The 57671-nt window shown below is 72.0% G+C and carries 45 protein-coding genes and 1 tRNA gene (2 of these 46 cut by a window edge); 19 read left to right on the top strand and 27 right to left on the bottom strand.

Annotation, left to right across the window (positions count from 1 at the left end; all coding sequences use genetic code 11):
* The 8 genes from IEY91_RS34220 to IEY91_RS34185 form a co-directional block, all read right to left on the bottom strand.
* A protein-coding gene (locus IEY91_RS34220) for a transglycosylase family protein (protein WP_189176966.1) crosses the window boundary here: on the bottom strand, positions 1–335 show its 5' portion. The gene continues 769 nt to the left of window position 1, outside the view; 335 of the gene's 1104 nt are visible here — the first part of the coding sequence; the start codon lies at positions 333–335; its stop codon lies off the left edge, out of view.
* A gap of 168 nt (positions 336–503) precedes the next feature.
* Positions 504–1790, bottom strand: coding sequence for a cytochrome P450 family protein (locus IEY91_RS34215; RefSeq protein WP_189176965.1), 1287 nt, complete (start codon positions 1788–1790; stop codon positions 504–506).
* A gap of 30 nt (positions 1791–1820) precedes the next feature.
* On the bottom strand, positions 1821–3635 hold the full coding sequence (locus tag IEY91_RS34210) for a zinc ribbon domain-containing protein (protein ID WP_189176964.1): 1815 nt from the start codon (positions 3633–3635) through the stop codon (positions 1821–1823).
* 24 nt (positions 3636–3659) lie between these two features.
* On the bottom strand, positions 3660–4646 hold the full coding sequence (locus IEY91_RS34205; RefSeq protein ID WP_189176963.1) for a nucleoside triphosphate pyrophosphohydrolase: 987 nt from the start codon (positions 4644–4646) through the stop codon (positions 3660–3662).
* Between the two features lie 67 nt (positions 4647–4713).
* Positions 4714–5385 (bottom strand): SurA N-terminal domain-containing protein, encoded by a 672-nt coding sequence (locus IEY91_RS34200; protein ID WP_189176962.1) that lies wholly within the window; start codon positions 5383–5385, stop codon positions 4714–4716.
* A gap of 199 nt (positions 5386–5584) precedes the next feature.
* Complete coding sequence (locus tag IEY91_RS34195; RefSeq protein WP_229697427.1) at positions 5585–7045, bottom strand: serine/threonine-protein kinase; 1461 nt, start codon at positions 7043–7045, stop codon at positions 5585–5587.
* A 92-nt stretch (positions 7046–7137) separates the two neighbouring features.
* Positions 7138–7731, bottom strand: a complete 594-nt coding sequence (locus IEY91_RS34190; RefSeq protein ID WP_164324156.1) for a hypothetical protein — start codon at positions 7729–7731, stop codon at positions 7138–7140.
* A 222-nt stretch (positions 7732–7953) separates the two neighbouring features.
* Positions 7954–10407: an N-6 DNA methylase gene (locus IEY91_RS34185; RefSeq protein ID WP_189176961.1), complete on the bottom strand. Its 2454-nt coding sequence runs from the start codon at positions 10405–10407 to the stop codon at positions 7954–7956.
* A 273-nt stretch (positions 10408–10680) separates the two neighbouring features.
* Here IEY91_RS34185 and IEY91_RS34180 point away from each other — a divergent pair, with 273 nt between their 5' ends.
* Positions 10681–11544 (top strand): hypothetical protein, encoded by an 864-nt coding sequence (locus tag IEY91_RS34180; protein ID WP_229697411.1) that lies wholly within the window; start codon positions 10681–10683, stop codon positions 11542–11544.
* Between the two features lie 154 nt (positions 11545–11698).
* Here the strand turns inward: IEY91_RS34180 and IEY91_RS34175 are convergent, their stop codons facing one another.
* A complete protein-coding gene (locus IEY91_RS34175) occupies positions 11699–12442 on the bottom strand; it encodes an N-acetyltransferase (protein ID WP_164324150.1) in 744 nt (247 codons plus the stop codon).
* Positions 12443–12550: 108 nt separating this feature from the next.
* Entirely contained in the window at positions 12551–13252 is a 702-nt protein-coding gene (locus IEY91_RS34170) for an HNH endonuclease family protein (protein WP_164328464.1), read from the bottom strand.
* Between the two features lie 224 nt (positions 13253–13476).
* On the opposite strand from IEY91_RS34170, the gene IEY91_RS34165 reads away from it, so the two are divergent.
* Positions 13477–14820 (top strand): SGNH/GDSL hydrolase family protein, encoded by a 1344-nt coding sequence (locus IEY91_RS34165; protein WP_189176960.1) that lies wholly within the window; start codon positions 13477–13479, stop codon positions 14818–14820.
* A gap of 62 nt (positions 14821–14882) precedes the next feature.
* Here IEY91_RS34165 and mfd read toward each other — a convergent pair whose 3' ends face one another.
* From mfd to IEY91_RS34150, 3 genes are all read right to left on the bottom strand, one after another.
* On the bottom strand, positions 14883–18431 hold the full coding sequence (gene mfd, locus IEY91_RS34160) for a transcription-repair coupling factor (protein WP_189176959.1): 3549 nt from the start codon (positions 18429–18431) through the stop codon (positions 14883–14885).
* A 341-nt stretch (positions 18432–18772) separates the two neighbouring features.
* Positions 18773–21358 (bottom strand): ABC transporter permease, encoded by a 2586-nt coding sequence (locus tag IEY91_RS34155; protein WP_189176958.1) that lies wholly within the window; start codon positions 21356–21358, stop codon positions 18773–18775.
* Positions 21355–22143: an ABC transporter ATP-binding protein gene (locus IEY91_RS34150; RefSeq protein WP_164324143.1), complete on the bottom strand. Its 789-nt coding sequence runs from the start codon at positions 22141–22143 to the stop codon at positions 21355–21357. Before IEY91_RS34150 ends, IEY91_RS34155 begins: the two co-directional genes overlap by 4 nt.
* A 479-nt stretch (positions 22144–22622) precedes the next feature.
* On the opposite strand from IEY91_RS34150, the gene IEY91_RS34145 reads away from it, so the two are divergent.
* The 3 genes from IEY91_RS34145 (at position 22623) to IEY91_RS34135 (ending at position 26332) form a co-directional block, all read left to right on the top strand.
* Positions 22623–24203, top strand: a complete 1581-nt coding sequence (locus IEY91_RS34145) for an MFS transporter (protein WP_229697410.1) — start codon at positions 22623–22625, stop codon at positions 24201–24203.
* Between the two features lie 112 nt (positions 24204–24315).
* Entirely contained in the window at positions 24316–24726 is a 411-nt protein-coding gene (locus IEY91_RS34140; protein ID WP_189176957.1) for a DUF485 domain-containing protein, read from the top strand.
* A 13-nt stretch (positions 24727–24739) separates the two neighbouring features.
* On the top strand, positions 24740–26332 hold the full coding sequence (locus IEY91_RS34135) for a sodium/solute symporter (RefSeq protein ID WP_189177014.1): 1593 nt from the start codon (positions 24740–24742) through the stop codon (positions 26330–26332).
* A gap of 226 nt (positions 26333–26558) precedes the next feature.
* On the opposite strand, the gene IEY91_RS34130 is transcribed toward IEY91_RS34135, so the two are convergent.
* From IEY91_RS34130 to IEY91_RS34120, 3 genes are all read right to left on the bottom strand, one after another.
* Positions 26559–27497 carry a cellulose-binding protein gene (locus IEY91_RS34130; RefSeq protein WP_164324138.1) on the bottom strand — a complete coding sequence of 313 codons (939 nt, stop codon included), beginning with the start codon at positions 27495–27497 and terminating at the stop codon, positions 26559–26561.
* 315 nt (positions 27498–27812) lie between these two features.
* Complete coding sequence (locus IEY91_RS34125) at positions 27813–31211, bottom strand: SUKH-4 family immunity protein (protein WP_268240941.1); 3399 nt, start codon at positions 31209–31211, stop codon at positions 27813–27815.
* Positions 31208–32188, bottom strand: coding sequence for an HNH endonuclease (locus tag IEY91_RS34120; RefSeq protein ID WP_189176956.1), 981 nt, complete (start codon positions 32186–32188; stop codon positions 31208–31210). Before IEY91_RS34120 ends, IEY91_RS34125 begins: the two co-directional genes overlap by 4 nt.
* 247 nt (positions 32189–32435) lie before the next feature.
* On the opposite strand from IEY91_RS34120, the gene IEY91_RS34115 reads away from it, so the two are divergent.
* Entirely contained in the window at positions 32436–33053 is a 618-nt protein-coding gene (locus IEY91_RS34115) for a YwqJ-related putative deaminase (protein ID WP_229697408.1), read from the top strand.
* Positions 33054–33142: 89 nt separating this feature from the next.
* On the top strand, positions 33143–33631 hold the full coding sequence (locus IEY91_RS34110; RefSeq protein ID WP_189176955.1) for an SUKH-3 domain-containing protein: 489 nt from the start codon (positions 33143–33145) through the stop codon (positions 33629–33631).
* Between the two features lie 90 nt (positions 33632–33721).
* Here IEY91_RS34110 and IEY91_RS34105 read toward each other — a convergent pair whose 3' ends face one another.
* Positions 33722–35056 (bottom strand): sensor histidine kinase, encoded by a 1335-nt coding sequence (locus tag IEY91_RS34105; protein WP_189176954.1) that lies wholly within the window; start codon positions 35054–35056, stop codon positions 33722–33724.
* 232 nt (positions 35057–35288) lie between these two features.
* On the opposite strand from IEY91_RS34105, the gene IEY91_RS34100 reads away from it, so the two are divergent.
* The 6 genes from IEY91_RS34100 (at position 35289) to IEY91_RS34075 (ending at position 40122) form a co-directional block, all read left to right on the top strand.
* Positions 35289–35359: transfer RNA gene (locus IEY91_RS34100), tRNA-Gln, on the top strand.
* 148 nt (positions 35360–35507) lie between these two features.
* The gene (gene glmU / locus IEY91_RS34095) at positions 35508–36974 is read left to right on the top strand and encodes a bifunctional UDP-N-acetylglucosamine diphosphorylase/glucosamine-1-phosphate N-acetyltransferase GlmU (protein WP_164324130.1); all 1467 of its coding nucleotides are present in this window, start codon (positions 35508–35510) and stop codon (positions 36972–36974) included.
* A 123-nt stretch (positions 36975–37097) separates the two neighbouring features.
* Positions 37098–38084 (top strand): ribose-phosphate diphosphokinase, encoded by a 987-nt coding sequence (locus IEY91_RS34090; RefSeq protein ID WP_164324128.1) that lies wholly within the window; start codon positions 37098–37100, stop codon positions 38082–38084.
* 210 nt (positions 38085–38294) lie between these two features.
* A complete protein-coding gene (locus IEY91_RS34085; RefSeq protein WP_164324126.1) occupies positions 38295–38885 on the top strand; it encodes a 50S ribosomal protein L25/general stress protein Ctc in 591 nt (196 codons plus the stop codon).
* Between the two features lie 81 nt (positions 38886–38966).
* Positions 38967–39563 (top strand): aminoacyl-tRNA hydrolase, encoded by a 597-nt coding sequence (pth, locus tag IEY91_RS34080; RefSeq protein WP_189176953.1) that lies wholly within the window; start codon positions 38967–38969, stop codon positions 39561–39563.
* Between the two features lie 103 nt (positions 39564–39666).
* Complete coding sequence (locus tag IEY91_RS34075; RefSeq protein WP_189176952.1) at positions 39667–40122, top strand: hypothetical protein; 456 nt, start codon at positions 39667–39669, stop codon at positions 40120–40122.
* A gap of 77 nt (positions 40123–40199) precedes the next feature.
* On the opposite strand, the gene ppc is transcribed toward IEY91_RS34075, so the two are convergent.
* Positions 40200–42968 (bottom strand): phosphoenolpyruvate carboxylase, encoded by a 2769-nt coding sequence (ppc, locus tag IEY91_RS34070; RefSeq protein ID WP_373288083.1) that lies wholly within the window; start codon positions 42966–42968, stop codon positions 40200–40202.
* A 370-nt stretch (positions 42969–43338) separates the two neighbouring features.
* Here ppc and IEY91_RS34065 point away from each other — a divergent pair, with 370 nt between their 5' ends.
* Both IEY91_RS34065 and IEY91_RS34060 read left to right on the top strand, forming a co-directional pair.
* Complete coding sequence (locus IEY91_RS34065; protein ID WP_189176951.1) at positions 43339–44370, top strand: acyl-CoA desaturase; 1032 nt, start codon at positions 43339–43341, stop codon at positions 44368–44370.
* Positions 44367–45086 carry a TetR/AcrR family transcriptional regulator gene (locus tag IEY91_RS34060; RefSeq protein ID WP_373288082.1) on the top strand — a complete coding sequence of 240 codons (720 nt, stop codon included), beginning with the start codon at positions 44367–44369 and terminating at the stop codon, positions 45084–45086. Before IEY91_RS34065 ends, IEY91_RS34060 begins: the two co-directional genes overlap by 4 nt.
* Positions 45087–45093: 7 nt before the next feature.
* On the opposite strand, the gene IEY91_RS34055 is transcribed toward IEY91_RS34060, so the two are convergent.
* The gene (locus tag IEY91_RS34055; protein ID WP_164324116.1) at positions 45094–45492 is read right to left on the bottom strand and encodes a VOC family protein; all 399 of its coding nucleotides are present in this window, start codon (positions 45490–45492) and stop codon (positions 45094–45096) included.
* Positions 45492–46322, bottom strand: a complete 831-nt coding sequence (locus tag IEY91_RS34050; RefSeq protein WP_189176950.1) for a trans-aconitate 2-methyltransferase — start codon at positions 46320–46322, stop codon at positions 45492–45494. The genes IEY91_RS34055 and IEY91_RS34050 overlap by 1 nt, the downstream gene beginning before the upstream one ends.
* Positions 46323–46468: 146 nt before the next feature.
* Between IEY91_RS34050 and tamR the strand changes: the two genes are divergently transcribed.
* Positions 46469–46966, top strand: coding sequence for a MarR family transcriptional regulator TamR (gene tamR / locus IEY91_RS34045; RefSeq protein WP_164324112.1), 498 nt, complete (start codon positions 46469–46471; stop codon positions 46964–46966).
* Here tamR and IEY91_RS34040 read toward each other — a convergent pair.
* Positions 46925–47701: a LuxR C-terminal-related transcriptional regulator gene (locus IEY91_RS34040; RefSeq protein ID WP_189176949.1), complete on the bottom strand. Its 777-nt coding sequence runs from the start codon at positions 47699–47701 to the stop codon at positions 46925–46927. The genes tamR and IEY91_RS34040 overlap by 42 nt on opposite strands.
* A 264-nt stretch (positions 47702–47965) precedes the next feature.
* On the opposite strand from IEY91_RS34040, the gene IEY91_RS34035 reads away from it, so the two are divergent.
* Positions 47966–48421, top strand: coding sequence for a GNAT family N-acetyltransferase (locus IEY91_RS34035; RefSeq protein ID WP_164328459.1), 456 nt, complete (start codon positions 47966–47968; stop codon positions 48419–48421).
* Positions 48422–48592: 171 nt separating this feature from the next.
* Here the strand turns inward: IEY91_RS34035 and galK are convergent, their stop codons facing one another.
* The 3 genes from galK to galT are packed head-to-tail and all read right to left on the bottom strand — an operon-like array spanning position 48593 to position 51818.
* Positions 48593–49774 carry a galactokinase gene (gene galK, locus IEY91_RS34030; protein ID WP_189176948.1) on the bottom strand — a complete coding sequence of 394 codons (1182 nt, stop codon included), beginning with the start codon at positions 49772–49774 and terminating at the stop codon, positions 48593–48595.
* A gap of 8 nt (positions 49775–49782) precedes the next feature.
* Positions 49783–50742, bottom strand: a complete 960-nt coding sequence (gene galE, locus IEY91_RS34025; RefSeq protein ID WP_189176947.1) for a UDP-glucose 4-epimerase GalE — start codon at positions 50740–50742, stop codon at positions 49783–49785.
* Positions 50742–51818: a galactose-1-phosphate uridylyltransferase gene (galT, locus tag IEY91_RS34020; RefSeq protein ID WP_189176946.1), complete on the bottom strand. Its 1077-nt coding sequence runs from the start codon at positions 51816–51818 to the stop codon at positions 50742–50744. The genes galE and galT overlap by 1 nt, the downstream gene beginning before the upstream one ends.
* A gap of 225 nt (positions 51819–52043) precedes the next feature.
* On the opposite strand from galT, the gene IEY91_RS34015 reads away from it, so the two are divergent.
* Positions 52044–53741, top strand: a complete 1698-nt coding sequence (locus tag IEY91_RS34015; RefSeq protein ID WP_164324102.1) for a sodium:solute symporter family protein — start codon at positions 52044–52046, stop codon at positions 53739–53741.
* 41 nt (positions 53742–53782) lie between these two features.
* Entirely contained in the window at positions 53783–54079 is a 297-nt protein-coding gene (locus IEY91_RS34010) for a hypothetical protein (RefSeq protein WP_189176945.1), read from the top strand.
* A 21-nt stretch (positions 54080–54100) separates the two neighbouring features.
* Here IEY91_RS34010 and IEY91_RS34005 read toward each other — a convergent pair whose 3' ends face one another.
* The 3 genes from IEY91_RS34005 to IEY91_RS33995 form a co-directional block, all read right to left on the bottom strand.
* Complete coding sequence (locus IEY91_RS34005; RefSeq protein ID WP_164328458.1) at positions 54101–54802, bottom strand: helix-turn-helix transcriptional regulator; 702 nt, start codon at positions 54800–54802, stop codon at positions 54101–54103.
* Positions 54803–55121: 319 nt separating this feature from the next.
* Positions 55122–57068: an outer membrane protein assembly factor BamB family protein gene (locus IEY91_RS34000; RefSeq protein ID WP_189176944.1), complete on the bottom strand. Its 1947-nt coding sequence runs from the start codon at positions 57066–57068 to the stop codon at positions 55122–55124.
* Positions 57069–57117: 49 nt separating this feature from the next.
* A protein-coding gene (locus IEY91_RS33995) for an outer membrane protein assembly factor BamB family protein (protein ID WP_164324095.1) crosses the window boundary here: on the bottom strand, positions 57118–57671 show its 3' portion. Its footprint extends 1213 nt past the window's final position; only the last 554 of its 1767 coding nucleotides appear in the window; its start codon lies beyond the right edge, outside the window; its stop codon occupies positions 57118–57120.

Genomic DNA, 57671 nt, shown 5'->3' with positions numbered 1-57671 from the left:
GCCTGCGGGCCCTGGTCGCGCAGGACCTTCTCGCCGACGGCTATCTGCTGGGAGCGGCTGGCCTGGTCGGCGCTCGGCGCGTACCCGAGACCGCCGTACTCCTCCCAGGTGTCCTGCGAGAGCTGCAGCCCGCCGTAATACCCGTTGCCCTCGTCGGCGCTCCACGCGCCGCCGCTCTCGCACTCCGCGACCTTGTCCCACGTGGCGGTGTCCGCGGCGCTCGCGCCCGTGGCGCCGAGCAGCGGAATGGCGATGGCGGAACCGGTGACGCCCGCCGCGACGACGATCGCCGGGACCTGGCGGGGGCGGCGGTGACGGCCTTGGCCGGAGAGCATGCACGTGCCTTTCGAGCGACGACAAGAACAGCTGCGACACGTGGTGCACTGGGGTGCCGAGCCGTCGTGAACGTAGCCGCAGTCGAACGTCAGTCACAAGTCGATGCAGCGCAGATCACGTGAAAGTCACATTCTTGACGGTACGTCAGCCACGTACCGGACCCGTCGTCAGCGGCCGGGCGGCGTGAACGTCACCGGCAGCGTACGCAGACCGCGCATGATGAGCCCGCCGCGCCACCGCAACTCCTCCGGGTCGACGGCCAGTTGCAGGTCGGGCAGCCTGCGCAGGAGCGTCGCGAGGGCGGTCTGGCCCTCCAGGCGGGCCAGCGGGGCGCCGAGGCAGTAGTGGACGCCGTGGCCGTATCCGAGGTGCTGGTTGTCGCGCCGGGTGAGGTCGAGGAGGTCGGGCCGCTCGAAGCGTTCGGGGTCGCGGTCGGCGGCGGCGAGGACGACGAGTACGGGGTCTCCGGCGGCGATGTCCTGGCCGCCGATGCGCAGCGGTTCGGTGGCGAAGCGCCAGGTGGCGAGCTCGACGGGGCCGTCGTAGCGCAGCAGTTCCTCGAGGCCGGTCTCCAGGAGGCCGGTGTCCCCGGCGGCGAGGGACTGTTGCAGTTGGGCGCGCTGCTCGGGATGCGTGAGCAGCGCGTAGGTGCCATTCCCGATGAGATTGACCGTTGTCTCGAAACCGGCGAAGAGGAGGATGAAGGCCATCGCGGCGGCCTCGTTCTCCGTGAGGTGCTCGCCGTGGTCGGAGGCGCGGATGAGTCCCGAGATGAGGTCTTCTCCCGGATCCTCCCGCTTGCGGTGGATCAACTCGGCGAGATAGCCCCGCATCTTCTTCACCGACCGCGCGACCCCGCCCCGGGGTCCCCCGCCGTGCCGGATCATCATGCCCGCCCAGTCCCGGAAGTCGTCCTGGTCCTCGCGGGGAACGCCCAGCAGGTCGCAAATGGCATAGATGGGGAGCGGGAAGGCGAACTCGTGGATGAGGTCGGCCTCGCCTTTGTCTTTGAACCCATCGATCAGCTGGTCCGTCAGCTCCTGCACGCGCGGCGCGAACTCGGCGACGCGGCGCGGCGTGAACGCCTTCGACACCAGGCGGCGAAGGCGCGTGTGGTCCGGCGGGTCGATGTTGAGCAGATGCGTCATCAGCTCGGCCTTGCGCTCGCCGGGGATGCCGGTCTTGCCCTTGGCGTGCGCGGGCTCGTCGTGGTGCGCCGGGTTCTTGGAAAGACGCTGGTCGGCGAGCGCCTGCCGCGCGTCCGCGTAGCGGGTGACCAGCCAGGCCTCGACTCCGCTGGGGAGCGTGGTCCTGTGCACGGGGGCGTGCTCGCGGAGCCAGGCGTAGGCGGGGTAGGGGTTGGTGGCGAACTCCCACGTGAAGAGGTCGGGCGCGGGGGGCTTCGGCGGGGCGGGGGCGCTGTGGGGGCAGGCGGACGGGGGCTGGTCGTGCATGGGTCGACGGTATCCGGCCGGGGGTGGGGTTCAGGGCGAGGGCGGCCCCGGCTCGGTCAGGTGCAAGGCCGCCTGCGGATCGCCGGCCTCGGCGGCCTTGGTGAGCCAGTAGCCGGCGCGGTCGCGGTGCAGTTTGACCAGAGTGACGTACGCGTCCGTCCAGCCCGCCTCGGCGGCTTGCTCGAGATAGCCGATCGCCTCCACGAAGGCGCCGCGGTTCACGAGGATGTGGCCCAGCCGATTGCAGGCCAGGACCCCGCCCCGGTCGGCTGCCTTGCGGTGCCAGCCCTCGGCCTCCGACACATTGCCCGCGTACTCGGTGATGAGGCCGAGCACTACGTAGACGTGGACGTCACCCGCGGCCACCCGGGCCTCGGTGGCGGCGCGGCACGCGGCGAGAACGGGTGCGAGGTCGAATCCGTGGCGGCACGCCCCGTCGGCCACGGCGAGCCACAACCAGTCGGGGACCGCCCCGAACTGCCCGGACCGGACGGCGTCCGCGACCAAGGAGCCATAGGCCCGGTACGTGTCCGCCTGCTCTCCGCGGACAAGCAGCCCGGTCGCCTCATACCGCAGCCGGGTGGCCCAGGCAAGGGCGTGCTCGAACGGCTCGTGCCCCCGCTCGTCAATGCCGAGGGCTTCGTCCTCGCTGTAGCCCTCATGGACCTCGCGCAGCACGTCCAGCGGGATGTCCTCCTCCAGCCCACAGCGGGTGATGTCGACAGCGGCCCGCACCAAAAGGTGCCCGCGCGGATGCGCCTGCGGCCGCCGCGCCCTGCGCCACTCGTCCCAAAGCTCCGGCCCCAGCGCCAGGTACTCGGTGACCCCGCGACTGCCGCGCCACTTCGTGGCGTCCGTGAGGCGGCGGTCGTCGGCCCGCGCGAGCCGCGCCAGTTCCGTGGGGCTCCAGCCGCGGCTCAGCTCGACCGTATGGGCGCCGCTCAGGACCCGGGCCGCAGGGCCCCCGCCGAAGCGGTGCTCGTCGTACGCCGTGTCGGTCATGGTGGCGAGGACGAGCACGCGCTCCTGGGTGAGCCGGGACAGCAGGGCCGTGGTGAGGCCGTGGGGGCCGAGGTGGCCCTCCAACTCGTCGAGCCAGAGGATGTGGTGGCCGGTGCGGTCGTGCGGCCCGGACGTGAGGTCCCGCAGGTCCGCGCCGGGGTGCGGGGCGTGCACACGTGGCTCGGGGTCGACGCCGGTGTTCAGCGCCGCCCACGCCGCCGTCATCGTCTTGCCGGACAGCGGGCCGCCCGTGACGACGACCAGGCCGCCCTCGCGCACGCCCCGCGCGACGAGGGCGTGGAGCTGTTCGTCGCAGTCCCGCAGCACATACGGCGTCAGGCTCTCCTCGTCCCCGAAGCGGCTCGTGGGGCGCACGCCGAACCAGAGGCGGCGCAGTTGGCTGACGCGGGTCCAGTTCTTGGCCGGGGCCGGGGCGAGGGCGGCGGTGTGGACGGTGACGTCGCCCGCGATGGTGCCTGCCTGGATCACGGTGCCCGCCGAGCCGTCGCTGACGCTGTTCCGCGTCGTGGGCTGCGTCGGCCCCACGGGTGAGGGCACGAAGGGTGATGCTTCGTCGCCCGGGGGCGGCACCACAGGCGGCGGCGCGACGAGCGGCGGGGCCACCGGCGAAGACGCCGCGACCGGAGACGCCACGGGCGGCTTTCCGTCCGAGGGCGGCCCGGTCCGCACGGCGGCGGGCACCGGCACGCTCATGTCGTGCCCGCAATCTGTGCAGAAGCGGTCGTCGTCGGTCAGCCGGGCCTCGCACATCGGGCAGTACACCGTCGCCTCCTCGGGCCGTAACTCCCGCTCAGCCGGGTCGAGTTCAGCGACACGTGCCACGAACGACCCCCGTGGGCAACGGTACTAAGCCCCGGCCTCCTCGGCCGCCCGCACCGCATCCCGATACGCCCGCGCAGCGGCCCGCAGCGCCGCCTCCGGGTCCGCCCCCTCCGCCTCCGCGCGGACGGCCATCGCCAGCAGTTCGTACCCCACGCCATCGCCCGTGGGCAGCGGGACGGTCAGGCCCGCCGTGCGGACGCGTGAGGCCAGCTTGGTGGCGAGGGCGAGGGCGGGCTGGCCGAGGGGGATGCCCTCGGTGACGGAGTCGCGCTGCTTCTCGACCGCCTTGGTGCGCAGCCAGTGCTCCTTGACCTCTTCCGGCGTGGCCGCCGTGTCCTCGCCGAAGACGTGCGGGTGGCGGTGGATCAGCTTCTCGACGATGCCCGCGGCCACGTCGTCGACGGAGAAGCGCTCGTCGTCCTCGGCCGCCTCCTCCGCGATGCGCGCGTGGAAGACGACCTGGAGCAGCACGTCCCCCAGCTCCTCGCGCAGTTCGTGCGCGTCGCCGTCCTCGATGGCCTCGACGAGTTCGTACGCCTCCTCGATGCCGTACTTCGCGAGGCTCTTGTGGGTCTGGCGGGAGGACCAGGGGCATTCGCCGCGGATGCGGTCCATGACCTGGACGAGGTCGAGGAGGCGGGCGCCCGGCAGATCGTACGAACCCGGGAGCAGCTCCAGGTCCGGCATCGGCAGGCGGCCCGACCCGGCGAGGCGGGCCAGGCCGTCGGTGAGCGGACGGTCGCCCTCGGCCGTGGCGACGACCACGACCGTGCGGCCGCCGGCGCACGCGCGCACCAACTCCTCGGCGCTCGGCGACGCCTGCTTCACCGCGACGCCCGCGTCACGCAGATACGGGAGCTGCGGGTGCGTGGCGTCGGCGCACACGACCTCGTCCGCCGCGTGCAGCGTCTGCCACGCCGCCCAGGACAGCAGGCCGGGCGCGACGCGGTGGCTGGTGGTGAGCAGGACGACGCGGCCGACGCCGTCCCCGGGGGTCTCGATCTCGTTCACACCCCGAACGTAGCCCACACCACTGACACAGCACGGCCACAAGCCCGCACGGGCGGAGCCGCCAGGCTCAGGCCTGCGTCTCCGCCGTCCCGCCGCCGGACACCTCGCGCACCCACGGTGTCTTCGCGTCCGTGCGCTTGCTCGCCTTCACGTCCCACGCGCCGTAGCGCGGGTTCAGGTCGATGTCGAGCTTCTTGGAGGCCTTGGACAGGGCGGCCCAGAAGATGTCCTGGCCTTCCTTCGCGTTCATGTCCGCGCCGAGTTCACGCGCGAGCTTCTGCGCCTCGATCTCCGTACGGATGCTGTCGTCCAGGCGCTCGGGCGCGACGCCGTACTGCTGCAGCCACTGCGCCTCGAACGCCTTCTTGCCGCTCGCCTGCTGCTCCAGGCCGCCGCGCATGGTCTGGATCTCCTTGCGCGTGACGCTCACCCCGGCGTCCTTCGCGGCCCGGTGCAGGACCTTGTCGAGCACCATCGTGTGCAGCGTGCTGCGGGTCAGGCCGCCGGTCTTGGCGACCACCTGCTCGTACTGCCGGTCGTCCGGGAGGGCGGCCCGCTGCGCGGAGCGCACCTCGTTCACCCTGTTCTCCAGTTGCGCGACCGTGATCCGCTGGTCCCCGACGACGGCTGCGGCGCCCGGATGCGCGTCGTTGCCGCAGGCGGTCAGAGCGGGGGCCGCGACGAGGGCGGCGGCGGTGAGGACGAGCGCGGAGCGACGACGGCTGCTGCGGCGGTGCAAGTGGGCCTCCCGGTGGAGAGATTGTGCTTCGCTGCACAAAGTCTTGCGGTGATCGATGGTAGGCAGTGGTGGTCGGCTCGGCCACCCTTCCCCAAGAACTTTGTTCAGGGGAGGCCCCACTACCAACGATTCGGCAAGAGTTGGGGCACCGCGTGCGCCCCGCTTTCCGCCTTGTCGGGCTTATCCCGGGGCCCCGGATCTAGCCCCGCACCTGCCCCAGCCACTCCAGCGTCCGCCGGATCTCCGCCGGGAACGGGTGCCCCACGCCGTGCACCCGCTCGGCGTCGAGCACCAGGCGGCCCAGCGTCTCGTGGGCGGCCGAGCGGTCGCCGAGGGCGAGCAGGAGGTGGCCGATGCGGCGGCGGATCTCCAGGGACTGGCGGATGTCGGCGGTCGCGTACTGGTTCTCGTAGTGCGGGAGCAGCGTGCGGTACTCGGCGAGGGCCGCCGCCGGTTCGCCGAGCTGCTCCAGGCACTGCGCGGCCTCGTAGCGGAACTGCAGGGACTGCGGGTCGGCGTGGCCGGACTCGGCGGCGCGCTGGTCGGCGAGGCGGCGCAGCTCGGGCAGGGCGCGGCGGTACTGGCCGTCGTCCATCAGCGTGGCCGCGTACTGCTTGCGCAGGGTGCGGACGACGGGTGAGTGCTCGCCGTGCTGGGCGGCGGCGGCCGGCAGGATCGCGCCGAGGGTGTCCACGGCCTGCGTGATGCGGCCCTCGCCGAGGAGGCGCTTGACCTCGTCGACGGCGGCGGCGACGTCCTGGCCGTGGGCGGGGCGCGGCGGTTGGGCCTGCGGGGCCGGTGCCGGGGTCGTGGCGCGGTCGGGCCAGGGGGCGTGCGGGCGCAGGAAGGGGCGGGTCGGGTCGAGGGGGCGGCCGGACGGCACGGAGCGGCCCGGCAGCAGCGGTGCCAGTTCCTCGTACACGTCCTGGGCGCTGGCGGGGCGGTGCTGCGGGTCCTTGGCGAGCAGGCGCAGGACGAGGGATTCGAGGGCTTCGGGGACCTCGGGGCGCAGCCGGCGCACCGGCAGCGGCGGCTCGTACAGATGGCGGTGCAGCACGCCGAGCGCGGTCGAGCCGGAGAACGGCACGTCGCCGCTGAGGAGTTCGTGGAGCAGCACGCCGAGGGCGTACAGGTCCGTGTACGGGCCGACGGCGCCGCCCATGGCCTGTTCGGGCGCCATGTACGAGGGGCTGCCGATTGGGGAGCCGGTGTGGGTGAGGCGGGTGGTGTCGGTGTCCATGACCGAGGCGATGCCGAGGTCGAGGATGGTGAGCGTGCCGTCCTGGCGGACCATCATGTTCCGCGGCTTGAGGTCGCGGTGCACGATCGGCACGGCGTGCACCGCGGAGAGCACGGCGCAGAGCTGGGCGGCGACGGCGACCGCCCACTGCCAGGGGTAGGGGACGTTCTCGGCGAGGTGGTCGCCGAGGTCCGCGCCGTCGACGTACTGCATGACGAGGTACAGGTCCTCGCCGTCGCTGCCCGCGTCGTGCACCGTGACCAGGCCGGGGTGGTCGACCTGCGCGGTGACCCGGCACTCGCGCAGGAAGCGGCGGCGCAGCTCGTCGGCCTCGGCGCCCGCGACCTTGTCGGGGCGCAGCAGCTTGACCGCGACGCGGCGGTCCAGGCGCTGGTCGTACGCCGTCCAGACCTGGCCCATGCCGCCCTGGCCGATGAGCGTGGACAGCTCGTAGCGCCCGGCGATCACGCGGTGGTCCGCGCCCGCGGCCCCGCCTCCCCCTGCGGTCAAGGTCAGTTGCCGCCTTCCTGCTTGCGCAGGTAGTCACTGAGCTCGTCGAGCTCGGCGCGGACCTGGTTGATGCGGGCGGGCGCGGGGCGGGACGGCGGGGGCGGGGTGTGGGTGACGGGCGGCACCGGGGTCTGGGTGACGTGGGGCGGCGGCGCCTGGGAGGGGTAGCCGTACGACGGCTGCTGCGGGTGCGGCTGCTGCTGTTGTACGTAGCCGGGGAACTGCGGCTGCTGGTACATGACTTGGGCTGCGCGGGCCTGCCCGCAGTGGCGGATGTCCATCGTCAGGTAGTAGGCGACCACGGGGATGACCGTGGAGACCAGGATCGTCATGCCCGCGTTGCCCGGCCTCTCGAAGCCGTCCTTGCCCGGGTCGATCGCGATGAGGACCACGGCCGTGGCCTCCAGGACGGCGACGACCGTGAACAGCGCCCAGTCCAGCGTTCTGCGGGTCACGAGCGCGAGCCGCAGCATCGCGGCCCAGGCGAGGAAGCCGCAGGTGATGACGGCGAGCACCACGAACAGCACGCGCAGGGTGACCTGCGAGCCCTCCGAAGGCGCCGGTGGGTGCGGCGGCGCGTAGCCGTGGCCGTGCATGGCTGCTCCTGATACCTGACGCGGCCGTACGTACCGGTGCGCCCTGTGAGGCGCATCCGGCGTGACGTACGGCCGACGAACGAACGAATGCAGAATCGAGCGTATAGGCCGACTCCGGGAACCGGTCCCGGGTTGTACCGAACCGTTGCCGTACTGGTCACGCGGACGGGGCGGCTCCAGTACCGGGTCGCGCCCTGGGCGCGTTCCGGGTCGCGCCCCGGGTCACTCGGGAGCCACGCTCCCGTCGGTCAGTCCGTCGTACATGCCGCGTACGAGCTGCTCGCCGAGGCGGCCCGCGAGGCGCAACGCGTCCTCGAAGGCAGCGAGGTCGCGGAACCGCTCGCCGTAGCGGCGCTGTTGGGCGGGCGTCAGGCGCGGCAGTTGCAGGCGGCGTACGTCGAGGCGGGCGGACGTGGAGGCGTAGCTGCTGGCCTGGCGGTGGTTGGCGGTGCCGCGCAGGAAGCCCGCGAGGAACCAGCAGTCGAGGGCGGCCGGGTCGGGGCGGAGCAGCACCAGGCCGCGGCCGGGCGCGGCGCCCGCGGTGGTCTCGTCGACGACGCGGGCGGCGACGCCGCCGCCGAGCACGGGCAGGACCACGTCGCCGGGCTCGGTGAGGACGGGGGTGTCGAGGGCGGGCGCGTCCCCGGCGCCGGGGGGCTGGTCCTGGAGCGGTGGGGCGACGGCGGAGGGTGCCGTTCCGGCGAGGACGTCGTGTTCGGTGAGGACGGGCACTCCGGCGGCGGTCCCGGTGTGGCCGACGGGGCCGGTGTAGCCGGTGTGACCGGCCTGGCCGGTGTGGATCGACAGGGCGCCCGCGCGGGCGAGTTCGCCGACGGTGGTGAGGGGGCGGCGGGCGGCGTCCGGCGGGCCGGGCTCGGCCTCCGGCGGGGTGAGGTCGGCGGTCAGGCGCAGGGTGTCGCCGAGCTGGGAGCGTACGTCGCGCAGTTGCCCGGCGCCGCCGCCCGCGGCCCGCGGCGGCAGACGGCGCGCGGGCGCCAGGTCGACCTCGTCGTCGAGGAGTTCGAGCACCGGCACGGACAGCGCGAGGCCCGGCTCCTCCGCCAGGGTGCCGTCGCGCTCGAACCGGCGGAACGCGTCGAGCACCGCGTCCTGCACCGGCGGCCAGGCCTGCCGGTCCCGCCCGTCGGTGTGCTGTCCGTCGGCCGCCTGCACCGCCTCCACGAGCAGCACTTCGGGGGCGCTGGGGGCGTCGGGTCCCGGCCTGCGCAGGACCCAGACGTGCAGCGGCAGGTTGTACGGGGGTGCGGCGCCGGCGGGCAGCGCGATCACGGCGCGCAGGGCGCCGCGGCGCAGCAGGTCGGCGCGGATGCGGCGGCCGGAGCGGCGGGACGCGGCGGCGGGCGGCATCAGCAGGACGGCGGTGCCGCCGTCGCGCAGCCGCGCCAACGCGTGCTGCACCCACGCCAGTTCGGACTCCGTACGGGCCGGGAAGCCGTACTCCCAGCGCGGGTCGTAGGCCAGCTCGTCGTGGCCCCAGTTGCGGTCGTTGAAGGGCGGGTGGCACAGGACGACGTCGACGGCGAGGTCGGGGTGGGCGTCGGCGCGGAGGGTGTCGGTGGTGGTGGTGCGGATGGTGGTGGTGCGGATGGTGGTGCCGGTCGGGCCGGTGGTGCCGGGTGCGCCGGGTGCGCCGGTCGGGCCCGGGGTGCCGGTCGCGCTGGTGGCTCCTCTCGCGCTCTTGGTGCCGGTCGGGCCGGTCGCGCCCGAGCCGAGGGCCAGGCGCAGGGCCGTGAGGGCGGCGAGGTCGGGGGCGCTGTCCTGGCCGTACAGGTGGCAGTCGGCGGCGCCCGGCCCGGCGCGGCGGGCGGCGGCGCGGAGCAGGGCGCCGGTGCCGCAGGCCGGGTCGAGGACGGTGCGGCCGGGGCGCGCGGGGCCCGCGAGGGCGGCCATCAGGTCGGCGGGGCCCTGCGGGGTGAGGGTGTACTGGCGGGGGTTGGCGTCCAGGTGGCGGCCTAGGAGGAACTCGTACGCGGTGTGGGCGCCCAGCTCGGCGGCGAGTTCGGCGGCGGAGCGGAGCAGGGGGGCGGAGGGGCGGAGTTCGGGGGTGGTGGGGGTCTGGACGGCACGGGTGGGGCGGGTGGGGCGGGGCTCGTGGGCGGCGCGGGCGGAATGGCTCGCGTGATCGGCGCGGGCGGTGCGGCTCGCGTGGTCGGCACTGGCGGCGTGGGCTGTGTGAGCTGGGTGGTCTGCGTGGTCGGCCCCGGTGTCGGACGGGGGGCCGAAGCGTGCGGTCAGCACGGGCTCGATCAGCTCCGGGAGCAGCCCCGCCATCCGCTCGTCCGACACGGCGCTCGCCCGCAGCCAGTCGGGATGCCGGTCGTGCACGAGGAGCAGGGCGCAGCCGGCGTGCAGCAGGGCGGTGCCGGGGCCCGCCGGGTGTCCGGCGAGCTGCTGCCAGACGCGTTCGCGCAGCGGTACTTCGGAGAGCTTGCCCTGGCCGCGCAGCCACCCCTCGACTTCGGCGAGCGCGAACGAGGGGCTGGTGTCGGTGCCGCCCACGGGCTTGGGGAAGTCGGCATGGCGGCGGCGCCAGTTGCTGACGGCGGCGCGGCCGACGCCGGCGAGGCGGGCGATTCCGGCGGCGGTGACCTCGGTGGCGTCGGGCCGCCCCGGCCGGTCGGGCCGGTCCGCTCTGCCCTCGCTCTGGCGCCGCACGCTCGACGCCCCGTCCCCCTGCTGCGTTTCCCGCTGCTGCTTTCCCTGCTGCCTCGGCCCGCCGGTCGTCACTGACCCGCCCCTCGTCGTCCGGTGTCGCTCGTTCCCCGTACGCCGTCTTCCCCTGACGGCATGCGCCCCCGAGCTTACCCAGACGTACGCAACGACCCCCTTTCACATCCGTTAACCATTCCGTCACCGTGAACCGTGTTGACTCGGTTCACAGACACTGCTGTCATGGACTCTCCGAACGAATCCCTGGGGGGACCTCTCATGCATCAGCGTTCGCGCCCACAGTCACGCCCGCAGCCACGCCCGCGCCTGCGCCGCGGCACGCTGGCCGCGGCCTGTCTCACCGCGGCGGCGACCGTCGCCCTGACGGCCTGCGGCAGCGACAAGTCCGACGGATCCTCCGGCTCGTCCGCAGCGAAGGACAGGAAGAACGCGTCGGAGCGCAAGGAGGAGAGGGAGAAGAAGGAACCCTTCGCCGGGCTCTCGGGCCCCCAGATCGTCGACAAGGCCATGAAGGCGACATCCGGCGCCAGTTCGCTCCGGCTCAAAGGCATCGGCCCGGACGACGAGGGCGGCAGCGGGACCTTGGACATCGCCCTCAACACCAAGGGCGAGTGCGTGGGCACGATCGGCGTGGCCGGGGGCTCGGCCGACGTGATCGCCACCCGCACGACGGTCTACACGCGGTTCGACGCGGCGTCGCTGCGCGCCCAGTTGAAGGGCGAGCCGCAGGCCGACATCGACGCCGCGGTGGACATGATGGCGAACCGCTGGACGAAGGCGAAGGCCACGAACAGCGAGATGAAGGACCTCTCCGGCTTCTGCGACCTCGACTCGCTCCTCGCCGAGTTCAAGGACACCGACTCGGTCGCCCGCAAGGGCAAGCTGACCACCGTCGACGGCAAGCGGGCGATCACTCTGCACGAGAGCGACGGCAAGGACCGCGCCACTCTGTACGTCGCCGCCGAGGGCAAGCCGTACCTGCTGAAGGCCGTGAACGAGTCCCCGAAGAAGCAGGACCAGCCGGAGGAACTGGTCCTCACCGACTACAACAAGCCGGTGAAGACGACCCCGCCCACCGGCGACGTGCTGGACCTCGACGAGCTCGACGAGATGGAAGGCTGACGCGGGGACGGCGACGGCGACGGGGATGACGGCGGGGCGGGGGCGAGGGCGGATGGGCAGGGACGCGGGGCGGATGGGCGAGTGCGGGGCGCCGCGAACGCGCACCGCACCCACCGCCTCACGTCACAACGCGTGCGGTACCCACCGCCTCGCCTCACAACGCGTGCCGCACCCACACATTCGGCTCCACGTACACCACGTACCCGCGCCCCGGTTCGCAGTGCACCGGCACCAGCGCCCCCGGCACCTCGACGAGCCCCTCCTCGTCGAACGGCAGCCCGGTCCACTCCCGCCACTGCCCCACGGTGCCCGACACCGTCATCGACACCGGCGCCACCTTCTCGATGACACCGCCCGCGCGGACATGGACGCGCAGCCACGGGTCGTGCGGCAGCCCGTCGTCCCGGGTGCGCCGCGCGTACTCCTCGACGGGCGTGGCCGGTTCCAGGTGCTTGGCGCTCGGCCGCACCGGTGCGACGACCTCACCGAAGCCGCGCCCGCGCGCGTTCTCCCGCAGGGCCGCGAGCACCTGGCCGGACACGCCGTGCCCCTGCGCGTCCGGGGCGACCGTGATCTCGATGGCGCTGACGGTGTCCGCCTCCCGGCCTCGCTTGAGGTCCGAGAACGCCCACAGCATGACCTGGTCCCAGCCGCCGTCCGGCAACTCCCCGCGCCCCTCGGCCCGCAGCGCGAACGGCACGCTGAACGCCCGTGCCACCACCCGCCCCTCGGCGTCCGTGGCGACCAGGACATGCTCCGGCCACTCCACGGGGATCCGCGCCGTCAGCGACCAGGCGACGGCGTCGTACTCCACGAACTCGGCCCAGGTGTCCGCCATGGCCCACATGGGCTCGGCGAGTTCGGGCCGCTCGGCAAGGGAAGTGATCTTCAGGTCCACGCCTGGCACGCTAGCCGCACGGTCGCGGTACGGGTACCGATTTACGCGGCGGCCGAGCCGAACGCGGAACCCCCCGCGCCCCACCGCACGCGAACCCGCCCCGCCACGTCACCGCGCCCGGAACCGCCCCGGCGCCTCCGTCGGCCCTCCACCCGCCGGCAACTTCTCCTGCGGGCAACGCTCGAGCACCCGCCGCATCGCGTCCCGCTCGGCGCCGGTCACCCACAGCCCGTACTTCTTCTTCACGGCGACCTGCCGCGCCACATACGCGCACCGATACGACTTGTTCGCGGGCAGCCACGTAGCCGTATCCCCATCACCCTTGCCGCGGTTGGGTCCCGCGTCGACGGCGAGGAGGTTCAACGGATCGTTGGCCAGGGCGATCCGCTTGCTCGCACTCCAGCCCCCCGCGCCCTTCTGCCAGGCGTCGGAGAGCGCGACGACATGGTCGATGTCCACACGGCTGCGCCCGCGCGTGAACGTCACGTCCTTGCCGGTGTACGGATCGGGCGCGAGGGTGCCCGACACCACCGTGCAGTCACCGCCCCGGAACCTCACCCCGTCCAGGTCCCGCTTGAGTATGTCGTCGCGCGTCCCGCACCCGTTCGAGTCGATGTCGGCCCAGGGACTGCCGAACCGCGCCCGCTCGTAACCGGTCTTGGGCGCCCGCCCCTTGACGGCAAGCGAGTCCACGGCGTCAAGCGCGGGCCCACCCCGAGCCCCGGACCCCGCGGCTCCGCCCCCACCGTCCTTGTCACTGCCCCCCTTACAGGCGGACAGCCCACCCCCCAGCACGACCAACGCCACCACCGCACCGACGCCGACCCGCCGCCGCCTCGCCCCGCCGCACGCCACGGTGCCCCCGAACCTCAAAGTCACTCCCTCACTGGACCGGCCCCACGGTAGACGAACCCACTCCAGGAATATCCGGAGCCCCACTCCACTTGACCGTGTCGCGCACAGCGCAGAGAAGTCGCGCGCAGAGCAGACAACACAGCTCGCACAACACGGAACACGACCCAGGGGTGGGACACATGAGATCCAAGAGTTCACGACGACGTACGGGTGCCGCGATGCTGGCCGCGGCCACGCTGGCCGCGATACCGGTCGTCGGCACGCAAGGGCTGACCGGCCCTTCCGGCGCCGTGGCGGCCGCAAACAACAGCCCCGGGCACAACAGTCCCACCCACAACACCACCCCCTGGCAAGGCGCCTGGGCCGCCTCCCCGCAGGCGCCGACCGAGGTCTTCTCTCCCAACTGGTCCCACCAGGGCTTCGCCCGGCACACGTTGCGGCAGGTCGTGCGGGTCAGTGCCGGTGGTACCGATGCCCGTATCGAGTTGTCCAACCGGTACGGCAAGACCCCGCTGCGGATCGCCGGGGCGTCCATCGCCCGCACGGATGTCCGTGACGGTGCCGACGTGGTCAAGAGTGCCGCCGTCGAGGCCGGTTCCGTGCGGAAGCTGAGGTTCGGTGGGGGCTCGCGGGACGTGACGATTCCGGTGGGTGGGAAGACTTACAGCGACGCCGTGCCCTTCAAGGTCAAGGCGTTCGAGTCGCTCACCGTCACGTTGTATCTGGAGGCGCCGACCGGGCCCACCACGTTCCACATGGTCTCCTCCGCCACCAGCTTCCGCGCGCAGGGCGACCACGTCCTCGACCGTGACGGCGCCGCGTTCGCAGAGAGCAGCGACTCCTGGTACTACCTCACCGGCGTCGAGGTCGCAGGGGGCAAGCCCGTGCGCGCGGGCTCCGTGGTGACCTTCGGGGACTCCATCACCGATGGCGTCGGGTCCGGCGTCGACAAGGGCAACCGCTACCCCGACGAGCTCGCCGAGCGCTTCGCCGCCGCCGGCCGGCCGCGCGGCGTGCTCAACCACGGGATCGCCGGCAACCAGGTCACCAACGACTCCAACTGGGCGGGCGAGAAGGGCGTCGTCCGCTTCAAGAAGGACGTACTGAGCGAGCCGAACGTCGGCACGGTCATCGTCCTCGAAGGCATCAACGACATCGGGGCGAGCGCGGAAGGGTCGCCCGGCGGGCCGACCCCCGAGGTGTCGGCCCGCGAACTCGTCGAGGGCCACCGCTCGTTGATCCGCCAGGCCCACGCCAAGGGCATCAAGGTGGTGGGCGCCACCCTGACGCCCATCAAGGGTTCCTTCTACGACAGCCCGGCCAACGAGGCCAAGCGCGAGGCGGTCAACCACTGGATCCGTACGTCGGGTGCGTACGACGCGGTCGTCGATCTGGACCGCGCCGTCGCCGACCCCGCCGACCGGGACCGCATCGCCCCCGCCTACGACTCCGGCGACGGACTGCACCCCAGCGACGCGGGATACCGCGCGATGGCCGAGGCCGTGGACCTCGACTCGCTGTAGTCCCCGGGTGGTCCGGGTGGTCCGGGTAGTCCGGCTCCCGCGCCGCACCGCACCGCGCGGTTCTACGACCCCAGCACCGTGGTGAGGAACTCCCCCACCCAGCCGAGCAGTTCCCGCCCGACCAACGGCTTGCCGCCGACCTTGGCCGTTTTCGGGCGGGGCACGAGGACCTGGTGCGCGGCCGCCTTGATGACCGTGCCGGGGTAGAGCCGCTTGAGGCGCAGCTCCTGCGATTCGCGCAGGTCGACCGGGGCGAAGCGGATGTTGGTGCCCTGGAGGACGACCTCGCCGACGCCGCACGCGCGGGCCAGCATCCGCAGGCCCGCGACGAGCAGGAGGTTCTCGACCGGCTCGGGCAACTTGCCGTAGCGGTCGGTGAGTTCCTCGCGTACCGCCTTGATGTCCTCCTCCGTGTTGGCGGAGGCGATCGAGCGGTACGCCTGGAGGCGCAGGCGCTCGCCGGGGGCGTAGTCGTGCGGGACGTGCGCGTCCACCGGGAGTTCGATCTTGACCTCCAGCGGCGGCTCCTCCTGCACTCCGCCTTCGAGCGACGCGCGGTAGTCGGCGACGGCCTCGCCCACCATGCGTACGTAGAGGTCGAAGCCGACGCCCGCGATGTGTCCCGACTGCTCGCCACCGAGGAGGTTGCCCGCGCCGCGGATCTCCAGGTCCTTCATCGCCACGTACATGCCCGCGCCCATCTCCGTGTGCTGGGCGATGGTCGCGAGGCGCTCGTGGGCGGTCTCCGTGAGGGGCTTCTCCGGCGGGTAGAGGAAGTACGCGTAGCCGCGCTCGCGGCCCCGTCCGACGCGGCCGCGCAGCTGGTGGAGCTGCGAGAGGCCGAAGTTGTCGCCGCGCTCCACGATGAGCGTGTTGGCGTTGGAGATGTCGATGCCGGACTCGACGATCGTGGTGGAGACCAGGACGTCGAACTTCTTCTCCCAGAAGTCCACGACCACCTGCTCCAGGGACTGCTCCGACATCTGGCCGTGGGCCGTGGCGATGCGGGCCTCGGGGACGATCTCCCTGAGGCGGGCGGCCGCCCGGTCGATCGACTCCACGCGGTTGTGGATGTAGAAGACCTGGCCCTCGCGCAGCAGTTCACGGCGGATGGCCGCGCCGATCTGCTTCTCCTCGTACGGCCCGACGAAGGTCAGGACCGGGTGCCGCTCCTCGGGGGGCGTGGTGATCGTGGACATCTCGCGGATGCCGGTGACGGCCATTTCGAGCGTACGGGGGATGGGCGTCGCCGACATCGTCAGTACGTCGACGTTGGCGCGCAGCTTCTTGAGCTGCTCCTTGTGCTCGACGCCGAACCGCTGCTCCTCGTCGACGATGACCAGGCCCAGGTCCTTGAACCTGGTCTCGGAGGAGAAGAGGCGGTGGGTGCCGATGACGATGTCGACGGCGCCGTCCTTGAGGCCCTCCAGGGTCGCCTTCGACTCGGTGTCGGTCTGGAAGCGGCTCAACGCCCGGACGTTCACCGGGAATTGCGAGTAGCGCTCGGAGAAGGTGCCGAAGTGCTGCTGGACGAGGAGGGTGGTGGGGACGAGGACGGCGACCTGCTTGCCGTCCTGGACCGCCTTGAAGGCCGCGCGGACCGCGATCTCCGTCTTGCCGTAGCCCACGTCGCCGCAGATCAGGCGGTCCATCGGGACCGACTTCTCCATGTCCTCCTTGACCTCGGCGATGGTGGTGAGCTGGTCGGGGGTCTCCACGTAGGGGAAGGCGTCCTCCAGCTCGCGCTGCCAGGGGGTGTCGGGGCCGAAGGTGTGGCCGGGGGCCGCCATCCGGGCCGAGTACAGCTTGATCAGATCCGCGGCGATCTCCTTGACCGCCTTCTTCGCGCGCGCCTTGGTCTTCGTCCAGTCGGCGCCGCCGAGGCGGTGCAGCGTGGGGGCCTCGCCGCCCACGTACTTGGTGATCTGCTCGAGCTGGTCGGTGGGGTTGTAGAGGCGGTCGCCGGGCTGGCCGCGCTTGGCGGGGGCGTACTCCACGACGAGGTACTCGCGGGTCGCGCCCTGGACCGTGCGCTGCACCATCTCGATGTAGCGGCCGACGCCGTGCTGCTCGTGGACGATGTAGTCGCCCGGTTCGAGGGTGAGCGGGTCGATGGTCTTGCGGCGGCGGGCGGGCATGCGCTGCCCGTCCTTGCCGGCGGCCTTCTGGCCGGTCAGGTCGGTCTCGGTGAGGACGGCGAGACGCAGGGCCGGGTCCACGAAGCCGTAGTCGATCGAGCCGCAGGCCACGTGCACGACGGACGGGGTGAGGGTGGTGAGGTCCGCGTCCAGGCGGGCCGCGATGCCTTCGCCGCCGAGCACCTCGGCGGTGCGGGCTGCGGGGCCGTGGCCCTCGGTGACGTACACCGTGCGCCAGCCGTCGGCGAGCCAGCCCTTGGTGTCGGCGAGGGCCTTCGCGGTGTCCCCGCGGTAGGTCTCCGGGGCGTGCATGCCGAGCTTGAGGGTGTCGGCGTCCGCGAGGTCCTGCGGATCGGGCGTCTCGTCGGCGGCGAACGGGCTCACCGACCACCACATCATGCCCAGCTCGCGGGCGCGGTCACGGACGTCCGCGATGCCCCACAGCGATGCCGCGCCCACGTCGATCGGGGCCTCCCCGCCACCGGCCGTCGCGGCCCAGCTGGCCTGCAGGAACTCCTGGCTCGTCGCCACCAGGTCCGCCGCGCGCGTACGCACCCGCTCCGGGTCGCAGACCAGGGCCATCGACCCCGCCGGGAGTACGTCGAGCAGCAGCTCCATGTCGTCCACCAGGACCGGGGCCAGGGACTCCATGCCCTCGACCGCGATGCCCTCGGCGATCTTGCCGAGCAGCTCGCCCAGCTCCGGGTGCTGCTCGGCGAGCGCCGCGGCGCGGCCCCGCACCTCCTCGGTGAGGAGCAGCTCGCGGCACGGCGGCGCCCACAGGCCGTGCTCGGCGATCTCCAGGGAGCGCTGGTCGGCGACCTTGAAGTAACGGATCTCCTCGACGTCGTCGCCCCAGAACTCCACCCGCAAGGGGTGCTCCTCGGTGGGCGGGAAGACGTCCAGGATGCCGCCGCGTACGGCGAACTCGCCGCGCTTCTCGACCAGTTCCACGCGCGCGTACGCCGCCGCCGCCAGGGCCTCGACCGTCTCGTTCAGGTCGGCCGACTCGCCCGTGCGCAGGGCCACGGGCTCCAGGTCGCCGAGGCCCTTGACCTGCGGCTGCAGCACTGAGCGCACCGGTGCCACGACCACCGAGACCGGGCCCGTCTCGGGGTCGTCGGCGCGCGGGTGCGCCAGGCGGCGAAGGACCGCGAGGCGGCGGCCGACGGTGTCCGAGCGCGGGGAGAGCCGCTCGTGCGGCAGCGTCTCCCACGACGGGTACTCCACGACTCCCTCGGGCGGCAGCACCGTCCGCAGCGCGGCGGCCAAGTCCTCCGCCTCGCGGCCCGTGGCCGTCACCGCGAGCACGGTGCGGCGCGCCTCGCGGGCGAGGGCCGCCACGGCGAAGGGGCGGGCGGCCGGGGGGCCGACGAGGTCGATGTGGTGCCGGTTGCCGTCGGCCGCGGCCTTCACCGCTTCGGTGAGGGCCGCGTCCTTGACGACGGCGTCCAGCAGTCCGTGCAGGCTCATGAAGGGCATCCAGTCCGGGGCAGAGAACGATGCGGACAACGCGAACAGCCCGGCACGTCGCACGGGCCGGGGGCCTCCCAGGGTACGTCGCCTCGGGGGCGATCACCTTTCCGAATCTGGTGCGGGTGGGCCCTCGCGGGGTGCGCCCCAACCCCGCTCCTTCCCGTAACCAGGGGGCTGCCGCCCCCTGGACCCCCGCTGTCGGCCTGAACGGCCTCGTCCTCAAACTCCCCCAAGCTCTTAAAGAGCAGGGGGGACCCCCTCGACGGGCTAAATAGGGCCGGGGTCAGGGGAACATTCCCCTGGCCCCGGCCCTCCCCCGTTCCCCCGTCCGGTGAGGACTATTCCGTGGCGATCGCGTTCAGTACGTTCATCCGGCCCGCCCTGAAGGCAGGGACAAGGGCTGCGAACAGGCCCACGAAGGCCGAGCCTATGAAGACCGTGATGATCGTCGGCCAGGGGATTTCCAGGACCTTCAGGCCTTCCAGGGCCAGGAGCTTCTGGGCTGTGGCGCCCCAGCCCATTCCGAGGCCGAGGCCGAGGAGGGCGCCGAAGAGGGCGATGACCACGGACTCCATGCGGATCATGCGGCGGAGCTGGCGGCGGGAGAGGCCGATGGCTCGCATCAGGCCGATCTCGCGGGTGCGCTCGACCACCGAGAGGGCCAGGGTGTTCACGACGCCCAGGATGGCGACGATGATCGCGAGACCAAGGAGGCCGTAGACCATGTTCAGCATCTGGCCGACCTGGTCCTTCAGGTCCTGCTTGAAGTCGGTCTGGTCCTGGACCTTGTACTGGGGGTAGGGCTTCAGGGTGTCCTTGAGGGCCTTGTACGCCTCGTCCTGCTTGCCGTCGACCGCCTTGGCGAAGGCGATCTCGCTCTGCGGCATGCGGTTGGCGGGCACATAGTCCTCGACCGTGGCGATGTTCACGTACATCGCGCCCTTGTCGAGCGACCCCTCGTCCGAGGTGATCGCGGCGAGCTTGAGCTCGGCGGTGCGGCCCTTGTCGAAGTCGACCTTGAGCTTGTCGCCGACCTTCAGGTGGTGCTTCTTCGCGTACTCCTCGCCGACCGACATCGCGTTCTTGCCGTAGGCGGCGGACTGCTCACCGGCGATGGTGTCGCGGCGCAGGTCCTTCGCGTACGTCGGGTCGGCGGCGCTGAGGCTCGTGTCCTTGGTGGTCTTGCCGTCCGGCAGGGTGATGTCGGCGTCGATCTCCTTGTTGCGGGTGAAGTGCGAGATGTACGGAGTCTTCTCCAGCTCCTTCTCGGCCTTGACTGTGATGCTCTGCTGGCCGCCCTGGATGATGAAGTCCGCGCCCACCGACTTGTCGAGCTCGTCCGTCGCCGAGGCGACCATCGAGGAGCCGACCACGGAGAGGCAGGCCACCAGCGCGAGGCCGATCATCAGGGCCGCGCCGGTGGCACCCGTGCGGCGCGGGTTGCGCAGCGCGTTGCGCTCGGCCATGCGGCCCACCGGGCCGAACCACCGCAGCAGCACGGCGCTGATCACGCGGACCACGAAGGACGCGAGGACCGGGCCGATGACCACGAAGCCGATGAGGGTCAGGACGACGCCGCCGCCCAGGAACAGCGAGCCCTCGCTCGCCTTGTCCGCCTGTCCCGCGGTGTAGAGCCCGAAGGCTCCGGCGCCGGTGAGCAGGAGGCCGAGCGCGGCGCGCACCAGGCCCGCCTTGCCGTCGGCCGGGGTGCCCGCGTCCCGCAGGGCCGCCATCGGGGAGACCTTGCCGGCCCGGCGCGCCGGGAGATACGCGGCGAGGACGGTGACGATGATGCCGAGGGCCATGCCCACCACCGGGGTCGTCCAGGCGATGGTGAGGTCCTTGGTGGACAGCTCCATGCCCATGCCGGACATCAGCTTCATCAGGCCGATGGCGAGGCCGATGCCCGCGCCGACGCCGAGGACCGAGCCGACGACGCCCAGGAGCAGCGCCTCGACCAGGACCGAGCGGTTGACCTGCTTGCGGCTGGAGCCGATGGCCCGCATCAGGCCGATCTCGCGGGTGCGCTGGGCGACCAGCATCGAGAAGGTGTTGATGATCAGGAAGATGCCGACGAGGAAGGCGATTCCGGCGAAGCCGAGCATCGCGTACTTCATGACGTCCAGGAAGCCGCCGACGGACTCGCGGCTCTCGTCCGCGGTCTCTTCCTGCGTCTTGACCTTGTACGCGGAGGCGTCGGCGGCCAGGGTCTTGGTGACGTTCTGCTTGAGCTGGGTGTCGCTCACGCCGCTCGCGGCGGTGACGCTGAGGTGGGTGAACCGGCCGGTGGCGCCGAGCAGTTCACGCTGGGCGGTCGGGGTGTCGAAGTAGAAGACGGCCGCGCCGGGGTTGGTCACCTTGAAGGTGGCTATGCCGGAGATCTTCGCCTTGAAGTCACCGGCGGCCGTGATGGTGCGCAGCTCTTCGCCGAGCTTGAGGTCGTGCTTGTCGGCGGTGTCGGCGTCGACCATCACCTGGGTGGGACCGCGCGGGGCGTGCCCGGAGGTGATCTCCATGGAACGCAGGTCGTTCTTCGTCCAGTTGCCCGCGAGGGTGGGGGCGCCGCTGGCGGGGCCCATGTTCTTGTTCTTGGAGTCGGCGACCGTGACGCTGTCGCTGGTGATGGCGCCCTCGACGGACTTCACGCCGTCGGCCTTCTTCACCTGGGCGACCGCGGAGGCGGGCAGCGACTCGGGCTTGCCCGTCTTCGGACCCTCGTCCCCGGCGTCTCCGGCGTCCTTCGGCTTGACCGTGACGTCGGAGGCCGTGGCCGCGAAGAGCTTGTCGAAGGTGGTGGACATCGTGTCCGAGAAGACGAGCGTGCCGCACACGAAGGCCACCGAGAGGACCACGGCGACCGCGGAGAGCGCCATGCGTCCCTTGTGCGCGAGGAAGTTGCGCATCGAGGTCTTGAGGACGGTCATGACGTGCGCCCCCGGGCGTCGAAGTGCTTCATGCGGTCCAGGACCTGGTCCGCGGTGGGGTTGTACATCTCGTCGACGATGCGGCCGTCGGCGAGATACAGCACCCGGTCCGCGTACGAGGCCGCCACCGGGTCGTGGGTGACCATCACGATGGTCTGGCCGAGCTCGGTCACCGACCTGCGCAGGAAGCCGAGGACCTCGGCGCCGGCGCGGGAGTCCAGGTTTCCGGTCGGCTCGTCGCCGAAGATGATCTCGGGGCGGGACGCCAGGGCGCGGGCCACGGCGACGCGCTGCTGCTGACCGCCGGACAGCTCGGTCGGCCGGTGCTTGAGGCGGCCTGCGAGGCCGACGGTCTCCACGACCTGGTCCAGCCAGCCGCGGTCCGGCTTGCGGCCCGCGATGTCCATCGGGAGCGTGATGTTCTCGAGGGCGTTCAGCGTCGGCAGGAGGTTGAACGCCTGGAAGATGAAGCCGACGCGGTCCCGGCGGAGCTGGGTGAGCTTCTTGTCCTTCAGGCCGGTGATCTCGGTCTCGTCCAGATAGATCTGGCCCGAGGAGACCGTGTCGAGGCCCGCGAGGCAGTGCATCAGCGTGGACTTGCCGGACCCGGACGGGCCCATGATCGCGGTGAACTGCCCGCGGGCGATGTCCACGTCGATGTGGTCGAGGGCGACCACTCGGGTCTCGCCGCTGCCGTAGGCCTTGACGACCTGGCGTGCCCGAGCCGCCACGGCCGTACGCCCTCCAGTACCCCCGTGCCTGGGAGTGGTCACAGCCGTTGTCACGGTAAGTCTCCTATGTGGGTGATGAGATGAGCCCGGTGTCAGTGCGGGGATGAGCCCCGTCACAAGCCGCTCGCTCACGCTGATCAGTCTGGTCCGCGGGGGGTGTCCGGCGCCCTGGTGCAGAGCGCAGTCTTTTGCTGGGGAAAACCCCACCCCCGAAGCTGAGGTTCGTCTCAGTGCTCTGGCCGATGTCCCGGTCGGCGTCCCGCTCGGTGCCCCGGCCCCCGCGGCATAAAGCAAATCTAAGGACCAGGTCAGGCGCTCTCGTCCTCCGTCGGTACCAACGTCTCCCTGTCCGTAGTACGGAGGTTCCCCTAGGGGTTCTCCACCCAGCGGTGGAGCCGTTGTCAGGGTCGCTCCACCCACCCGCCGACCGAGATCCCGTCCTACCAGCCGACAGCCCCTCCACCCTCCCCTGATCCGCCCACCCGGTGAGAAGGTGACCCGAGGCAATAGATGCAGGGGGAAGGAATCTCGGGATGCCGAGTACAGACAAGCGCGGCCCCGTAGTCGCCGCGCTCATGCTCGTCATGGCGCTCGCCGCCCTGGACGCCACCATCGTCTCCACGGCAGTGCCGCAGATCGTCGGCACGCTCGGCGGCTTCTCCGTCTTCTCCTGGCTGTTCTCCGGCTATCTGCTCGCCGCGACGGTCACCCTGCCCGTGTACGGCAAGCTCTCCGACACCTTCGGCCGCAAGCCCGTCCTGATCGCCGGCAGCATCCTGTTCCTGCTCGGCTCGGTGCTGTGCGCGCTCGCGTGGAACATGGGCGCGCTCATCGCCTTCCGCGTCGTACAGGGCCTGGGCGGCGGCGCGCTGCAGGGCACCGTCCAGACCCTCGCCGCCGACCTGTACCCGCTCAAGGAGCGCCCGAAGATACAGGCCAAGCTGTCCACGGTGTGGGCCACTTCGGCGGTCGCGGGCCCCGTGGTCGGCGGGCTCATCACCGCGTACACGGACTGGCGCTGGATCTTCCTCATCAACCTGCCGATCGGCGCGGTCGCGCTCTGGCTGATCGTGCGCCACCTGCACGAGCCCGCCCGTACGACCGCGGCGACCGGGCCGCGTACCGACGTGTGGAAACGTATCGACTGGCCCGGAGCGCTCGCCGTCTTCGCCGCCGGGGGCGTCCTGCTGACCGCGCTCGTGCAGGGCGGGGTCGCCTGGGGGTGGCTGTCGGCGCCGTCGCTCGCGCTGTTCGCCGCGGGGCTGCTGTGCGTCGCCGCGGTCGTCGTCATCGAGCGGCGCGCGGCCGACCCCGTCATACCCGGCTGGGTGTGGCGGCGGCGCCCCATCGCCGCCGTGAACCTGGCGCTCGGCTCGCTCGGCCTGGTGATGGTGGCGCCCACGGTCTTCCTGCCGACGTACGCCCAGTCGGTGCTCCAACTCGCGCCCATAGCGGCCGGTTTCGTGCTCTCCGTGATGACCCTCAGCTGGCCGGTGTCGGCGGCGCTCAGCCAGCACGTGTACCGGCGCATCGGCTTCCGCAACACGGCGATGCTCGGCATCGGCGCCGCCGCCTGCGTCCTGTTCACCTTCCCCCTGCTGCCCTACCCCGGCTCGGCCTGGCAGCCCGCCCTGCTCATGCTGCTGCTCGGCGCGGCGCTCGGGCTCTTCCAGCTCCCGCTGATCGTCGGCGTCCAGTCGACCGTGGGCTGGGCGGAGCGCGGCACGACGACCGCGTCCGTCCTGTTCTGCCGCCAGATCGGCCAGACCGTCGGCGCCGCGCTGTTCGGGGCGGTCGCCAACGGGGTGCTCAGCGCGAAGCTGGGCGGCGCGGGCTCCCTCGACTCGGTGGCCAAGGCCCTGGACGACCCGGACTCGGTGGCGGACGCGGACCGGCTGCGGCGCGCGGTGGACGCGGCCGTCGACGCCGTGTACGTCGGGGCGGCGTGCGCGGCGGTGGTGTGCCTGCTGGTGCTGCTGTTCGTGGCGCCGAGGCGGTTCCCCGTGATCCAGGACGACGACCAGGAAGACGAAACGCCCCAACCACAACCCCAACCGCAGCCCCAAAAGCCACAGTTGACGCATACGCCACTACCGGAATCCCATACCGACTGACCAGTACGGCGAAAACCCCGCGCCATCCCCCTACCTGCCAGTAGCGTTCTCGGCCACCCACTCCCTCGCGGTCCGCACCGGACCGAAGCCGCGCTTGGAGAGGAGAACCGGGATGACCCACCCTCCGCACGACTCGTCCCCGTCGTACGCCACCTACCCCTGGCAGCCCGTCACCCCACCCCCGACACCCCCACCCGCACCACGTGCGACACCCCGCCACCCCGCCCTCGGCCACCACCGCGACCTGCGCGTCCTGCGCACCGCCTACCGCCGCCAGCGCCGCGTCGCCACGCTCACCGCGCTCGGCTACTTCACGCTCTTCCTGCTCCTGTCCGCCTGCGCGCCGTCGCTCATGAACGGCACGGTCTCCGGCGGCCTGACGACGGGCCTGCTGCTCGGTCTCGTACAACTGCCGGTGATGTGCGTCGCGATAGCGCTGTACGAGTTCACGGCGCGCCGACGTCTGGACCAACTGGCCGCTCGGCTGCGCAAGTTGGCCGAACTGGAGGCGGGCCGTGGATGACGCCGCACAGAACATGTCCCTGGTCGCCTTCACGGCCGTCGTCACCCTGACGCTGCTGCTGTGCGTGATGACAGGGCCGGACCGCGACGGGCTGGGCGAGTTCTACACCGGGTACGGCGGCCTCACGCCGATGCGCAACGGCCTGGCCATCGCCGGCGACTACATCTCCGCCGCGTCCGTGCTCGGCACCACGGGCATCATCGCGCTGCTCGGCTACGACGGCGTGGTCCTGGCCCTGAGTACGTCGCTCTCTCTGATGCTCCTGATGTTCCTGCTGGCCGAACCGCTGCGCAACGCGGGCCGGTTCACCATGGGCGACGTGCTGGCCCGCCGGATGCCGGGGCGGGCGGTGCGCATCACCGCGTGCGCGGCCACGCTCGCCGCGCTGCTCCCGCTGATGCTCGTCCAACTGGCGGGCGCGGGCGATCTGCTGGCCTTCATACTGGGCTTCTCCAGCCCCGGCCTGAAGACCGGCTGCGTGATCGCGCTCGGCGCGCTGATGATCAGCTACGCGGCGATCGGCGGCATGAAGGGCACCGCCCTCATCCAGATCCTCAAGATCGTGATCCTGCTGGGCTCCGGCACGGTCGTCGCCGCGCTCATCCTGCGCCGCTTCGACTGGGACCCGGGCGCGCTCCTGCTCGCCGCGCAGCGCGGCAGCGAACTCGGCCCCGCCTACCTCCAGTCGGGCCTCCAGTTCGACGGCGGTGCGGCCCCCCGCCTCGACATGATCAGCTCCGAGCTCACGGTCGTCCTCGGCGGGGCGTGTCTGCCGCACATCACGATGCGCATGTACACCGCGCGCAGCGCGCCGGAGATAAGACGCTCCCTGTCGTGGGCGGTCTCCGCCGTCGCGCTCTTCGTCGTCATCATCACCGTCATCGGGTTCGGTACGACGGCGATGCTCGGGCGGGCCGCGGTCGCCGGGCACGATCCGCAGGGCAACACGGCGTATCTGCTGGGCTCGCGGGCGGTGTTCGGGGCGGACGCGTCCACGGCCGAGACCCTGCTGTTCACGACCGTCGCCACCGCCATCTTCCTGACGCTGCTCGCGTCCGTGGCCGGAATGATCCTCGCCTGCGCCAACTCCCTCGCGCACGACGTGTTCGCGGCCTGCCGCCGCGATCTCGCGCCCCGCAAGGAGATGACGCTCGCGCGCGGCTCGGCCCTTGCCATCGGCGCCCTCGCCATCACCCTCGCCGTCCTCATCCAGGACCGCAGCCTGCAACCGCTGGTGACGCTGTCGTTCTGCCTGGGCGCGTCCGTGCTCGCGCCCGCGCTCATCTATACGTTGTTCTGGCGCCGCTTCACCCGGGCGGGGCTGCTGTGGACGCTCATCGGCGGCACGGTCGGCTGCGCCCTGCTGATGACGGGGACGAACCTGGTCTCCGGCTCGCCCAACGCCGCGTTCCCCGACCACGACTTCAACTGGTTCCCCTTCACCACGACCGGCCTCGCCTCCATCCCCCTGGGCTTCCTCCTGGGCTGGCTCGGCACGGTCGGCTCGCGCCGGGCGGTGCAGCGGGAGCAGCGGGGTCGGTACGAGGCGGTGGAGCCGTTCATTCTCGCGGGGGCCCGCGGGACGCGCGGGGCGCGTGAACCGTGAGTGGTGGGCGCGCGTCGCGTCCACCCGCCCGCGGGTGCGTTCTTCTCCGCCGCTACGCGGCGGATGCCTCCCACCCGCCCACTCGTTGCTGGAACCGTGGGGTGCACGCGGGTCGGTCTGCTTGAACGGCAGCCATGACGCACAGGGTCACGGGTGGGCGGGTGGGAGCAATCCGCCGCGCAGCGGCGGGACTGAGGCAACCGGGCCGCAGCCCGGGACGAGACCGTCAGGACCCTCCGCCGGACGCAGGGCCGGGCACGGTGCCGGGGCCCTCCCCGTCAGGCCCCCGGCCGGTCAACGCGGCCAGGCTGCTCCGCACATGGTCCATGTGCGCCCGGACCTCGTCCCACCGCTCCCCGTGCTCCCGCAGGATCCGCTCCGTCTCACGCCCCACCCGCTCCTCCCGCATGCGCGCCCGCGCGAGGATGTCGGCGGCGCGCGCCTGCGCGTCCTCCTGGCCGTGCCGCGCGGCCTCCTGGGTCTGGGAGTGGGCGCGCTCGGCCTCGGCGAGGCGGGCCTCGGCGGCCTCGACCAGGGACGCCTCGTGCGCCTCGGCCTCGGCCTCGCGCTCGGCGATCTCCCGCTCGGCGGCCTCCCAGCGCTCGGTGTGGTCCTTCTCCAGCTCGGCGAGGAGCCCGCTGGTCCGCTGCCGCATCTCGCGCAGCGCGGCCAGCGCCTCGCCGCGCCACTCCTTGACGTCCGTGCGCGCGGCGACCCGCGCCTCGTCCGCGGTGGCGCGGTCCGCGAGCAGCCGCTGCCGCGCCCGCTCCTCCGCCTCGCCGCACACGCTCTCGGCGTACGCCGTCGCGGAGTCCCGCGCCGCGGCCGCCGAGGCCTCGGCGCTCTCCTCGGTCCGGCGCACGGCGGCCGCGGCCTCCTCGCGCACGGCCGCGACCTCTTCCTCGGTCAGCGCGAGCAGGTACTGCGCGCGTTGCCCGAGCCTCTCGTACGTCTGCGGAGCGAGCCGCGCGACGGCCTCGCGCATCCGGTCGGCCTCGACGCCCATGTCCCGCGCGAGGACCGTGAGGCGGGCGGCCCGCTCCCAGGCCGCGTCGCGGTCTCTGGAGAGCGCGTCCGCGTACGCGTCCACCTGCCCGGGACGGTAACCGCGCCCGCGCACGGCGACGAAGCCATGAGGTGACACCGACACACCGCTGCCGCTCATCCTTGATCCCCTCTTTCGCCCACACAGACTCTCGCCGTCGCGCCGACCGCGTACAACGCGATTGGCGCACATCTTGATGGATCAAGCGGAAGTGGTCATAACGCGACACTCCGCCCAAGCCATCCGCTCAAGGATGCGTCAATTAATGGCAGAAGTCGGAATCGTGTTGTCGTTCCGGCGTACGTCGAAGGCCTGATCGGGCCCCGCGGGGCCGACCGCGCACACATGGCGGCGGCCGCGTACGCGAGCGCACACGACGGAGGCGCCCGACCCGTCACCCGGGTCGGGCGCCTCGCAGGGCCAGGCTGTTCGGTGCTACAGCAGTCCGTCCCACATCTGCTCGAGCAGCACCGACCACCAGCTCTCCGGCGACGCGAGCGCGGCCGGGTCGAGCGCGGCGAGCTGCGTCTGGAAGTCGACGGTCCAGCGGCCCGCCTGCTCCTGGTTGAGCCCGTAGCGAAGGCGCCACATGCGGCCGAGCAGGCCCAGGCAGCGGGCGAACTCGAGCAGGCCCGTGTTCACGAACTGCGGCGGCACGGGGGCGCCGCCGGGTCCTGCCTCGACGGGGACGGCGACGATGTTCGCCGTGCCGTACTGGACACAGATCGCGCGCCCGAAGTCGCTGCCCATGACGAGGTACGAACCGGCGTCCGACGCGGGCTGCACGCCCCGCTCCTGGGCCATCTCCGCGAGCGTCGGCACCGGCCGCCCCGGCTGGGCCTGCGCCCAGAAGAACGGGCCGAAGTCGACGGGCAGACCCGCGACGACAAGCGTGTGTGCCACCACGTCCGGCACGCCCTGACGGGACACCGCACGCTGGTCGAACCGGAACACACCGGGGCCGAACGCCCCCGCGAGTTCCTGCGCCACGCCCTCCGGCGGAAGCGCGGGCGCGGGCGGCACCTGCTGCATCGGCGCGCGCACCGGCGCGAGGCGCGCGGGGCCGTCCGCGACCTGGTGCAGCTCGCCCTGGTGCGCGAGCAGTTGCTGCATGCCCTGCTGCCGCGAGGCGTGATCCTTGCCGTACGGCGCGATCGAGGCGATGCGCGCCTGCGGCCAGGTCTCCCGGATCATCCGCGCGCAGTACGCGCCCGGCAGATCACAGGACTCCAGCTCGGTGTGCAGCTCAAGGACCTGGTCCGGCGGGATGTTCATGCCGCGCAGCTCATGGAAGATCTGCCACTCCGGGTGCGGCGTACCCGGCGCGGACCGCCGGATGAGCTGCTGCTCGGAGCCGTCGGGCGCGCGGTAGCGCAACACGGCCTGGTAGCCGGGGCCGACGGTGGGCTGGCCGGTGGGGTGCGGGTAGCCGTACGGCTGGCCGGGGGCGGGGGCCATGCCCGGGGCCGGTGCCATGCCTGGGCCGGGGGGCGGTGCCATGCCTGGGCCGGGGCCCATGCCGGGGGCCGCGCCCTGGGCGGGCGGGGGCATGCCGGGGGCGCCCGGGGTTCCGGGTGCGCCGGGTGCACCCGGAGGCATGGGTGCGCCGGGGCCGCCGACGGCCGGGCCCGCGAGCATGGTGGCGGCGTGGTGGACGTTGCCGCCCGGGGCGCCGGGGGCACCAGGTGCGCCTGGGGCAGCGGGGGGCTGCGGGGCTCCGGGGGTGCCGGGGGCTCCGGGCGGGCCGGGAGGCTGGGGAGCACCGGGAGCACCCGGGGGCTTCAGGCCGCCGCCGAGGCTCGGGTCCGCCAGCATCGTCGCCGCGTGGTGCACGCCGCCGGGAGGCGTGCCCGGAGCACCGGGAGCGCCAGAAGGCTGCGGGGCGCCAGGAGCACCGGGGGCTCCGGGCGGACCGGGAGGCTGGGGAGCACCCGGGGCACCCGGAGGCTTCAGGCCGCCGCCCAGGCTCGGGTCCGCCAGCATCGTCGCCGCGTGGTGCACGCCGCCGGGAGGCGTGCCCGGAGCACCGGGAGCGCCAGGAGGCTGCGGGGCACCGGGAGCACCGGAAGCTGCGGGCACACCGGGAGCCGCAGGCGCGCCAGGCGCACCCGCCCCGGCCGGAGGAGGCGTCGCGCCCCCGCCGGGAGGCTGCCCCTCGGGGCCGAGCGGCGACATCATCTGCGTCGGCACGTACGCACCCGCGGGCGCGCCGGGAGCGGCCGGCGGAGGCGTGGCCCCCGCGCCGGGCGTGCCCGGGACGCTCGGCGGCGGCGGTGTGGTCGCGCTGCCACCGCGGGGAGCGCCGGGCGGCGGGCCCTGCGCCTTGCTGGTCGCGGCGTCGGCGATGTCCGCGGCACCGGGCGAAACGGCGCCGGACGCGTCAGGGCCCTGCGGATACCCGTACGTGGACGGGGCGCCGGAACCGCCGGGCGGCGGGAACGCGTAGGAGCCGCCGGACGAACCGGCGGGCGGAGGCGTGTTCGGGCCGCCGACCGGACCACCCGAAGTCTGCGGCAGGTCGGACCCGCCCGCGGAGTAGCCGTCGGGCAGCGGAGGCAGCCCGGCACCACCGGCCGAGGAACCGGCGGGCGGCGGCGGGAAGTCGGAGCCACCGGCACCCGAGCCCGCGTACGGCGGCGGCACGTTGGGGCCACCGGCAGCCGAACCGCCAGGCGGCGGAGGCATGTTGGCGCCACCGACCGGACCACCGGCAGGCGGCGGCAGGCCAGGCCCACCCACCGCGGAACCGGCAGGCGGCGGCAGGTTCGGGCCACCCGCAGGGGCACCCGAAGGCGGCGGCATGTTCGGACCGCCCGCCGGAGCACCCGAAGGCGGCGGCAGATCAGGACCGCCCACCGCGGAACCCGCGGGCGGCGGAGGCAGGTTCGGGCCACCGGCGGCGGCACCGGAAGGCGGCGGCAGGTTCGGGCCCGCGCCCGGCGCACCCGCCTGCGGATCGTCGAGGGCGGGCGCGAGGGCCGTCTTCGGGAGCTGGCTGCCGCCCGACATCAGCGCGGTCTTGGCCTCCGGCGACACCGGGGGCAGCACCTCGTCGTCACCTTCGCGGCCGGGGGCCACCAGCGGCGGCGAGAACACGGTCGCGGGCAGCGGCACCGCGACGTCCTCGTCGTCGGCGCCCGTGTTCGTGTCGGTACCGGCCCAGGGCGTCGCGGAAGCGGGCACAGCGGCCCCGCCCGTACCGGCACCGGAGCCGTGCTCGCCACCGGGCGCACCGGCCGAGGGCCACGGCGTACCGCCACCGGGCGCGACGGGCGCCGCGGGCACCGGGGACGCCGACGCCGGTTCGGGTGCGGACGGGGCGGCGGAGGCTGCCGGGGCAAAGGAGTCGGACGGGCCGGGCGGGACCGACGGCCCGGACCCACCGGACGTATCGGGCATACCAGATGCACCAGACGCGGCAGACGCCGCGGAGTTCCGGCGATCCGGAATCCCCAGCTTGTCCGCCGCCTCCTGCAGCCACTCCGGCGGGCTGAGCAGGAACGACGTCTGGTTCAGGTCCATGCGCCGGGGCGCGGCGGGAGCCGGTTCGGGTGCCGCGTCAGGCACGCCGTACTCCTCCTCGTACCGCCGGATCACCTCGCCGACCGGCAGGGCGGGCCACAGCGTGGCCTCGCCGCTGTCGCGGGCGATGACGAGCCGCTGGTGGCCGCCGTCCGAACGGGGACCGCCCTCGCGGTCCTCCGCCCACACGACGAAGCCGAGCTCGAACTCCCGCACCCGCACCTCGCGGTGTCCGGGTCCGGGCACGTCACCGTTGATCCATTCCTCGGCGCGCTCCTGCGCCTGCGCGAAGGTCACCATCGGATCGCTCACTCCCCCACCGGGACGGCGCGCGCGAAGCCGCCGTCCACCATCAGGTTCGCCACCGTCTCCAGCTCGGGCGGATTGCCCGCGAGCCGGGAGAGGAAGGCGTCGAAGTCGTCGCCGCACGGCAGCAGCAGCCGCTGCACACGCTCGGCCGGGGCCCAGGAGGCGTCCACGTCCCGCGCGTCGTCGTACGCGCAGAACCACACCGAGCCGATCCGGTCGCCCTTGACCTTCACGGCGAGCAGACCGCCCTGCACGAAGCCCACCGCCAGGTAGTCCTTGGTGAGGTGGTCGCGCAGGCACTTGTTGACGTACACGATGTCGTTGACGGCGGCCTCGTCGCGGACCGTGAAGAACGGCTGGTCGATGAGGAGGCCGAGCTCCGCGTCGAGGGCCGTGCCGACCGGGGCGCAGCCGCCCGCGACCTTGAGGAAGGAGCGGTAGGCGCCGGGCAGGCGGTAGCCGAGGTCCTCCTCGACGCCCGCGATCTGGCCCTCGGTGACGGCGACCGACGCCTTGGGCAGGGACAGGTGCGCGGGGCGGGTCTCCTGCAGCGGGCGGGTGCCGCGCTTGTTCTGGTCGACGGGCGCGGTCGCGATTCCGCCGTGGTGCCGCAGCAGGGCCTTGACCTCGACGGGGACCAGGTCGAGCCGGCGGCTGTTCGGTACGTGGTGCCAGGTCCAGCCGTGCGGGGTCGCCACGGCGGGGATCGTGTCCCACAGCTCGTGGCCGGTGGCCGCGAGGGCCGCGTTCGCCGAGACGTAGTCCGTGAGGCGCAGCTCGTCCACGCCGAAGCCCTCCGGAGGCTCGGCGATCTCGGCCGCCGCGCGCGCGTACGGCGAGAAGTCCGGGTAGCCGTCGCCGTCCACTCGCACGCCTCTGGGGTGGCGGGCGGCGCGGACCGGATCCGGGAAGTGCACGACCTGCCCGGCATAGGCCGCGTTCGGTGGGGCGGCTTGCTCCCCGAGCCGACCTGTCGTCATGGCGGTTGCCCCCTGCGGCACTGTGTGAGGTTCACGGACAGCGACAGCCTATGCGTAAGGACGACACCGGTCACCGGGCCTCCGATTCCGTGACCACCCGCCACGGGCCCGTCACCGAGAGACGAAACCCAGGCGTGTCGCAGAGCCCCAGCTTCCGCACCGCGCGCCCCATTTGGCAGTCTGTTCCCGCAACGCGGGGGCGTGGCACCAGCGGCTGACACCGCGGGCACGGGGAGGGAAACACCACATGCACACGGCACCAACCGGCATGGCCGGCCCGGCCGGCACACCCGCCACCGGCCACGGAACGACCCACGGAGCAGCCGGCGCAGCCGCTGGCCCGGGGACCGGCCGCACCGCCACAGCCGACCCCGGAGACCCCCGGGTCACCGGCGACCCCCGGGTCGGCTGGAGCAGCACGCCCGCCGACGCCCCCGTCCTGCGCCACCGGCGCGACGGCATCCTGCCCACCGTGGCGGCCGCGCTCTCGGTCCGCGGCACCACCCTGACGGGCACCCCGAGGCGCGGCGAGGATCCCCCGGATCTGCACCCGCTCGTACAGGACTTCCTCGACACCCTCACGAGCGGCCAGCGCGAGCGCTTCACGGGGCGCTGCGCGGAGGCCGTCCTCATCTCCCGGCACCTCGCGACGGCCGACGCGAGCCGTTCCAAACGGGCCTCCCGCAAGCCGATGACCAGCGGCGAGGCCCGCAAGGCCCTCAAGCACGCCAAGCTCACCACCCGCCGCATCCGCGAGGCCGGCGACCCCCTGCACGGCGCCTTCGCCCGCCCGTGCCGCTCGTGCACCGCCCTCACCGCGCACTTCGGCGTCCGCGTCGTCGACCCGACCGCGACCGACGCGTGACGCGGGCCGCCCGCCGCCTGACGACCCCCGGCGCCCCACACGCCGGCCGCCGCCATCCGCACCCGCACCCGCACCACGAGGGCCGAGCCATGCACACCGAGAACTCCACCCGCTTCCCCGTGCCCGTCGACGCCGCCCTGCGCACCGCCGGCTGGGTGCCGGGCCGCTGGGACATCAAGCAGGCCGAGATCTGGGCCGACGTCCTGCGCCGCCACACCTCGCCCGCGGGCCACGAGCACGCCGTGTTCCCGGCCGCCGTGGAGGCCTGGGCGGAGTTCGGCGGGCTGCACATCACGCCGCAGGGGCCCGGCCGCCAGATAGCCCCGGCGACCCTGCACCTCGATCCGATGTACGGGCTCCACCTGGCCCGCACCCTCGGCGACCTGGGGCGCGCGCTCGGCACGGAGGTCTGTCCGCTGGGCGAGGAGACACAGACGCAGGCGCTGCTCGCCATGGACGTGGAGGGCCGGGTCTACAGCCTCGACCACAGCGGCGACTGGTTCCTGGGCCAGCACATCGACCAGGCCCTCACCACGCTGGTCGCGGGCACACAGCCGGTGCGGCTGACGACGGTCTGAGACCCGTGCCCGTACGAGGACCCGTAAGAGGACCCGTACGACGTCGGCCACGCAGGCGTACGGACTCGGCCAACTCCCCTATGAGGAAGATCACTGACCGGCGGCCGCCGGAAGCACCGCCGACACCCTGAAGCCGCCCGCGTCCGTCGGACCGGACACGAAGACCCCGCCGAGGGCCGTCACCCGCTCCTTCATGCCGACCAGGCCGTTGCCCCCGCTGGGCAGGCCCGCGTCGGCGCCGCCCGCCTCCGGGGGCGGGCCGTTCTCGACCTGCATGGCGATCTCGGCGTCGCGGTGCGCGAGCCGGACGTAGGTCTTCGCGCCCGCGGCGTGCTTGTGGACGTTGGTGAGGGCTTCCTGGACGACGCGGTACGCGGTCTCCTCCACGTCGGCCGCGTACTCCCGCGTATCGCCCTCCACGGACAGGTCCACGGCCATGCCCGCGGTCCGCGACTGGTCCACCAGCTCGTCCAGCTCGGCCAGGCAGGGGCCCTCGGCGAGGTCGGGCTCGGCGGGGGGCCGGGCGCGCGAGGCGGCCCGGTCGGCGGCCTCGCCGACGGCGGCCAGCGGCACGGGGACCGGCGCGGGGGCGGGCTTCGGCGGGCTCTCGTCGGCCCGCAGCACGCCCAGCATCTGGCGCAGCTCGGTCAGGGCCTGGCGGCCCATGTCGCCGACCAGGGCGGCGTTCTTCACGGCCTTCTCGGGGTCCTTGCGGGCCACGGCCTGCAGCGCCGCCGCGTGCACGACCATCAGGCTCACGCGGTGCGCGACCACGTCGTGCATGTCGCGGGCGATGCGGGTGCGCTCCTCGCCGCGGGCCCACTCGGCGCGCTCCTCGGCGCGCTCGGCGAGCAGTTGGAGCTCGCGCTCCAGGCTGTCGGCGCGCTCGCGCAGGGACTCCATGAGGCGGCGGCGCTGGCCCACGTACAGACCGAGGAGGACGGGCGGTGCGGTGACGCCGAGCGAGGTGGTGATGGCGATGAACGGTATGAACCCCTCGCCTATCGTCAGGTCGCCGTTGGCCATGTCCTGGTTGGCGCGGACCAGCGCGACGATCAGCGTGCCCGCGAGGGACATGCCGGCGAGGGCGCCGATGATGCGGCGCGGCAGTTCGGAGGCGGCGAGGGTGTAGAGGCCGACGATTGTCATCATGACGCCCATGCGCGCGGGCGTGATCGCGACGGAGATCAGCACGACCGCGATCGGCCAGCGGCGCCGCAGCACGAGGGCGGACCCGGCGAGCACGCCGAAGGCGACACCGACGGCGGGCTGTATCCCCGCGTCGTCCGCGAACTGGACGCCCTCCGTGCCGCACTCGGCCGCGGAGGCCAGCGCGAGGCCTACGTCAAGGACGGCACTGCGCCGCCGCTCCCACCACCACGGCCCGGTCCTGGCCGCGGTTTCACTGTCCCCCGTCGTGGTCATGCCTTCCAGCGTACGGGCGTCGGTGCCCCCGTATCCGGTGAGTTTCCGGCAAGGCGATCCCGGGCAGGGCGGGGGCCGCCGCGCGCCGTCGCAGTCCTCCTGTTCGTCCCCGTATCCGTCCCCGGATCCGTCCCCGTATCCCTCGCGGGATCCGTCGCGTCGGAGGCAGGCCGTACGGCATAGTGTTAGCCGCACGCCGAGCCGGTGATCCGCCGGGGCGGCGCACGGCCTTTCCCGGGTCGTCTAATGGCAGGACAAATGGTTTTGGTCCATTGAATGAGGGTTCGATTCCTTCCCCGGGAGCTGCACGGGCCCCGACCTCCGCGGTCGGGGCCCGCCGTGCGTCCGGGCCGCCGGGGAGGGCTGCCCCCGGGCCATGCGTCCGCCCCACTACGCCCCGGTATCCTGCGGATGTCCACACCCCAAGCATCCGAAGCCGAAGGGCATCCCCGTGAGCGCCAATTGCCCGGCAGCCGTCGTCGTCCTCGCAGCGGGTGAGGGCACCCGTATGAAGTCGGCCACGCCGAAGGTCCTGCACGAGATCTGCGGCCGTTCCCTCGTCGGGCACGTCCTCGCCGCCGCCCGCGAGCTGTCGCCGCAGCGCCTCGTCGCCGTCGTCGGGCACGAGAGCGAGCGCGTCACCGCGCACCTCGCCGCGATCGACCCCGAGGTCCGCACCGCCTACCAGGCCCAGCAGAACGGCACCGGGCACGCCGTCCGCATCGGTCTCGAAGAACTCGGCGGGCCCATCGACGGCACCGTCGTCGTGGTCTGCGGCGACACCCCGCTGCTTACCGGCGCGACGCTGGCCCGGCTCGCGGGCACGCACTCCGCCGACGGCAACGCGGTGACCGTCCTGACCGCCGAGGTGCCCGACGCGACGGGCTACGGCCGCATCGTGCGCGACGGGGCGTCCGGCGCCGTGACGGCGATCGTCGAGCACAAGGACGCCACCGACTCGCAGCGCGCCATCCGTGAGATCAACTCCGGTGTCTTCGCCTTCGACGGGCAGCTCCTCGCGGAGGCGCTCGGCAAGGTCCGCACGGACAACAGCCAGGGCGAGGAGTATCTGACGGACGTCCTCGGCATCCTGCGCGAGGCCGGGCACCGCGTCGGCGCCTGCGTCGCGGACGACCACCGCGAGATCGCCGGCATCAACAACCGCGTCCAACTCGCGGACGCCCGCCGGGTCCTGAACGACCGCCTCCTCACCGAGGCGATGCTCGCGGGCGTCACCGTCGTCGACCCCGCGTCCACCTGGATCGACGCCACGGTCACCGTGGAGCGCGACGCCGTGGTGCACCCCGGCACCCAGCTCCAGGGCGCCACGCACCTGGGCGAGGGCTGCGAAGTCGGCCCGAACACGCGCCTGAAGGACACCACGGTGGGCGCGGGCGCGCGCGTCGACAACACGGTCGCGGACGGCGCCGAGGTCGGGGAGCAGGCGAACGTCGGCCCGTTCGCGTATCTGCGGCCGGGCACCCGGCTCCTCGTGAAGGCCAAGGCCGGTACGTTCGTGGAGATGAAGAACGCCACGATCGGCGCGGGCTCCAAGGTCCCGCACCTGAGCTACGTGGGCGACGCGACGATCGGTGAGATGACCAACATCGGCGCCGCGAGCGTGTTCGTGAACTACGACGGCGAGGCCAAGCACCACACGACGGTGGGCTCGCACTGCAAGACCGGTTCGGACAACATGTTTGTGGCTCCTGTCACGATTGGCGACGGCGCCTACACCGCCGCCGGCTCCGTGATCACCAAGGACGTGCCGGCCGGTTCGCTGGCCGTCGCCCGGGGCCAGCAGCGGAATATCGAGGGCTGGGTGGCCCGCAAGCGCCCGGGAAGCGCCGCCGCGAAGGCCGCGGAGGCCGCGTCCCGCGCCCCCGAGGCCCCTGAAAATCCAGTCGGCGAAAGCTGACCGGAAACAGGTACGCCTGACACCGCGTACCGTGATAGGTGCACGAAACCTGATGGGTGCATGAAATTTTCGGCTGGTTCGCGCGACCTCGCGGCCAGGGAACACGTCCGAGGAGACTGTGCTGTGAGCGGGATCAAGACGACCGGCGAGAAGAAGATGATGTTCTTCTCCGGCCGCGCCCACCCCGAGCTGGCCGAGGAGGTCGCACATCAGCTGGGCATCGGTGTCGTACCGACGAAGGCCTTCGACTTCGCCAACGGCGAGATCTATGTGCGCTATCAGGAGTCGGCGCGCGGCGCGGACTGCTTTTTGATCCAGAGCCACACGGCTCCGATCAATAAGTGGATCATGGAGCAGCTGATCATGATCGACGCCCTGAAGCGGGCCTCCGCGCGGAGCATCACCGTGATCGTGCCCTTCTACGGCTACGCCCGCCAGGACAAGAAGCACCGCGGCCGCGAGCCCATCTCGGCCCGCCTCGTCGCGGACCTCCTGGGTGCCGCGGGCGCCGACCGCATCGTGTCGGTCGACCTGCACACCGACCAGATCGTCGGCTTCTTCGACGGCCCCGTCGACCACCTCTTCGCGCTGCCGATCCTCGCGGACTACGTGGGCGCGAAGGTCGACAAGGACAAGCTGACCGTCGTCTCCCCCGACGCCGGCCGCGTGCGCGTCGCCGACCGCTGGTGCGACCGCCTGGGCGCCCCCCTGGCGATCGTGCACAAGCGCCGCGACAAGGACGTCGCCAACCAGGTCACCGTGCACGAGGTGGTCGGCAACGTCGAGGGCCGCGTCTGTGTCCTCGTCGACGACATGATCGACACCGGTGGCACCATCTGCGCCGCCGCGGACGCCCTGTTCGCGCACGGCGCCGAGGACGTCATCGTGACGGCCACGCACGGCGTGCTCTCCGGCCCGGCCGCCGACCGTCTGAAGAACTCCAAGGTCAGCGAGTTCGTGTTCACCAACACGCTGCCCACGCCGAACGAGCTGGAGCTCGACAAGATCACGGTCCTGTCGATCGCCCCGACCATCGCCAACGCGGTCCGGGAGATCTTCGAGGACGGCTCCGTGACCAGCCTGTTCGAGGAGCAGGGCGGCCCCGCGTAGCCACACGTGCCCGGCATCTCCCGGGCACCACGCAAGATCCTTTTGGGTGCGGCCTCCGCTCCGAGTAGACTGTCGAAGTTGCTCGGCGAGGGAGGCCGCACTCGCGTTTGTAAGAACGCAGTGTGTGGCGGTCCGTTATCGACGCGCTCTTCGTAGCAGGCCAGTCGTGGCCGGGTGACGCACCTTTCACCTTTCTACGAGGAGTGCAACATGTCTGAGGTCAAGCTCAGCGCCGAGACCCGTACCGAGTTCGGCAAGGGCGCCGCCCGCCGCATCCGCCGCGAGGACAAGGTCCCCGGCGTCCTGTACGGCCACGGCACCGACCCGGTCCACATCGCCCTGCCCGGCCACGCCCTGCTCATGGCCCTGCGCACGCCGAACGTCCTGATCTCCCTGGACATCGACGGCAAGACCGAGCTGGCCATCCCGAAGGACGTGCAGCGCGACCCCATGCGTCAGGGCATCCTGAAGCACGTCGACCTGCTCCTCGTGAAGCGCGGCGAGAAGGTCAACGTGGACATCTTCGTCCACACCGAGGGTGAGCTCGCCCCGGGCGCCAACCTCCTGGAGCACGTCCTCAACGCGCTTCCGGTCGAGGCCGAGGCCACCCACATCCCCGAGTCCGTCACGGTCTCCATCGCGGGCCTGGACGCCGGCGCGTCCGTCCTCGCCAAGGACATCCCGCTGCCGGCCGGCACCAAGCTGGCCGTCGACGACGACACCGTCGTCCTGCAGGTCCTGGCCGCGCAGGCCGAGGAGGCCCCGGCCGACGCCGCGGGCGACGAGGCCGCCGAGGCCTGATCCCCTCAGTTCATACCGCAACCGCCGCCCAGGCACTGGGCGGCGGTTGCGCTATGAAGGTGCCATGAAGGAGACACAGAGATGACGACGGACCCCAGCGCCCCCTGGCTGATCGTGGGCCTCGGCAACCCCGGCCCCGGCTACGCCATGAACCGGCACAACGTGGGCTTCATGGTCGCCGATCTGCTCGCCGACCGCATCGGCGGCAGCTTCAAGCGGGCCGCCAAGGCGCAGGCGCACGTCCTGGAGGGCCGTATCGGCCCGATGGGCCCCGGCAGCCGCCGCGTCGTCCTCGCCAAGCCCTCCTCGTACATGAACCTGTCGGGCGGCCCCGTCACCTCGCTGCGCGACTTCTACAAGGTCCCGACGGCGAACATCGTCGCCGTCCACGACGAGCTGGACATCGACCACGGCGTGCTGCGCCTGAAGCTGGGCGGCGGCGACAACGGCCACAACGGCCTGAAGTCGATGACCAAGGCGATGGGCCCCGACTACCACCGGGTCCGCTTCGGCATCGGCCGCCCGCCGGGCCGCATGCAGGTCGCCGACTTCGTACTGAAGGACTTCTCCAGCACCGAGCGCAAGGAGCTCGACTACTTCGTGGACCGCGCCGCGGACGCCGTGGAGTGCCTCGTCACCGAGGGCCTGGAGCGGGCGCAGAGCACGTACAACTCCTGACGTACGGGACACTTGCGGCGTACGGGACGACAACTCTCGCGTACGGGACGTTCGCGCCGTCGGCTGTTGACGGAGCGTGGTGGCCTCCCCAAGGATCGCCGCCATGCCCGCATACGCACTACGGGGCGCGGCAGGGATCGTCGCCGCTCTCATCCTGGCCGCCGGTGTCTGGGCGTCGTGGGACTCGGCGCGATACGTGATGGTCTCCGGCGGAGGGCGGGAACGGGGCACGCTGTCCCTCGCGCGCTGCGGCGACGACACCTGCACCGGCCCGTACGCCCCCGCGTCCGGCGACAAGCCGCGCGACCGTGTCGTCATCGACAAGTCGGTCGCGACCCCCAAGGGCGAGCGCATCCCGGTCGTGGTCAAGCCCGACTCGGACGAGGCCGTCCGCAGCGGCGGTCCGGGCTTCCTGCACGCGTGGCTGCCGCTGGGCGGAGCGCTGCTCCTTGCCGCGGTGGTGGTGGCGGGGGGCCTGCGGCTGAACCGGATGGCAGGGGTACTCGCGCTCGCCGGGGGCGTCCAACTGTCGGCGGCGTTCGCCGCGTTGAGCCTCTGAGGCAGCGGTCTCCAGATGTACGAGGGCCCCCTCACCCGCGCGGGTGAGGGGGCCCTCGTACATCTCAAGGCGTGGCGTCAGCCGGTGTTGCGCAGCCCCGCCGCGACGCCGTTGACCGTGAGCAGCAGCGCCCGCGCGAGGAGCGGGTCGGCCTCCTCGCCCGCGGCCGCCGCGTCCCGCTGCCGCTTGAGCAGCGCGACCTGGAGGTAGGAGATCGGGTCCAGGTAGGCGTCGCGGATCGCGAAGGTCTGCTGGAGCACCGGGTTGGAGCCGAGCAGTTCCTGGCCGCCGGTGATGCGCAGCACCTCGGAGACGGTCAGCGCGTGCTCGGCCTCGATCACCGAGAAGACGTGCTTCAGGTTCTCGGGCACGAGCGTGTCCACGTAGTGCCGGGCGATGCGCAGGTCGGTCTTGGCGAGCGTCATCTCTACGTTGGAGATGAAGTTCTGGAAGAAGTGCCAGTGCTCGTGCATCTCGTCGAGCACTGTGTCCAGGCCGGATTCGCGCAGCGCCTTGAGGCCGGAGCCGACGCCGAACCAGCCGGGCACGATCTGCCGCGACTGGGTCCAGCCGAACACCCACGGGATGGCGCGCAGGCCGTCGAGCGAGACGCCCGAGCCGGGGCGGCGGGATGGCCGGGAGCCCAAGTGCAGGTCGGCGAGCTGGTCGACCGGCGTGGAGGCGAGGAAGTAGGTCGGCAGGTCCGGGTCCTCGACCAGCTCGCGGTACGCGGCGTGCGCGGCGTCGGACACCACGTCCATCGCGGCGTCCCAGCGGGCCAGGGCCTCGTCGGACTGGCGGGGGGACGTGTGCAGGGCGGAGGCCTGGAGGGTCGCGGCGACCGTCAGCTCCAGGTTCTCCCTGGCCAGGGACGGCACCAGGTACTTGTCGGAGATGACCTCGCCCTGCTCGGTCACCTTGATCTCGCCCTCCAGGGTGCCCCAGGGCTGGGCGAGGATCGCGTCGTGCGACGGGCCGCCGCCCCGGCCGACGGTGCCGCCGCGGCCGTGGAAGAGCCGCAGGCGTACGCCGTACCGGTGCGCGACGTCGCGAAGGCGGCGCTGGGCGCGGTGGATCTCCCACTGCGAGGTGGTGATGCCGCCGAACTTGGAGGAGTCGGAGTAGCCGAGCATGACCTCCTGGACGTCCCCGCGCAGCGCGACGAGGCGGCGGTAGGACGGGTCGGCCAGCATCTCGTCGAGGATGACGTCGGCGGCGCGCAGCTCGTCCGTGGTCTCCAGGAGCGGCACGATACCGATCTTCGCCCAGCCCGCGTGCAGGTCGATCAGGCCGGCCTCGCGCGCGAGCACGGACGCGGCGAACACGTCGTCGGCGCCCTGGCACATGGAGATGATGTACGACTCGATGACCTCGGGCCCGAAGACGTCGAGGGCCTTCTTCACCGTCCCGAACACGCCGAGCGTCTTCTCGCCGGCCGCGTCCAGCGGCGCCGGGGACGGCGCGAGGGGGCGGCGCGAGCGCAGCTCCTTGGCGAGCAGCTTCTGCCGGTACTCGCGCGGCATGTCCGCGTACCGCCAGGACTCCTCGCCGAGCCGGTCGAAGAGCTGGCCGAGCGCGTGGTGGTGGGCGTCGGCGTGCTCGCGCACGTCCATGGTGGCGAGCTGCAGGCCGAAGGCGGAGAGCGTACGGATCGTACGGTTCATGCGGCCGTCGGCGAACAGGCCGCCCTTGTGGGCGCGCAGCGACGTCTGGATGAGCGTGAGGTCGTGGATCAGCTCGGCCGTGCCCAGGTAGTCCCGGCCCGGCTCGTGCGCGGTGCCCCTGGCCAGGCGCTGCTTGGTGTTCTCCAGCTTCTGCCGGATGCAGGTGGCCTTGAGGCGGTAGGGCTCCTCGGCGTTGAGGCGCTTGTAGCGGGGGCTGATCTCGGGCAGCCGCTCCAGGTCGCACTGGAGCGAGGTGAGCAGCTCCTCGGTGGCGCCGGTGTAGCGGATGGAGTTGGACAGGAAGCCGCGGAGCTCGTCGATCATCTCCAGCGCGTCGTTGATGCCGTGCTCGTGCTGGAGGATCAGGACGTCCCAGGTGACGTCGGGCGTCACGTTCGGGTTGCCGTCGCGGTCGCCGCCGATCCAGGTGCCGAAGGTCAGCGGGCGGACCTCGCGCGGCAGCTCCACGCCGACGCGCTCCAGCTCCGCGGTGAGGTCCTCCAGGACGTCGCCGACGGCGCCCGCGTGCAGCTCGTCCAGGTAGTAGATGGCGTTGCGGGCCTCGTCGGCGGGCTCGGGGCGGACCACCCGGAGCTCGTCGGTCTGCCAGACCAGGTCGATGTTCTCGGCGAGCCGGGTGTCGTGGCGGCGCCGGTCGGACTCGATGACCGGGGTCTCCAGGAGCTCGGCGACGCGGCGCAGCTTGTTGAGCACGGAGCGGCGGGCGGCCTCCGTGGGGTGCGCGGTGAAGACGGGGCGCACGTTCAGGTGCCGCACGGTCTCGCGCAGGTGCTCGGGGTCGGCGTCCTTGAGGCGGTCCGCGGTGCGGGCGAGCAGACCGCCCTCGGCGGCGCGCTTGGCGCGCAGCTCGTGGCCGCGGTGCACCTGCTCGGTGACGTTCGCGAGGTGGAAGTAGGTGGAGAAGGCGCGCACGAGCTTGGCGGCCGTCTCCAGTTCGGTGCCGCCGAGGAGGCGGGCGGCGGCCTCGCCGTCCTCGCGGGTCAGCCGGCGGACCTTCTCCACGAGCTCGAGAAGTTCGGGGCCTTCCTGGCGTACGAGGGTCTCGCCGAGGAGGTCGCCGAGGCGACGGATGTCGGCGCGCAGCTCGCTGTTCGTACCGGCCGACGCGGTCCTTGTGCTCGCGGTGGCCGTGGTAGCGGTCTGGTCGTCGGCACTGCTCACAGGTGCGGCTCCTTGCGGTGAATCCCGCCGTTTCTGGTGGCAGGAGACTGGTGGGCACGTCTGGGAGGGGTCCCGGCCGTGGAACCGGGGGAGATACAGAGCGGACCGCGCTGTCCGACCGATCCAAGGATAGGTGTCGACGCGTGTTCGCCGACTCGCGGCCTCTTGCCGCGCGGCCGCGCACTGCGATACTTACGAGGCCGTAACCTACGGTCCCGTAGCCACGCGCGTGAGCGGGCCCTTCCCTGGGCACTCGCCCGTCCGGCGCCTTCCCGCCCGGCACCGCGCCGACACCTACGAAAGCCCGCAGTCACCCTCCAGACCGCTCCAGCCCTCAGCAGTCACCCTCTAGCCCTCAGGGGAAGCCCCTATGACCACAAGCCCGGACCTCATCGACGAATCCAAGGCGGCGCCGCCCGGCGTCGCGGCACCGTCCGCCACCCTGGGCGGTGAGCAGAAGCGCTCGCTCGAGCAGATCGCGCTGCTGCTGTTCATCACCGTCCCGTTCCTGGCCCTGGTGGCGGCGGTGCCGCTGGCCTGGGGCTGGGGCGTGAGCTGGCTGGACCTCGGCCTGCTGGTGTTCATGTACTACCTGGGCTGCCACGGCATCACCATCGGCTTCCACCGCTACTTCACGCACGGCTCCTTCAAGGCCAAGCGGCCGCTGCGGATCGCGCTCGCGGTGGCCGGGTCGATGGCGGTGGAGGGCCCCCTCGTCCGCTGGGTGGCCGACCACCGCAAGCACCACAAGTTCTCCGACGCCGAGGGCGACCCGCACTCGCCGTGGCGCTTCGGCGAGACGCTCCCCGCCCTGATGAAGGGCCTGTGGTGGGCGCACATCGGCTGGCTGTTCGACGAGGAGCAGACGTCGCAGGAGAAGTACGCCCCCGACCTGATCAAGGACCCGGCGATCCGCGCCGTCTCGCGCCAGTTCGTGCTGTGGACGGTGGTCTCCCTCGCGATTCCGCCGGTGGTGGGCGGTCTGGTCACGATGTCCTGGTGGGGCGCGTTCACGGCGTTCTTCTGGGGCTCGCTCGTCCGTGTCGCCCTGCTGCATCACGTGACGTGGTCCATCAACTCGATCTGCCACGCGGTGGGCAAGCGCCCCTTCAAGTCCCGTGACCGCTCCGGGAACGTGTGGTGGCTGGCCGTCCTGTCCTGCGGCGAGTCCTGGCACAACCTGCACCACGCCGACCCGACGTCCGCGCGGCACGGCGTGATGCGCGGCCAGGTCGACTCCTCCGCGCGCCTCATCCGCTGGTTCGAACAGCTCGGCTGGGCCCACGACGTCCGGTGGCCCTCGAAGTCCCGTATCGACGCCCGTCGCAAGACGGCCGACGAGCCGGATCCGACCGACGCGATGGGTGCCCCGGGCAAGCACCAGGCCGCAGACGCGGCATGATGGAACCCGTGGCGACCGACGCAAGGACACCGAGCACGACGCGCTCCGCGCGGGCCCCTCAGGGCTCCGCGAGTTCGAACACCGACAAGCCCCGGCGCACCCGCCGGACCCGGATGACCGGCGCCGAGCGCCGTGAGCAACTGCTGGACATCGGCCGCACCCTGTTCGCCGCCAAGGGCTTCGAGGGCACCTCGGTCGAGGAGATCGCGGCGAAGGCCGGCGTCTCCAAGCCCGTCGTGTACGAGCACTTCGGCGGCAAGGAGGGTCTGTACGCGGTGGTGGTGGACCGCGAGATGCGCCAGCTCCTGGGCATGGTGACCGGCTCCCTCACCGCGGGGCACCCCCGCGAACTCTGCGAACAGGCCGCCTTCGCCCTCCTCGACTACATCGAGGAGTACACGGACGGCTTCCGCATCCTGGTCCGCGACTCCCCCATCCCCCAGTCGACGGGCTCCTTCGCGTCCCTGATCTCCGACATCGCCACGCAGGTCGAGGACATCCTCGGCCAGGAGTTCAAGACCCGCGGCTTCGACCCCAAACTGGCCCCCCTCTACGCCCAGGCCCTGGTCGGCAGCGTCGCCCTCACGGGCCAGTGGTGGCTGGACGTCCGCAAGCCCAAGAAGGCGGAGGTGGCGGCCCACCTGGTCAACCTGGCCTGGCACGGCCTGGACGGCCTGGAACCGAAGCCACGCCTGATAGGCCATCGCAAGTCCTGAGCGCGGCTCAGGCTCCCGGGCCGGGCACCGGCTCCGACGGCTTTGACGGCTCCGGCTCCAGGAACTCGAGCCGGTTGCCCACCGGGTCCTCGGAGTAGAAGCGGCGGTGGCCCGGCAGGGCGGTGTCCCAGACGACCTCGGCGCCCCGGGCCGCCAGCCGGGCCGCGTAGGCCTCGATGCCGGTGACGCGCAGCCCGGGGTGGGCCTTGCGGGCGGCGCGGAACCCGGCCTCGACGCCCAGATGGAGACGTACGTCACCGGCCTCGAACCAGCAGCCTCCGCGTGCCGCGAGCACCGGCGGCTTCGCGACCTCGGTCATCCCGAGCACGTCCACGTAGTACGCCCGCAGCGCGTCCTCGCTGCCGGGCGGGGCGGCGAGCTGCACATGGTCGACGGCGGCGAGCATCAGACCGCACCGCCTTTGCGCGCCACCGCGAACAGGCGTCGGAAGGGGAACACCGTCCCGTGCGCCCCGGCCGGGTAGGCCTCGCGGAGCAGGGCGCGGTATTCGTCCAGGAACGCCTCCCGGGCCGCGGGGTCGTCGGCGAGGGTCGTGAGGATCGGGCGCAGGCCCGTCCCCTTGACCCAGTCGAGCACCGGGTCGTCGCCGGTGAGCAGGTGCTGGTACGTGGTCTCCCAGACGTCGGCGGCGCAGCCGAGGCCGGTGAGCCGTTCCAGGTAGGCGGTGGGCGGCAGCACCGCGTCGGCGTGCCGCAGCACCGCGCCGAGCCGCTCGCGCCAGCGCCCGCTCGCGCACAGCTCCCGCATCAGGGTGTGGCTGGGCGCGTCGAAGTTGGCGGGCATCTGGACGGCGAGCACCCCGCCGGGGCGCAGGCCCGCGACCCAGCCGGGGATGCGGTCGGCGTGCCCGGGCACCCACTGGAGCGTGGCGTTGGAGAGGATCAGGTCGTACGTCTCCGGGGCGGGCGCCCACGTACCGGCGTCGGCGTGCGCGAACTCCAGGCGGCCGCCGCCCGCCCTGGGCCCCGCGAAGGCACCGGCCTCGCGCAGCATCTCGGCGGAGTTGTCGAAGCCGGTGACGTGCGCGTCGGGCCAGCGCTCGGCGAGCAGCACGGTGACGTTGCCGGGCCCGCAGCCGAGGTCGGCGATGCGGGGCGCGGGGGCGGTGGGCAGCGCGGGCACCTGGGCGAGCAGGTCGCGGAAGGGGCGGGCGCGGTGGCCGGAGTGGCGCAGGTACTGGTCCGGGTCCCAGGTGGGCGACGCGGTGGACGGCATGGGTGCTCCTCTGCGTACCGAAGGGTTCCCTTTCCGTACGGAAGGGGTTCCCTTTGCGTACCGAAGGGGGCTCCCCTTCATCCTCGACCCCGAAGTATCTTGACGTCAAGAGACTTCATGTCGACAGACCCCCTACACTGATCGTCATGGAGGACGAGGTCGACCGGCTGGTCGCTGCATGGCGTCGGGAGCGCCCTGACCTCGACGTGGAACCGCTCGAGGTGCTGAGCCGCGTGAGCAGGCTGGCGCGGCATCTCGACCGCGCGCGTCGGCTGGCGTTCTCCGAGCACGAGCTGGAGCCCTGGGAGTTCGACGTGCTGACGTCGCTGCGGCGCGCGGGCGCGCCGTATCAGCTCTCGCCGGGCCAGCTCCTGACCCAGACCCTGGTGACATCCGGCACGATGACGAACCGCATCGACCGCCTGGCGAAGAAGGGCCTGGTGGAGCGCCTTCCGGACCCCAGCGACCGCCGCGGCGTCCTGGTGCGCCTCACCGACGAGGGCCGGGACCGCGCGGACCAGGCGCTCGCCGGACTCCTCGACCAGGAGCGGGCCATCCTCGGTGAGCTGTCGCGCGCGCAGCGCGGTGAACTGGCGGCGCTGCTACGCCAGTTGACCGCCCCGTTCGACAACGTCCCCGGCTAGGTCGACGGGTCCGACACCGGCCCGGCGGGCGAGGGCGACGGCGGCGAGCGTGGAGTGCACGCCGAGCTTCCCGAGGACGTTCTGCATATGGGTGCGGACGGTGTGCGGCGAGAGGAAGAGCCGCTCGGCGACCGCCTTGCGCCCGAGCCCCGCGACCATGCACCGCAGCACTTCCCGCTCGCGCGGCGTGAGGGACTCGACCAGCCGCTCGCTCTCCGTACGGTGCTTGCGGGCCGCGGTCAGCTCGCGCAGCACGCCGGTGAGCAGCGCGGGCGGCAGATGCGTCTCGTCCCGCAGCACGCCCCGGATGACCGTGAGCAGCCGCGACAGCGAGCAGTCCTTCGCCACCCAGCCGGAGGCACCGGCCTGCAGGGCGAGGGCCGCGCGGCGCGGGTCGTCCTTCTCGGCGAGCACGACGGTGCGCACCGCGGGCTGGCCCGAACGCACGCCCGCCACCAGGGAGATGCCGTCCACGAGCCCGTCCGCCTGCCCGTCGTGCACGGGCACGGCGGGGCGCGCTCCCTGGAGCGCGGACGCGGAGGCGCCGAGGTCGGCGTCCACCAACAGCACGTCGTATCTGCGGCCTTCCGCCGTCGCGCGGTCGAGACAGCGCAGCGCGGCGGGGCCGCTGCCCGCGGCGGACACGTCCACGTCGGGCTCGGCCGCCAGCGCCGCTGCGAGCGACTCGGCGAAGATACGGTGGTCGTCGACGACCAGGACTCGGATGCGAACCACGGAAACCCCCTTCCCCAAGCTCCTCAACGGAGCAGGGGATACCCCATCGTCGGAGTGCGTCCAGCGCGGGTACGGCGCCCGGGTGAGGGTCACCGCAGCCCGCACGGCCGCCGCCGTGCCGTGACTGCCCACCCCCACGCCGGGCGTCGTACCCGACTGTCTCGCCCCCTGATCGGCGCCGACCCCCACCGGCGCTGCCCTTCAGAGTACGGACGGGGGCCCCGAGCGGAAGTGGATTTGCAGAACTGATTGGCCAGCGCGTTTATGGTGAGCCGTATGTTTCGTATTGAGACAGGAGTCGACAAAGAACGTCTTCGTCTGCTTCGGGAGCGGTTGGTGGCGGCCAACACGGCCGCCTCACCTGTGCTTCGTGCCCTGCGCGGCACGCCCGATGAGCACGAGGAGCCGCTCGGGGTGTGGGCGCTGGGGGCCGACGGTGAGCTGGTCGGGGGGCTCGGGGGGTACACCTGGGCGCGGTGGCTGCACGTGAGTTGGCTGTGGGTCGCCGAGGGCTGCCGGGGGGCCGGGCTCGGGGGGCGGTTGCTCGCCGAGGGCGAGCGGATCGCTCTCGCCGAGCGGGGCTGCCGCCACTCCCGCCTCGAGACCTGGGACTTCCAGGCCCCCGCCTTCTACCGCCAGCAGGGGTACGACGTCGTCTGCGTGATCCCCGACTACCCGGAGGGCGCGAAGGAGTTCACGCTGACGAAGCGCTTGCGCTGAGGTGGGGGCCTTGCCGGGGGCTCCCCGCTGCGTCCATTAGCGCGCTCCGCGCGCGGGCACCCCTTCCCGAAACTGGGGCTCCGCCCCAGACCCCGTGTCGGCCTGGACGGCCTCGTCCTCAAACGCCGGACGGGCTAAGACCCTGCCGCAACCGGGGGCGCACCGCGAGGCTCACACCCGCCCCGCCCCCGCCGAAGCCACCGCAGGAAACACCCGCGGCGCCGCGAACCCCGCCCCCGCGAACGCCTCGCGGACCGACTTCGTGACGGCATCCGCGTCCGCCGCCTCCGCGAGGACAACCGCGGAACCCCCGAAACCGCCCCCGGTCATCCGGGCACCAAGCGCCCCGGCGCCGCAAGACGCCTCCACCACCAGGTCCAACTCCGCGCAGGAGATGCGCAGATCGTCCCGCAGGGACACATGCCCCTCGCTCAGGACGGGCCCGATCCCGCGCACATCCCCGGCGTCGAGCAACGCCATGACCCGCTCGACCCGATGGTCGTCGGACACGACGTGCCGGACGTAGCGCCGCACCCGCTCGTCGTCGATGTCGGGCAACCGGTCCAGGGCGGACGGGAGTTCGGCGAAGGGCACGTCACGCAGGTGGGTGACGCCAAGGGCGCGGGCCCCGGCCTCGCACCCGGCCCGCCGCTCCGCGTACGCCCCGTCCCCGAGCGCGTGCTTCACCCGCGTGTCGACGACGAGCAGCACAAGCCCCTCCCCCGCGAGATCGAACGGCACCTGCCGCACGGAGAGGTCACGGCAGTCGAGGTGCAGCACGTGGCCCGCCTCGCAGGCGGCGGACGCCATCTGGTCCATCACGCCGCACGGCACGCCGACGAAGGCGTTCTCGGCACGCTGGGCGACCAGCGCCAACTCACGCCGGGTGAGGTCGAGTTCGTACAGCTCGTCAAGGGCGAGAGCCGTGACGACCTCGAGCGCGGCGGAGGAGGAGAGGCCCGCTCCCGTCGGGACCGTGGACGCGAGGTGCACGTCCGCGCCCCCGACCGCGTGCCCCGCGTCCCGCAGCGCCCACACGACGCCCGCCGGATACGCGGCCCAGCCGCCGTCGGACAGCGGGGTCAGAGCGTCCACGGCCAGCTCCACGACGGGGCCCGCCACGTCCGCGGAGTGCACGCGCAGGATCCCGTCGTCGCGCCGGGCGACCGCCGCGACCGCGGTGTGCGGCAGGGCGAGCGGCATCACGAAGCCCTCGTTGAAGTCCGTGTACTCGCCGATGAGGTTGACGCGGCCCGGCGCGGCCCAGACCCCGGCGGGCTCGTACCCGTACAGCGCGGTGAACGCGGCGGACACCTCTGCGGCGGACACGGTGAACTCCTCGGCGGCGGACATCAGTTGGACTACCCCCTGTGCTGGGCGAAGGCCCAGGCGTCGGCGACGATGCCCGCGAGGTCCGCGCGGGACGGGTTCCAGCCGAGCCGCTCGCGGGCGGTGGCGGCGGAGGCCACGAGGACCGCCGGGTCGCCGCCGCGGCGCGGCGCCACGACCTCGGGGATCGGGTGGCCTGTGACCTTGCGGACGGTCTCGATGACCTCGCGCACGGAGAAGCCGTTGCCGTTGCCCAGGTTGCAGATCAGGTGCTCGCCGGACGCGGCGGCGTCGAGGGCGAGGAGGTGGGCCTCGGCGAGGTCGGCGACGTGGATGTAGTCGCGTACGCAGGTGCCGTCGGGCGTCGGGTAGTCGTCGCCGAACACGGAGATCGCCTCGCGCCGGCCCTGCGCGACCTGGAGGACGAGCGGGATGAGGTGCGACTCGGGGTCGTGCCGCTCCCCGCAACTGCCGTACGCGCCCGCCACGTTGAAGTACCGAAGGGACACCGCACCCAGTCCGTGCGCGACCGCCTCGCCGGTGATCATGTGGTCGACGGCGAGCTTGGAGGCGCCGTAGGGGGAGGTGGGGGCCGTCGGGTCGGTCTCGGTGATGGGGGTGCTCACCGGTTCGCCGTACGTGGCCGCCGTGGAGGAGAAGACCAGCTTGCGCACGCCCGCGTCGCGCATCGCGGCGAGCAGCGCCATGGTGCCGCCGACGTTGTTGTCCCAGTACTTCTCGGGCTTGACGACCGACTCGCCGACCTGCGAGAACGCGGCGAAGTGCAGCACCGCGCCGAAGGAGGAGTCCAGCCATTTGGCCGCGTCACGGATGTCGCCCTCGATGAACTCGGCGCCCGCGGGGACGCCCTCACGGAAGCCGGTGGAGAGGTTGTCGAGGACCGTCACCTCGTGCCCGGCCTCGATCAGATGCTGGGCGACGACGCTGCCGACATAGCCGGCGCCACCCGTGACCAGGTACTTCCCACTCATCAACTCGCTACCTCTCGCAGTCGCTGGGCCGCGGCCTCCGGCGGCACATCGTTGATGAACACACTCATGCCGGATTCGGAACCCGCGAGGAACTTCAGCTTGCCGGAAGTGCGGCGAATGGTGAAAAGCTCTAGGTGGAGCGCGAAGTCGTCCCGGTTGACGTGTCCGTACTCACCGAGAGCCGCAAACGGGGCCTGGTGCCAGGCCGCGATGTACGGCGTCGGGGGCTCGCCGCCGCCCTCGCGTTCACCTTCGCCGAAAATCCGGTCGAAGCGTCGCAACAGTTCCAGATAGACCTTGGGGAATTCTGTGCGAGCCGCGTCGTCGAGGCCGAGCAGGTCGGGGACCCGGCGCTTGGGGTAGAGGTGCACCTCGTAGGGCCAGTGCGCGGCGTACGGCACGAAGGCCACCCAGTGCTCGGCGTCCAGGACGACGCGCTCACCGGCGCGCTCCTCGGCGAGGACGTCGTCGAAGAGGTTGCGGCCGCCGGTGGCGGCGCGGTGGGCGGCCAGGGAGCGCAGCATCAGGGCCGTGCGCGGGGTGACGAAGGGGTAGGCGTAGATCTGCCCGTGCGGGTGGCCGAGGGTCACGCCGATCTCGGCGCCGCGGTTCTCGAAGCAGAAGACCTGCGCCACGGACGGCAGGTGGGACAGCTCGGCGGTGCGGTCGGTCCAGGCCTCCAGGACGAGCGCGGCCTGCTCCTCGGTGAGGTCGGCGAAGGACGCCGTGTGGTCGGGGGTGAAGCAGACGACCTCGCAGCGGCCCGCGTCGCCCGCGAGCGAGGGGAAGCGGTTCTCGAAGACCACGACGTCGTACGAGGAGTCGGGGATCTCGGTGTGGCGGCCGCCGCCGGAAGGGCACAGGGGGCACTCGTCGGCCGGGGGGTGGTAGGTGCGGCCCTGGCGGTGCGAGGCGATGGCGACGCTGTCGCCGAGGAGGGGGTCCCGGCGGATCTCCGAGGTGGTGGCGACGGGGTCGAGGGGCCTGCTGTCGGCCGCCGTGCGCACGGCGTCGTCGCGCACGTCGTAGTAGATGAGCTCACGACCGTCGGCGAGACGAGTCGAGGTCTTCTTCACGGATGGGGCTCCTCACACTGCCCGCCAACAGAACCGCACATAACAAACCACAAGCCAACAGGCTCGTCAATCCTCCGCACCCAGCCGTGAGAAACCATCGAGGAACCATGAGGAACCTATGGACCCGATCACAATCAAACAAAGAACATCAACAGAACTGTTCACTTACTGAAGCGTGAGGCGTAGGTTCCGGTCTGATCAGTTCGCGCGACGAAGCGAGTTCACATGCGGTCCCCTGCGTCTCCTGCGCACATCACCCTCGCCGAAGGGCTTCGGCTGCCCACCAACGGACTGGACTACGCGATCCTCGCGATCTACTTCGTGGTCGTCCTCGGCATCGGATTCGCCGCCCGGCGGTCCGTGAAGACCAGCCTCGACTTCTTCCTGTCCGGGCGGTCGCTGCCCGCCTGGGTCACCGGTCTCGCCTTCGTCGCCGCGAACCTCGGCGCCACCGAGATCCTCGGCATGGCGGCGACGGGCGCGCAGTACGGCGTCGCGGTCGTGCACTGGTACTGGATCGGCGCCATCCCGGCCATGGTCTTCCTCGGCCTGGTGATGATGCCGTTCTACTACCGCAGCAAGGTCCGCTCGGTCCCCGAGTTCCTGCTGCAGCGCTTCGACAAGTCCGCCCACCTGCTCAGCTCGGCCCTGTTCGCCTTCGCCGCGGTGCTCATCGCGGGCGTGAACCTCTACGCCCTCGCGATCGTCGTGGAGGCGCTGCTCGGCTGGCCGCAGTGGGTGGCGATCGTCGTCGCCGGGTTCTTCGTGCTCGCGTACATCACCATCGGCGGCCTGTCCTCGGCGATCTACAACGAGGTCCTGCAGTTCTTCGTGATCCTCGCCGCGCTCATCCCGATCTGCGTCATCGGCCTGAAGAAGGTCGGCGGCTGGGACGGGCTCACGGGCTCGATCGAGAAGCAGCACGGCGACAACTTCATGACGGCCTGGGGCGGCACCGGCATCGGCGACGCCAACCCGCTCGGCGCCAACTGGCTCACGATCATCCTCGGCCTCGGCTTCGTGCTCTCCTTCGGCTACTGGACGACGAACTTCGCCGAGGTGCAGCGCGCCCTGTCCGCGAAGAACCTCTCCGCCGCCCAGCGCACCCCGCTGATCGCCGCCTTCCCCAAGATCTTCATCGTGTTCCTGGTGATGATCCCGGGCCTGGTCGCCGCCGTCCTCGTACCGAAGATCGGCACCCCGGGCTCGGACCTGACGTACAACGACGCCATCCCCTATCTGATGCAGGAGCTGCTGCCCAACGGCGTGCTCGGCATCGCGGTGACCGGACTGCTCGCGGCCTTCATGGCGGGCATGGCGGCCAACGTGTCGTCCTTCAACACCGTGTTCACGTACGACATCTGGGCCAAGTACGTCGTCAAGGACCGCGAGGACGGCTACTACCTCAAGTTCGGGCGGCTCATCACCGCGATCGGCGTCTTCGCCTCCATCGGCACCGCCTTCATCGCCTCGTCCTTCTCGAACATCATGGGCTACCTCCAGACCCTCTTCTCCTTCTTCAACGTCCCGATGTTCGTGGTCTTCATCATCGGAATGTTCTGGAAGCGGGCGTCGATGAAGTCCGGCGTGTGGGGGCTGCTCGCGGGCACCACCGCCGCGATGGTCAACTACTTCTGGATCTACAAGCAGGGCGTCATCGACATCCCCACCGACCAGGGCGCCAACTTCGTCTCCGCGATCGTGGGCTTCGTCGCCGGCGCGGTGGTCATGGTGGTGGTCACCCTCTTCACCGCCCCCAAGCCGGAGGCCGAGCTTGCCGGTCTGGTGTACGGGACGGTCTCGCCCGGCATGGAGGACGACGCCGTCGAGGCGGGCGACGACGCCTGGTACCGCCGTCCTGCGCTGCTCGGCTGGAGCGCGGTCGTGCTGGCCGCGGCCTGCTACGTCCCGTACTCGTTCTGACCCCGCCGATCCGGCTCCCCCTGACCTAAGGCCTGAGGAACATGTCTGACCTGCAGAAGGAAGTCTCCGAGCTGGAGCGGAAGTCCGCGACGGCCGCGCGGCTCTTCGACATCCGGCGCATCATCGGCGGCCTGTTCGTCGTCTACGGCGTCATCGTCACCATCGCCGGCCTCACCGCGTCCGACGCGGACCTGAAGAAGGCCGAGGACATCAACATCAACCTGTGGACGGGCCTGGGCATGCTCGCGCTGGGCCTGTTCTTCCTGGTCTGGCTGAAGCTGCGGCCGGTGGTGGCCGCGGCAGCCCCGGAGGATGAGCAGGAGCAGGAGCAGGAGTAGGACCGCGGAGCCCGGCGGGGCCTAACCCTCCGGTGTCGGATCCGAGTTGTTGACGTGGTCCGGCGCCGGCGTCGGGCGTTCCGCGCGGTCGAGCAGGCCCGTGCGGGCGGCGAGGGCGGCGGCTTCCAGGCGGGAGCCCACGCCGAGTTTCATGAGGACGCGCTGGACGTGGGTGCGCGCGGTGCTGGGCGCGATGCCCATGCCCGCGGCGATCAGCCGGGTGTCCTCGCCGTCGGCGACCCGCACCAGGACCTCGACCTCACGCGGAGTGAGCATCTGGAGGAGCCGCTGCCCCTCGTCGTCGGGCTGCGCGGCGGGGTTGAGGAGTTCGCTGAAGGCGCCTTGAAGCAATTGGGGCGCGACGGCGGCCTCACCGGCGCGCGCCTTCATGATGGCGCGCTCGACTCCTTCGATGCGCTCGTCGTGACGTACATATCCGGACGCGCCGGAGGCGAACGCCGCGGCGATCCCGCGCGGCGACGGCACCGGGCCGAGCACCACCACGGCCACCTGCGGACGCTCCCGCTTGATCCGCACCACCGGGTCGAACATGCCCGGCTCGGCCGGCGTGGCCGTGCCGAGCAGACAGACCTCCGGCGCCCTGCTGATGACCAGCTCCGCCGCACCGGCGGCGGGCGCGGCCGCGGCGAGCACCCGGTGCCCGCGCAGTTTCAGCGCCGAGGCGAGTGCCTCGGCGAGCAATCGGTGGTCGTCGACCACCATGAGCCGCACACCCACAGCGCAACCCCCCAAAGTCCCCCACGGAATTCCCCCACGGAATCCCCCAATGATCCCCCCACGGATCGGGGGCCCCGGCCCTCCATCTCCCGGAAGCTACACGCTTGTTCGACGTTGCGCTGCCCCTACCGTCCAGAAGCGGCCCGGAATGCCTAAATCACTGCCTTTGAGGGGCAGGGCCGGAAGGAGGGTCGGCGGGAGGGTTGTACGCGAGTACGGAGCGTGAATCCGGTGCGACGCGAACGGCCCCGCACCCGATCGAGCGAGTTTCGATCGATCGGGTGCGGGGCCGCCTGCTGTCAGGTCACTGCGTGGTGAAGCCCAGCGCGATGTACTCCTTGTCGTCCTTGGAGTACGGCTTGCTGATCAGCTCCTTGCCCATGAACAGGTTGCCGTTGGTGTACAGCAGTTCATTGGACTTGGGGACCATGCCGCTGATGGCCCGGCTGATCGACTCGGTCGCGGGCGTCTCCAGCAGGGTGGTCTCCTTCATCGACTTGCCGTCGAACGAGACGACCTTGGCGCCCTTGTTGTAGCCGCCGCCCTTGTACGCGAGGACGTTGCCGCCGTCCATGCGCAGCGGGAACATCTCGCCGTCCTTGCCCGCGTCGGCGCGCTCACCGGTCGTCTTTCCGGTGGCCAGCGAGAAGGCGATGATCTCGTTGGTGAAGCCGTAGTCCGAGCCGCCCGCGTCGTGCTGGCGCGTGGGCACGTACAGCTTGTCGTTGCCGACGACGATGGCCTTGCAGCTGTTGAACTTGTTGACGTCGCAGTCGTGGGAGTACTTGCCGTCCTCCAGCGGGATGCGGGCGCGCAGCTTGCCGTTGTTGCTCAGCGAGAACACGTCCGTGGCGCCGCTCGCCGTGATCTCCTCGGTGTCCTGGCCGAAGACGACCGGATTGGTCGAGATGATCTTGGCGTTGTCGACTCCGGTGGCCAGCGGGTAGCTCCACTTCTCCTTGCCCGTCTTCGGGTCGAGGAGCTGGATCTTGTACTTCGGGTCGCTGTAGTCGCCGCACTTGCGGACCGCGACGAGCTGGTCGCCGCCCGCGTAGCCGGCGTCCTTGCACGTGTCGCCGACCGACGGCTTCCACAGGAGCTTGCCGGACATGTCCCAGGCGGCGCCGGTGCCACCGGTGCCCGCACCCGCGGCGATGGTGTCGCCGGAGATGACGATCTCCTCGAACTCCACCTTCGAGCCGCTGTTGGAGACGTTCTCCGTCCACAGCTTCTTGCCGGACTTGAGGTCGACCGCGGAGACCTCGCTGCAGTCGGGGTACTTGTTCGCCTTGGTGGACTTGGCGTCCTTGTAGACGACGGCGGCGATGCCCTCCTTCGTGACCTCCTTGGAGACCGCGCAGGTCTCACCGGCCAGCGGGATCGTCCACTTCTGCTTGCCGGACGCCGGGTCGTAGGCGATGAGGGCGTGGTCCTTGGCCTTGCCGACGAAGCCGCTCTTGACGTACGTGTCGTCGGTCAGCCAGGAGCCCGCGACGCTCCAGATGTCGTCCTTGGGCACCTCGGGCGCCGGGATCTGGAAGCCCACCTTGGCGCTGGTGTTCGCCGGGGCCTTCTCCTTGGCGGGGCCGCCCGCGGGCGGATCGTTCTTGCCCTCGCCGCCGCCCTTGCCGCCCTTGCCGTCGCCACCCTTGGCGCTGTTGTTCTTGTCGTCCTTGTCCTTCTGCGTGGACGCGTAGAAGACACCGCCGCCGACGATCAGGGCGATGGCCGCGACGGCCGCCACGATGATCGTCATCTGCTTGTTGGGCTTCTTGCCACCGCCACCGCCCGGCTGGGGCTGCATCGGCATGGTCGGCTGACCCGGGTAGCCGTACCCCGGCTGCTGACCGGGCTGACCGGGCTGACCGGGCTGGCCGGGCTGGCCGGGCTGCCCCGGGTAGCCGTAGCCGGGAGGCTGCTGGCCCACGGCCGGGAAGGCGGCCTGGGTCGGCTGCGCGTACGCGGGCGGCGGGGTGCCGGGTGCCGCGGGCGGCGGGGTCCCCGGGGCTCCTGGCGCCTGCGGGTAGCCGTAGTTCGGCTGGGGCTGGCCCTGCGGGGGCGGCGGGGGCGTCTGGGGAGCCGCGGGCGGGGCCGCGGGGGCTGCGGGCGGCGGAGTCTGCGGCGCCTGCGGGTAGCCGTAGCCCTGCTGGGACGGGTCCTGGGGTGCGCCGAACCCGCCGGGCGGGGGGTCCTGGGGGGCGCCGAAACCGCCCTGCGGGGGCTGGTTGGGCGGCTGGGGCGGCTGTGTCATGACAACTTTCCTTGGGGACGGAAGAGGGTGATCAAGCGGGTGGGGAGCGCTACTTGCCGTAGGCCAGCATCAGCTTCTCGCGGCCCTGAGCGGTGCCGGAGAGCCTGGTCTGGGAGATGTAGAAGCGCCCGTCCACGTAGTCGATCGCCTTCGAGAAGAAGCCGTTCTCGATCCGCGACGTCCCCGCCGGGTGCTTCAGGAGGGTCTTCGGGGTGTGCGAGCCGCTGGTCCCGATGGACACGACCCGGCCGCCGCCGTCGTAGGACGGCTCGACGTACGCCACCAGATCGCCGTTCAGCGTCTTCAGCGGCAGCATCGAGGTGTCCTGCGGGGACTTGGCCCGCCAGGCCTGCTTGCCGGTGGCCAGGCTGATCGCGACGACCTCGTTGGCGCCGGTGGTCTTCTTCGTCGGCAGGTAGAGGTACTTCTCGTCGGCGACCGCGCCGGCGCAGGCCTGCAGGTCACGCCCGAGGCCGCCCCAGCCGCACTCCGGCGCGAAGTCCTCGTCGACCTGGACCTCGGAGCGGGTGGCGGAGCTGCCGGTCTTCAGCGTGGTGATGTTCCACTGCTTCTTGTCCTCGTTGGTGGCGTAGAGGACGGTGG

Origin of the sequence: Streptomyces lasiicapitis, from assembly GCF_014646335.1 — a bacterium.
Lineage (GTDB): Bacteria > Actinomycetota > Actinomycetes > Streptomycetales > Streptomycetaceae > Streptomyces > Streptomyces lasiicapitis.
Note: the sequence above shows the minus strand (reverse complement) of the source record. Positions and strands in the feature narration are given on the sequence as shown.

What these genes read in the sequence shown, in the direction of transcription:
- IEY91_RS34215 (WP_189176965.1), bottom strand. Translation starts at nt 1,790, where the DNA reads ATGCACGACCAGCCCCCGTCCGCCTGCCCCCACAGCGCCCCCGCCCCG.
- IEY91_RS34195 (WP_229697427.1), bottom strand. Translation starts at nt 7,045, where the DNA reads ATGGGCCAGGTCTGGACGGCGTACGACCAGCGCCTGGACCGCCGCGTC.
- IEY91_RS34190 (WP_164324156.1), bottom strand. Translation starts at nt 7,731, where the DNA reads ATGCACGGCCACGGCTACGCGCCGCCGCACCCACCGGCGCCTTCGGAG.
- IEY91_RS34180 (WP_229697411.1), top strand. Translation starts at nt 10,681, where the DNA reads ATGCATCAGCGTTCGCGCCCACAGTCACGCCCGCAGCCACGCCCGCGC.
- IEY91_RS34165 (WP_189176960.1), top strand. Translation starts at nt 13,477, where the DNA reads ATGAGATCCAAGAGTTCACGACGACGTACGGGTGCCGCGATGCTGGCC.
- mfd (WP_189176959.1), bottom strand. Translation starts at nt 18,431, where the DNA reads ATGAGCCTGCACGGACTGCTGGACGCCGTCGTCAAGGACGCGGCCCTC.
- IEY91_RS34155 (WP_189176958.1), bottom strand. Translation starts at nt 21,358, where the DNA reads ATGACCGTCCTCAAGACCTCGATGCGCAACTTCCTCGCGCACAAGGGA.
- IEY91_RS34145 (WP_229697410.1), top strand. Translation starts at nt 22,623, where the DNA reads ATGCCGAGTACAGACAAGCGCGGCCCCGTAGTCGCCGCGCTCATGCTC.
- IEY91_RS34140 (WP_189176957.1), top strand. Translation starts at nt 24,316, where the DNA reads ATGACCCACCCTCCGCACGACTCGTCCCCGTCGTACGCCACCTACCCC.
- IEY91_RS34135 (WP_189177014.1), top strand. Translation starts at nt 24,740, where the DNA reads ATGTCCCTGGTCGCCTTCACGGCCGTCGTCACCCTGACGCTGCTGCTG.
- IEY91_RS34130 (WP_164324138.1), bottom strand. Translation starts at nt 27,497, where the DNA reads ATGAGCGGCAGCGGTGTGTCGGTGTCACCTCATGGCTTCGTCGCCGTG.
- IEY91_RS34120 (WP_189176956.1), bottom strand. Translation starts at nt 32,188, where the DNA reads ATGACGACAGGTCGGCTCGGGGAGCAAGCCGCCCCACCGAACGCGGCC.
- IEY91_RS34115 (WP_229697408.1), top strand. Translation starts at nt 32,436, where the DNA reads ATGCACACGGCACCAACCGGCATGGCCGGCCCGGCCGGCACACCCGCC.
- IEY91_RS34110 (WP_189176955.1), top strand. Translation starts at nt 33,143, where the DNA reads ATGCACACCGAGAACTCCACCCGCTTCCCCGTGCCCGTCGACGCCGCC.
- IEY91_RS34105 (WP_189176954.1), bottom strand. Translation starts at nt 35,056, where the DNA reads ATGACCACGACGGGGGACAGTGAAACCGCGGCCAGGACCGGGCCGTGG.
- IEY91_RS34085 (WP_164324126.1), top strand. Translation starts at nt 38,295, where the DNA reads ATGTCTGAGGTCAAGCTCAGCGCCGAGACCCGTACCGAGTTCGGCAAG.
- pth (WP_189176953.1), top strand. Translation starts at nt 38,967, where the DNA reads ATGACGACGGACCCCAGCGCCCCCTGGCTGATCGTGGGCCTCGGCAAC.
- IEY91_RS34075 (WP_189176952.1), top strand. Translation starts at nt 39,667, where the DNA reads ATGCCCGCATACGCACTACGGGGCGCGGCAGGGATCGTCGCCGCTCTC.
- IEY91_RS34065 (WP_189176951.1), top strand. Translation starts at nt 43,339, where the DNA reads ATGACCACAAGCCCGGACCTCATCGACGAATCCAAGGCGGCGCCGCCC.
- IEY91_RS34060 (WP_373288082.1), top strand. Translation starts at nt 44,367, where the DNA reads ATGATGGAACCCGTGGCGACCGACGCAAGGACACCGAGCACGACGCGC.
- IEY91_RS34055 (WP_164324116.1), bottom strand. Translation starts at nt 45,492, where the DNA reads ATGCTCGCCGCCGTCGACCATGTGCAGCTCGCCGCCCCGCCCGGCAGC.
- IEY91_RS34050 (WP_189176950.1), bottom strand. Translation starts at nt 46,322, where the DNA reads ATGCCGTCCACCGCGTCGCCCACCTGGGACCCGGACCAGTACCTGCGC.
- tamR (WP_164324112.1), top strand. Translation starts at nt 46,469, where the DNA reads ATGGAGGACGAGGTCGACCGGCTGGTCGCTGCATGGCGTCGGGAGCGC.
- IEY91_RS34035 (WP_164328459.1), top strand. Translation starts at nt 47,966, where the DNA reads ATGGTGAGCCGTATGTTTCGTATTGAGACAGGAGTCGACAAAGAACGT.
- galK (WP_189176948.1), bottom strand. Translation starts at nt 49,774, where the DNA reads ATGTCCGCCGCCGAGGAGTTCACCGTGTCCGCCGCAGAGGTGTCCGCC.
- galE (WP_189176947.1), bottom strand. Translation starts at nt 50,742, where the DNA reads ATGAGTGGGAAGTACCTGGTCACGGGTGGCGCCGGCTATGTCGGCAGC.
- IEY91_RS34015 (WP_164324102.1), top strand. Translation starts at nt 52,044, where the DNA reads ATGCGGTCCCCTGCGTCTCCTGCGCACATCACCCTCGCCGAAGGGCTT.
- IEY91_RS34010 (WP_189176945.1), top strand. Translation starts at nt 53,783, where the DNA reads ATGTCTGACCTGCAGAAGGAAGTCTCCGAGCTGGAGCGGAAGTCCGCG.
- IEY91_RS34005 (WP_164328458.1), bottom strand. Translation starts at nt 54,802, where the DNA reads ATGGTGGTCGACGACCACCGATTGCTCGCCGAGGCACTCGCCTCGGCG.
- IEY91_RS34000 (WP_189176944.1), bottom strand. Translation starts at nt 57,068, where the DNA reads ATGACACAGCCGCCCCAGCCGCCCAACCAGCCCCCGCAGGGCGGTTTC.